General features: G+C 67.7%; 54 protein-coding genes and 2 riboswitches (2 of these 56 cut by a window edge). Of the genes, 40 read left to right on the forward strand and 14 right to left on the reverse strand.

Annotated elements, in window-relative coordinates; all coding sequences use genetic code 11:
- The 5 genes from ACWIGM_RS13140 to ypfJ all read left to right on the forward strand — a co-directional run.
- Positions 1-799: the 3' portion of a uracil-DNA glycosylase gene (locus ACWIGM_RS13140; RefSeq protein WP_454026367.1), read on the forward strand. 2 nt of this gene lie to the left of the window's left edge; only the last 799 of its 801 coding nucleotides appear in the window; its start codon straddles the left edge of the window (only 1 of its three bases is visible, at position 1); the stop codon is at positions 797-799.
- 140 nt (positions 800-939) lie between these two features.
- Complete coding sequence (locus tag ACWIGM_RS13145; RefSeq protein ID WP_454026368.1) at positions 940-2,370, forward strand: cytochrome ubiquinol oxidase subunit I; 1,431 nt, start codon at positions 940-942, stop codon at positions 2,368-2,370.
- A gap of 11 nt (positions 2,371-2,381) precedes the next feature.
- Complete coding sequence (cydB, locus tag ACWIGM_RS13150) at positions 2,382-3,386, forward strand: cytochrome d ubiquinol oxidase subunit II (RefSeq protein WP_454026369.1); 1,005 nt, start codon at positions 2,382-2,384, stop codon at positions 3,384-3,386.
- 61 nt (positions 3,387-3,447) lie between these two features.
- Positions 3,448-4,707, forward strand: coding sequence for a M20/M25/M40 family metallo-hydrolase (locus tag ACWIGM_RS13155; protein ID WP_454026370.1), 1,260 nt, complete (start codon positions 3,448-3,450; stop codon positions 4,705-4,707).
- A 118-nt stretch (positions 4,708-4,825) separates the two neighbouring features.
- Complete coding sequence (gene ypfJ, locus ACWIGM_RS13160) at positions 4,826-5,716, forward strand: KPN_02809 family neutral zinc metallopeptidase (RefSeq protein ID WP_454026371.1); 891 nt, start codon at positions 4,826-4,828, stop codon at positions 5,714-5,716.
- Positions 5,717-5,719: 3 nt separating this feature from the next.
- On the opposite strand, the gene ACWIGM_RS13165 is transcribed toward ypfJ, so the two are convergent.
- Positions 5,720-6,208, reverse strand: coding sequence for a hypothetical protein (locus ACWIGM_RS13165; RefSeq protein WP_454026372.1), 489 nt, complete (start codon positions 6,206-6,208; stop codon positions 5,720-5,722).
- A gap of 116 nt (positions 6,209-6,324) precedes the next feature.
- Here ACWIGM_RS13165 and ACWIGM_RS13170 point away from each other — a divergent pair, with 116 nt between their 5' ends.
- The 5 genes from ACWIGM_RS13170 (at position 6,325) to ACWIGM_RS13190 (ending at position 11,389) form a co-directional block, all read left to right on the forward strand.
- Positions 6,325-7,512: a PA0069 family radical SAM protein gene (locus ACWIGM_RS13170; protein ID WP_454026373.1), complete on the forward strand. Its 1,188-nt coding sequence runs from the start codon at positions 6,325-6,327 to the stop codon at positions 7,510-7,512.
- Positions 7,513-7,583: 71 nt separating this feature from the next.
- Positions 7,584-8,477 carry an alpha/beta fold hydrolase gene (locus tag ACWIGM_RS13175; protein ID WP_454026374.1) on the forward strand — a complete coding sequence of 298 codons (894 nt, stop codon included), beginning with the start codon at positions 7,584-7,586 and terminating at the stop codon, positions 8,475-8,477.
- Between the two features lie 60 nt (positions 8,478-8,537).
- Entirely contained in the window at positions 8,538-9,158 is a 621-nt protein-coding gene (locus tag ACWIGM_RS13180; RefSeq protein WP_454026375.1) for a ribonuclease HII, read from the forward strand.
- A 16-nt stretch (positions 9,159-9,174) separates the two neighbouring features.
- Positions 9,175-9,966, forward strand: coding sequence for a PhzF family phenazine biosynthesis protein (locus tag ACWIGM_RS13185; RefSeq protein WP_454026376.1), 792 nt, complete (start codon positions 9,175-9,177; stop codon positions 9,964-9,966).
- A 220-nt stretch (positions 9,967-10,186) separates the two neighbouring features.
- Positions 10,187-11,389, forward strand: coding sequence for a site-specific DNA-methyltransferase (locus tag ACWIGM_RS13190; protein ID WP_454026377.1), 1,203 nt, complete (start codon positions 10,187-10,189; stop codon positions 11,387-11,389).
- A gap of 16 nt (positions 11,390-11,405) precedes the next feature.
- On the opposite strand, the gene ACWIGM_RS13195 is transcribed toward ACWIGM_RS13190, so the two are convergent.
- Together ACWIGM_RS13195 and mutY are read right to left on the reverse strand one after the other, a co-directional pair.
- Positions 11,406-11,663: a GDCCVxC domain-containing (seleno)protein gene (locus tag ACWIGM_RS13195; RefSeq protein ID WP_454026378.1), complete on the reverse strand. Its 258-nt coding sequence runs from the start codon at positions 11,661-11,663 to the stop codon at positions 11,406-11,408.
- Positions 11,664-11,694: 31 nt separating this feature from the next.
- A complete protein-coding gene (gene mutY / locus ACWIGM_RS13200) occupies positions 11,695-12,765 on the reverse strand; it encodes an A/G-specific adenine glycosylase (RefSeq protein ID WP_454026379.1) in 1,071 nt (356 codons plus the stop codon).
- A gap of 174 nt (positions 12,766-12,939) precedes the next feature.
- Between mutY and ACWIGM_RS13205 the strand changes: the two genes are divergently transcribed.
- The 9 genes from ACWIGM_RS13205 (at position 12,940) to ACWIGM_RS13245 (ending at position 21,452) form a co-directional block, all read left to right on the forward strand.
- On the forward strand, positions 12,940-13,632 hold the full coding sequence (locus ACWIGM_RS13205) for a DUF4336 domain-containing protein (RefSeq protein WP_454026993.1): 693 nt from the start codon (positions 12,940-12,942) through the stop codon (positions 13,630-13,632).
- Positions 13,633-13,683: 51 nt separating this feature from the next.
- Positions 13,684-14,181, forward strand: a complete 498-nt coding sequence (locus ACWIGM_RS13210; protein ID WP_454026380.1) for a DUF721 domain-containing protein — start codon at positions 13,684-13,686, stop codon at positions 14,179-14,181.
- An 83-nt stretch (positions 14,182-14,264) separates the two neighbouring features.
- Positions 14,265-14,885 carry a DsbA family protein gene (locus ACWIGM_RS13215; protein ID WP_126113484.1) on the forward strand — a complete coding sequence of 207 codons (621 nt, stop codon included), beginning with the start codon at positions 14,265-14,267 and terminating at the stop codon, positions 14,883-14,885.
- Between the two features lie 165 nt (positions 14,886-15,050).
- The gene (smc, locus tag ACWIGM_RS13220) at positions 15,051-18,506 is read left to right on the forward strand and encodes a chromosome segregation protein SMC (RefSeq protein ID WP_454026381.1); all 3,456 of its coding nucleotides are present in this window, start codon (positions 15,051-15,053) and stop codon (positions 18,504-18,506) included.
- Between the two features lie 118 nt (positions 18,507-18,624).
- Entirely contained in the window at positions 18,625-19,197 is a 573-nt protein-coding gene (locus tag ACWIGM_RS13225) for an AtpZ/AtpI family protein (RefSeq protein ID WP_454026382.1), read from the forward strand.
- Positions 19,198-19,245: 48 nt separating this feature from the next.
- Complete coding sequence (locus ACWIGM_RS13230) at positions 19,246-19,992, forward strand: F0F1 ATP synthase subunit A (RefSeq protein WP_454026383.1); 747 nt, start codon at positions 19,246-19,248, stop codon at positions 19,990-19,992.
- Positions 19,993-20,054: 62 nt separating this feature from the next.
- Positions 20,055-20,282: a F0F1 ATP synthase subunit C gene (locus ACWIGM_RS13235; protein WP_091831801.1), complete on the forward strand. Its 228-nt coding sequence runs from the start codon at positions 20,055-20,057 to the stop codon at positions 20,280-20,282.
- Between the two features lie 124 nt (positions 20,283-20,406).
- Positions 20,407-20,961 (forward strand): F0F1 ATP synthase subunit B, encoded by a 555-nt coding sequence (locus ACWIGM_RS13240; RefSeq protein ID WP_454026384.1) that lies wholly within the window; start codon positions 20,407-20,409, stop codon positions 20,959-20,961.
- Between the two features lie 8 nt (positions 20,962-20,969).
- A complete protein-coding gene (locus tag ACWIGM_RS13245; RefSeq protein WP_454026994.1) occupies positions 20,970-21,452 on the forward strand; it encodes a F0F1 ATP synthase subunit B family protein in 483 nt (160 codons plus the stop codon).
- A 91-nt stretch (positions 21,453-21,543) separates the two neighbouring features.
- Here ACWIGM_RS13245 and ACWIGM_RS13250 read toward each other — a convergent pair whose 3' ends face one another.
- Positions 21,544-22,854: a L,D-transpeptidase family protein gene (locus tag ACWIGM_RS13250; RefSeq protein ID WP_454026385.1), complete on the reverse strand. Its 1,311-nt coding sequence runs from the start codon at positions 22,852-22,854 to the stop codon at positions 21,544-21,546.
- A 168-nt stretch (positions 22,855-23,022) separates the two neighbouring features.
- Between ACWIGM_RS13250 and ACWIGM_RS13255 the strand changes: the two genes are divergently transcribed.
- Together ACWIGM_RS13255 and ACWIGM_RS13260 are read left to right on the forward strand one after the other, a co-directional pair.
- Positions 23,023-23,286 (forward strand): type II toxin-antitoxin system Phd/YefM family antitoxin, encoded by a 264-nt coding sequence (locus ACWIGM_RS13255; RefSeq protein WP_454026386.1) that lies wholly within the window; start codon positions 23,023-23,025, stop codon positions 23,284-23,286.
- Positions 23,283-23,708: a type II toxin-antitoxin system VapC family toxin gene (locus ACWIGM_RS13260; RefSeq protein WP_454026387.1), complete on the forward strand. Its 426-nt coding sequence runs from the start codon at positions 23,283-23,285 to the stop codon at positions 23,706-23,708. The genes ACWIGM_RS13255 and ACWIGM_RS13260 overlap by 4 nt, the downstream gene beginning before the upstream one ends.
- A 6-nt stretch (positions 23,709-23,714) precedes the next feature.
- Here the strand turns inward: ACWIGM_RS13260 and gcvPB are convergent, their stop codons facing one another.
- From gcvPB to ACWIGM_RS13290, 6 genes are all read right to left on the reverse strand, one after another.
- Positions 23,715-25,289, reverse strand: coding sequence for an aminomethyl-transferring glycine dehydrogenase subunit GcvPB (gene gcvPB, locus ACWIGM_RS13265; protein WP_454026388.1), 1,575 nt, complete (start codon positions 25,287-25,289; stop codon positions 23,715-23,717).
- A complete protein-coding gene (gcvPA, locus tag ACWIGM_RS13270; protein ID WP_454026389.1) occupies positions 25,289-26,629 on the reverse strand; it encodes an aminomethyl-transferring glycine dehydrogenase subunit GcvPA in 1,341 nt (446 codons plus the stop codon). Before gcvPA ends, gcvPB begins: the two co-directional genes overlap by 1 nt.
- A gap of 103 nt (positions 26,630-26,732) precedes the next feature.
- Positions 26,733-27,107 (reverse strand): glycine cleavage system protein GcvH, encoded by a 375-nt coding sequence (gene gcvH / locus ACWIGM_RS13275; protein ID WP_454026390.1) that lies wholly within the window; start codon positions 27,105-27,107, stop codon positions 26,733-26,735.
- A gap of 26 nt (positions 27,108-27,133) precedes the next feature.
- On the reverse strand, positions 27,134-28,282 hold the full coding sequence (gene gcvT, locus ACWIGM_RS13280; protein WP_454026391.1) for a glycine cleavage system aminomethyltransferase GcvT: 1,149 nt from the start codon (positions 28,280-28,282) through the stop codon (positions 27,134-27,136).
- A 57-nt stretch (positions 28,283-28,339) separates the two neighbouring features.
- Positions 28,340-28,438: riboswitch (glycine riboswitch) on the reverse strand.
- A gap of 4 nt (positions 28,439-28,442) precedes the next feature.
- A riboswitch (glycine riboswitch) is annotated at positions 28,443-28,542 on the reverse strand.
- A 75-nt stretch (positions 28,543-28,617) separates the two neighbouring features.
- Positions 28,618-29,235, reverse strand: coding sequence for a hypothetical protein (locus ACWIGM_RS13285; protein WP_454026392.1), 618 nt, complete (start codon positions 29,233-29,235; stop codon positions 28,618-28,620).
- On the reverse strand, positions 29,232-29,741 hold the full coding sequence (locus tag ACWIGM_RS13290) for an invasion associated locus B family protein (protein ID WP_454026393.1): 510 nt from the start codon (positions 29,739-29,741) through the stop codon (positions 29,232-29,234). The genes ACWIGM_RS13285 and ACWIGM_RS13290 overlap by 4 nt, the downstream gene beginning before the upstream one ends.
- A 373-nt stretch (positions 29,742-30,114) precedes the next feature.
- Between ACWIGM_RS13290 and coxB the strand changes: the two genes are divergently transcribed.
- The 12 genes from coxB to ACWIGM_RS13350 all read left to right on the forward strand — a co-directional run bounded on the left by coxB (position 30,115) and on the right by ACWIGM_RS13350 (position 43,118).
- On the forward strand, positions 30,115-30,996 hold the full coding sequence (gene coxB / locus ACWIGM_RS13295) for a cytochrome c oxidase subunit II (RefSeq protein ID WP_454026394.1): 882 nt from the start codon (positions 30,115-30,117) through the stop codon (positions 30,994-30,996).
- Between the two features lie 57 nt (positions 30,997-31,053).
- A complete protein-coding gene (gene ctaD / locus ACWIGM_RS13300; protein ID WP_454026395.1) occupies positions 31,054-32,688 on the forward strand; it encodes a cytochrome c oxidase subunit I in 1,635 nt (544 codons plus the stop codon).
- A 131-nt stretch (positions 32,689-32,819) separates the two neighbouring features.
- Positions 32,820-33,776, forward strand: a complete 957-nt coding sequence (locus tag ACWIGM_RS13305; RefSeq protein WP_454026396.1) for a heme o synthase — start codon at positions 32,820-32,822, stop codon at positions 33,774-33,776.
- Entirely contained in the window at positions 33,773-33,949 is a 177-nt protein-coding gene (locus tag ACWIGM_RS13310; RefSeq protein ID WP_454026397.1) for a hypothetical protein, read from the forward strand. The genes ACWIGM_RS13305 and ACWIGM_RS13310 overlap by 4 nt, the downstream gene beginning before the upstream one ends.
- A gap of 4 nt (positions 33,950-33,953) precedes the next feature.
- Positions 33,954-34,532, forward strand: a complete 579-nt coding sequence (locus ACWIGM_RS13315) for a cytochrome c oxidase assembly protein (RefSeq protein ID WP_454026398.1) — start codon at positions 33,954-33,956, stop codon at positions 34,530-34,532.
- Positions 34,533-34,581: 49 nt separating this feature from the next.
- A complete protein-coding gene (locus ACWIGM_RS13320) occupies positions 34,582-35,442 on the forward strand; it encodes a cytochrome c oxidase subunit 3 (protein WP_454026399.1) in 861 nt (286 codons plus the stop codon).
- 75 nt (positions 35,443-35,517) lie between these two features.
- Complete coding sequence (locus tag ACWIGM_RS13325; RefSeq protein ID WP_454026400.1) at positions 35,518-35,892, forward strand: DUF983 domain-containing protein; 375 nt, start codon at positions 35,518-35,520, stop codon at positions 35,890-35,892.
- A complete protein-coding gene (locus tag ACWIGM_RS13330) occupies positions 35,889-36,641 on the forward strand; it encodes an SURF1 family protein (RefSeq protein ID WP_454026401.1) in 753 nt (250 codons plus the stop codon). Before ACWIGM_RS13325 ends, ACWIGM_RS13330 begins: the two co-directional genes overlap by 4 nt.
- A gap of 111 nt (positions 36,642-36,752) precedes the next feature.
- A complete protein-coding gene (gene thrC, locus ACWIGM_RS13335; RefSeq protein WP_454026402.1) occupies positions 36,753-38,168 on the forward strand; it encodes a threonine synthase in 1,416 nt (471 codons plus the stop codon).
- On the forward strand, positions 38,165-39,517 hold the full coding sequence (locus tag ACWIGM_RS13340; protein WP_454026403.1) for a M16 family metallopeptidase: 1,353 nt from the start codon (positions 38,165-38,167) through the stop codon (positions 39,515-39,517). The genes thrC and ACWIGM_RS13340 overlap by 4 nt, the downstream gene beginning before the upstream one ends.
- 5 nt (positions 39,518-39,522) lie before the next feature.
- Positions 39,523-40,134: a GNAT family N-acetyltransferase gene (locus ACWIGM_RS13345; RefSeq protein WP_454026404.1), complete on the forward strand. Its 612-nt coding sequence runs from the start codon at positions 39,523-39,525 to the stop codon at positions 40,132-40,134.
- A 131-nt stretch (positions 40,135-40,265) separates the two neighbouring features.
- Positions 40,266-43,118: an EAL domain-containing protein gene (locus tag ACWIGM_RS13350; RefSeq protein WP_454026995.1), complete on the forward strand. Its 2,853-nt coding sequence runs from the start codon at positions 40,266-40,268 to the stop codon at positions 43,116-43,118.
- 13 nt (positions 43,119-43,131) lie between these two features.
- Here ACWIGM_RS13350 and ACWIGM_RS13355 read toward each other — a convergent pair whose 3' ends face one another.
- Entirely contained in the window at positions 43,132-43,743 is a 612-nt protein-coding gene (locus ACWIGM_RS13355; RefSeq protein WP_454026405.1) for a YqgE/AlgH family protein, read from the reverse strand.
- Between the two features lie 217 nt (positions 43,744-43,960).
- On the opposite strand from ACWIGM_RS13355, the gene ACWIGM_RS13360 reads away from it, so the two are divergent.
- From ACWIGM_RS13360 to ACWIGM_RS13380, 5 genes are all read left to right on the forward strand, one after another.
- Positions 43,961-44,800 carry a protein-disulfide reductase DsbD domain-containing protein gene (locus ACWIGM_RS13360; protein ID WP_454026406.1) on the forward strand — a complete coding sequence of 280 codons (840 nt, stop codon included), beginning with the start codon at positions 43,961-43,963 and terminating at the stop codon, positions 44,798-44,800.
- Between the two features lie 46 nt (positions 44,801-44,846).
- Positions 44,847-45,332, forward strand: a complete 486-nt coding sequence (locus ACWIGM_RS13365) for a peroxiredoxin (protein ID WP_454026407.1) — start codon at positions 44,847-44,849, stop codon at positions 45,330-45,332.
- 154 nt (positions 45,333-45,486) lie between these two features.
- Positions 45,487-45,936 carry a GNAT family N-acetyltransferase gene (locus ACWIGM_RS13370; RefSeq protein WP_454026408.1) on the forward strand — a complete coding sequence of 150 codons (450 nt, stop codon included), beginning with the start codon at positions 45,487-45,489 and terminating at the stop codon, positions 45,934-45,936.
- 211 nt (positions 45,937-46,147) lie between these two features.
- A complete protein-coding gene (locus ACWIGM_RS13375; protein WP_454026409.1) occupies positions 46,148-49,642 on the forward strand; it encodes an autotransporter family protein in 3,495 nt (1,164 codons plus the stop codon).
- A gap of 211 nt (positions 49,643-49,853) precedes the next feature.
- On the forward strand, positions 49,854-50,876 hold the full coding sequence (locus tag ACWIGM_RS13380) for an LLM class flavin-dependent oxidoreductase (RefSeq protein WP_454026410.1): 1,023 nt from the start codon (positions 49,854-49,856) through the stop codon (positions 50,874-50,876).
- A 441-nt stretch (positions 50,877-51,317) separates the two neighbouring features.
- On the opposite strand, the gene rnhA is transcribed toward ACWIGM_RS13380, so the two are convergent.
- From rnhA to ispH, 3 genes are read right to left on the reverse strand one after another with little or no spacing between them, the layout of a single operon-like run.
- A complete protein-coding gene (gene rnhA / locus ACWIGM_RS13385; protein WP_454026411.1) occupies positions 51,318-51,764 on the reverse strand; it encodes a ribonuclease HI in 447 nt (148 codons plus the stop codon).
- Positions 51,761-52,726 (reverse strand): homoserine kinase, encoded by a 966-nt coding sequence (locus ACWIGM_RS13390; protein ID WP_454026412.1) that lies wholly within the window; start codon positions 52,724-52,726, stop codon positions 51,761-51,763. The genes rnhA and ACWIGM_RS13390 overlap by 4 nt, the downstream gene beginning before the upstream one ends.
- A 7-nt stretch (positions 52,727-52,733) precedes the next feature.
- Positions 52,734-53,705, reverse strand: a complete 972-nt coding sequence (gene ispH / locus ACWIGM_RS13395; RefSeq protein WP_454026413.1) for a 4-hydroxy-3-methylbut-2-enyl diphosphate reductase — start codon at positions 53,703-53,705, stop codon at positions 52,734-52,736.
- A 190-nt stretch (positions 53,706-53,895) separates the two neighbouring features.
- On the opposite strand from ispH, the gene ACWIGM_RS13400 reads away from it, so the two are divergent.
- Together ACWIGM_RS13400 and ACWIGM_RS13405 are read left to right on the forward strand one after the other, a co-directional pair.
- Positions 53,896-55,761 carry a monovalent cation:proton antiporter-2 (CPA2) family protein gene (locus ACWIGM_RS13400; RefSeq protein ID WP_454026414.1) on the forward strand — a complete coding sequence of 622 codons (1,866 nt, stop codon included), beginning with the start codon at positions 53,896-53,898 and terminating at the stop codon, positions 55,759-55,761.
- Positions 55,758-55,859: the 5' end (the start) of an MATE family efflux transporter gene (locus ACWIGM_RS13405; protein ID WP_454026415.1), read on the forward strand. 1,272 nt of this gene lie beyond the right edge of the window; 102 of the gene's 1,374 nt are visible here — the first part of the coding sequence; its start codon is at positions 55,758-55,760; its stop codon lies beyond the right edge, outside the window. The genes ACWIGM_RS13400 and ACWIGM_RS13405 overlap by 4 nt, the downstream gene beginning before the upstream one ends.

Below are 55,859 nucleotides of genomic sequence, written 5' to 3' on the forward strand. Positions count from 1 at the left end.
GTCGCTCGACGCCGTCTCCGCAGCCGAATTGATCGCCTGGTACGCCGAAATGGGCGTGACCGAGGCGCTCGACGAGACGCCGCACGACCATTTCGCAGCCGCACCAGAGCCGGCGCGACAGCCTGTCGCACGCTCCCTCACGACGCCTCAGCAGGCGGCGCGGCGTCCTGTCGCCGTGGCTGCGGCGACCCCGCCTGACGAGGCGGCGCTGTCCGCCCGGGCGCTGGCACGCGAGGCGACGACGCTGGATGAGCTCAAGACGGCACTCGCGAGCTTCGAGGGTTGCCCGCTCAAGGCGACCGCCAAGAACCTGGTCTTCTCCGACGGCAATCCGGCGGGAAAGGTGATGTTCGTCGGCGAGGCGCCGGGCGCCGACGAGGACCGGATCGGCCTGCCTTTCGTCGGCCGCTCGGGGCAACTGCTCGACCGGATGCTGGCCGCGATCGGCCTCAACCGGCAGGAGCATGTCTACATCGCCAACCTCCTGCCCTGGCGCCCGCCCGGCAACCGCACGCCGACGCCGCAGGAGGTCGCGATCTGCCTGCCCTTCATCCAGCGCCAGATCGAGCTCGCCGACCCCGACATCCTGGTCTGCATCGGCGGCCCGTCGGCACAGGGGCTGCTCGGCGTCTCCGGCATCCTGGCCTCGCGCGGGCGCTGGATGGAATATGACACCGGCAGGCGCATGATCCGGGCGATCGCGACGCTGCATCCGGCCTATCTCTTGCGCCAGCCGGTGCAGAAGCGCCTTGCCTGGCGCGATCTTCGCGCGCTCAAGGCCGCTCTCGACGCGCTTTGACGCAGCGGCGCGATGCCACTGCGTCACCACCGACCGCTGCCCCCTCGCATCGGCTTGATTATTCCGAGTGCAAAGTAGACGCTGCAATCAGCAGGGTCATTCGGCCATGAGCTTCGTGGCCGGCACGCCGGAGCGATGCGATGGAAATCGACGCCTTTCTGCTGTCACGCATCCAGTTCGCCTTCACCGTCTCCTTCCACATCGTCTTCCCGGCCTTCACGATCGGGCTTTCGGCCTATATCGCGACGCTGCTCGGCCTCTGGCTGAAGACCGGCGACCAGAAATTCCATCTGCTCGCCCGGTTCTGGACCAAGATCTTCGCCGTCTCCTTCGCCATGGGCGTGGTCTCGGGCATCGTGCTGTCCTACCAGTTCGGCACCAATTGGAGCCGGTTCTCGGTCGCGGTCGGCAACGTCATCGGCCCGCTGATCGGCTACGAGGTGCTGACCGCCTTCTTCCTCGAAGCCTCCTTCCTCGGCGTGATGCTGTTCGGCTGGAAGCGGGTGCCGCCCTGGCTGCATTTCCTCTCGGCCGTGATCGTCGCCGGCGGCACCGCCCTGTCCGGCTTCTGGATCCTCTCTGCCAACAGCTGGATGCAGTACCCGGCCGGCCATGAGGTCCGCGAAGGCATCGCCTATCCCGTCGACTGGTTGAAGATCGTCTTCAACCCGACTTTCCCTCTGCGCTTCGCCCATATGATGACGGCGGCCTATCTCACCACGGCCTTCGTCGTGCTGGCGACCGGCGCACGCCATCTGCTCGCCGGGCACCGTACCGAATCGGCCAGGACGATGGTGCGCATGGCGATCCTGATGATCGCACTGACCGCACCGCTCCAGGCCGTGATCGGTGATTTCCACGGCAAGCAGACCGCGGTCTACCAGCCGGCCAAGCTGGCGGCGATCGAGGCGCATTGGGACTCGTCCAAGCCGGGCGCGCTCGTGCTCTTCGCCTGGCCGGACGAGAAGGCCGAGCTCAATCGCTTCGAGATCGCGATCCCCGGCGTCGCCAGCCTGCTGACCCATGGCAGCATGGATGCGCTCTTTCCCAGCCTGAAGGATTTCAAGGTCGAGGATCGGCCGCCGGTGCTGATCCCCTTCTTCGCCTTCCGCGCCATGGTCGGCATCGGCACGCTGATGATCATCTTCGGCTGGGTCGGCGCCTGGCTCTGGAAGCGCGGCACTGTGTTCGAGGCACGCCGCTGGCTCTGGCTCGCCCAGTACAGCTGGCCGGCCGGCTTCGTCGCCATCCTCTCCGGCTGGTTCGTCACCGAGGTCGGCCGCCAGCCCTGGCTCGCCACCGGCGTGCTGCGCTCGAAGGATGCGGTCTCCCCGGTGACGACGCTGGAGGTCGCGATCTCGCTGGCGCTGTTCGTCTTCGTCTACTGCGTCGTCTTCGCCGCCGGCATCGCGCTGATAAACCGCCTGATCGACAAGGGGCCGGACGAGATCAGCCATGAGGATCCACCCGAGCAGCCGTCGAAGCGGCCGCTCAAGGCGGCGCAGGCGCCGGCCTCCGCCATCTTCGGCGACGGCCACCCCGGCGACGACAAGATCCAGCCGGCGAGCTGAGGAGAGCTACTATGGAATGGTATCTCCCCGTGATCTGGGCCGGGCTGATCGGCACCGCCGTGATGCTCTATGTCGTGCTCGACGGATTCGACCTCGGCATCGCCATCCTGTTCCCAACGACCAGGGACGAAAGCGAGCGCGACCAGATGATGAACTCGGTCGCGCCGTTCTGGGACGGCAACGAGACCTGGCTGGTGCTCGGCGGCGGCGGCCTCTGGGTCGCCTTCCCCTATGCCTACGCCATCATCATGCCGGCCTTCTACATCCCGGTGATCCTGATGCTGCTGGCGCTGATCTTCCGAGGCGTCGCCTTCGAGTTCCGCTGGGTGGCCAAGCCCCACCACAAGGTCTGGGACTTCGCCTTCTGGGCTGGCTCGACGGTAGCTGCCTTTGCGCAGGGGCTGATCCTCGGTGGACTGCTGCAGGGCATCAAGGTCGTCGACAGGCAGTTCGCCGGCGGGCCCTTCGACTGGCTGACCCCCTTCACGCTGATGTGCGGCGTCGGCGTCGTCATCGGCTACGCCACGCTCGGCGCCACCTGGCTGGTCTACAAGACGGAAGGGCCGGTCGCGGAGCGGGCCCGCCGGCAGGCCAAGACGCTGCTCCTCGGCCTGCTCGCCTTCGCCGTGCTGGTCTCGCTGTGGACGCCCTATGCGCATCCGCGCATCGCCGAGCGCTGGTTCACCCCGTCGAACCTGATGCTGCTCTGGCCCTTCCCGGTGCTGACCGCGCTCTGTGGCTACATGGCCTGGAAGCGGCTGCACGGCGCACACGAGTTCACGCCCTTCGCCTTCACCATCGCGATCTTCCTGCTCTGCTTTCTGGGGCTCGCGATCTCGAACTATCCCTATCTCGTGCCGCCTGGGCTGACGATCTGGGACACGGCAGCGGCGCCGGCCTCGCATATCTTCGTGCTGATCGGGGTGACGTTCCTGCTGCCGATGATCCTGTTCTACACGGCCTTCGTGTACTGGACCTTCCGCGGCAAGGTGAAAGCCGATGCCGGTTATCATTAAAGGCCGCCTGCACCCGCAGCTGGGACAGGCGGAAAGAAAGAAGCCGCAACCGGAGGACACCATGAGCAGGACCAGGATGTTGCGGCGGGCGGCGGCGGGGCTTCTGATGCTCGCTGCAGCGCCGGCCTTTGCGGCGCCACAGAAGCCGGTGCTCGACGCGGCAGAGGCCGAGAAGCCCGCCTATCTCGATACGCTCAAGGCCCTCGTATCGATCGAATCCGGATCACGCGATGCCGAAGGGCTCGCGACGATCGCTGCCCTCATCGCCGAGCGCCTGAAGGCGCAGGGCGGCGAGGTCGAGGTCGTGGAATCGGCGGACGCGTCGAAATCTCCCGGCAAGACCGTGCTCGCCCGCTTCAAGGGCACTGGCACCAGGAAGGTGCTGCTGCTGGCGCATATGGACACGGTCTACACCAAGGGCATGCTCGCCCAGCAGCCCTTCCGGATCGACGGCGACAAGGCTTATGGCCTCGGCATCGCCGACGACAAGCACGGCGTCGCCCTGATCCTCCACACCGTCGCGCTGCTCAACAAGATCGCGGCCAGGGACTACGGCACGCTCACCGTGCTCATCAATGGCGACGAAGAAATCGGCTCGCCTGGCTCCAAGGCGCTGATCACCAGGATCGCGGCTGATCAGGACGCGGTATTCTCCTGCGAGGGCTCTCCCATCAACCAGGATGCGCTGCGCCTCGCCACCAGCGGCATCGCCTCGGTCCAGCTCAAGGTCACCGGCCGGGCCTCGCATGCCGGCAGCTCCCCGGAGCTGGGCCGCAACGCGCTCTATGAGCTCTCGCATCAGATCCTGCAGATGCGCGACCTGTCCAAGCCCGAGATGGGCCTCAAGCTGAACTGGACGATCGCCTCCGCCGGCTCGGTCAGCAACGCAATCCCGGCCGACGCGAAGGCGCAGGCGGATGTCAGGGCGCTGCGCATGGCCGATTTCGACCTGATCGAGACGGCCGTGAAGCAGCGCATCCAGAACAAGCTCATCCCCGACACCGTGGTCGAGGCGACGCTGACGCGTGGCCGCCCGCCGCTGGCGCCGACTGAGGCCGCCAAGGTGCTCGGCGCCCATGCCAAGCGGGTTTTCAGCGAGCTCGACCGGCCCTTGGCCGTGATCGAGACGGCGACCGGTGGTGGGACCGACGCCGCCTATGCCGCGCTCGAGACCAAGGCACCGGTGATCGAGGGCTTCGGCCTCAGGGGATTCGGCGCCCATTCGAACCAGAACGAATACGTCGCGCTCGATTCGATCACGCCCCGGCTCTATTTGCTGGCCCGCATGATCACCGACGTATCGCGTGGCCAGGGCAAATAGCGCATCCCCCTCGCAGCGAGCGACGCTTGGCCGCTCGGCCACTCACCGGGCGAACAGCACGGCTTGAGTTCCTCCGCATCCTCGCCGACATTGGCGGCGCTGCAACAAGGGCTCGCGCATGCGTTGGGAAGATTACCGCCAGTCCGAGAATCTCGAGGACCGGCGCGGCGGCGGCGGCGGCGAATATGCCGGCCTTCCCGGCGGGCGCGGCGGCATTGGCATCGGCACCATGGTCGTGCTCGGCCTGCTCGGCTGGGCGCTCGGCATCGACCCGCGCCTCCTGATCGGCGGGGCCGAACTGATCGGCGGCATCGGCGGCCGCAGCCCGCCGACGCAGGAGCAGCGCAAATCGGCCGGCCCGCCGCAGGACGAGATGGGCCGCTTCGTCTCGGCCGTGCTGGCGCAGAACGAGGACATCTGGACGAAGGTGCTGCCGCAGCAGGCCAACCGCAAATATGTGCAGCCGAAGCTGGTGCTGTTCAGCGGCGTCGACCGCTCGGGCTGCGGCACGGCACAGGCGGCAATGGGGCCGTTCTACTGCCCCAACGACCAGCGGGTCTATCTCGACCTCTCCTTCTTCCAGGAGATGCAGCGCAAGCTCGGCGGCGGCGGCGACTTCGCCTATGCCTATGTCGTCGGCCATGAAGTCGGCCATCACATCCAGAATCTGCTCGGCATCCTGCCCAAGGTGAACGAGCTGCGCCAACGGATCTCCGAGCGCGAATCGAACGCGCTCTCGGTGCGCGTCGAATTGCAGGCCGACTGCTTCGCCGGCGTCTGGGCCTACAATCTCCAGGCGATGGACCGGATCGAGCCCGGCGACATCGACGAGGCGATGCGAACGGCCGCGGCGATCGGCGACGACAAGCTGCAGCAGCAGGGCCGCGGTGTGGTCGTGCCCGATTCCTTCACCCACGGCTCGTCGGCGCAGCGCACGCGCTGGTTCAACACCGGCTTCAAATCCGGCTCGATGCAGAGCTGCGACACCTTCCGCACCAACCAGCTCTGAGTTTCAGAGCACGGCGCGCTCGCGGCGGACCGTGAGCCGGCGCGGCGCGCGTGCCAGCCGGCCGGAGAGGATCTGCTTCTTCGGCGCGAGCAGCCCCGCCCTGACGCCGCGGGAGCGCAGCGAGACCGCGCCCCATTCGCGCAAGGCGGCAGCCATTCCGCGCAGCGGCATCAGCGCTGGCCTGGCCGCCGCCGTCAGCAGATGCCGCTCGATGCTCGGCGTCCACGCCGGCTCCGGCAGGTCGCCGGCCTCGAGCAGGATCACCCAGTCGCCGCGCGCCTCTGCGACCCCGGACGACCAGGCTTCGCCGTTCTTCGCCCTGACATAGCTGGCGCCGGTCTCGTCGGCGAGGCGGGCGATCGCGGCATCGTCGCCATCGTCGATCACCACGGCATGGCCGATCACGCCCTTGGCGACGGCCGGAATCAGCACGGACAAGGTCGCGGCGAGCGCCTCGGCGTCACGATTGGCCCGGATGACGGCGGTGATCATGGGCACCCAGCTTATGACGCAGTGCAACATGTCGCAATCCTGTCACTTGCCTTTTGTTCCCTTTATGTTCACATTCCTTGGTCTCGGAACCACCGATTCCGCCGGGAGACGAAGCCATGCTGCAGGCCAGGCCCTCAGCCAGGACGCAACCGCTCAAGCGCCGCGACAACGAGCCGGGCACGGTGTCCGCTCCGGTGCGACTCGCACCTGTCGACCCGCTCGCCCATATCGGCAGCCAGATCGACCCTGACAGGCGGCGCGGACGCGGGGCGACGATCAATCCCGGCGGCCGTTATGAAGCCGAGCAGCGCATCAGCGAGGATGACGGCTGGGACTCGCTCGGCGAACTGCCGCCATTCAAGACCGAAGTCTCGGTCGAGAAGCCGCGCACGATCATCACCAGGAACGACTCGCCCGACATCTCCTTCGACCGCTCGATCAACCCCTATCGCGGCTGCGAGCATGGCTGCGTCTACTGCTTTGCGCGGCCGAGCCATGCCTATCTCGGCCTCTCGCCCGGGCTCGACTTCGAGAGCAAGCTGACCGCCAAGCCTGACGCGGCGCTGCTGCTGGAGAAGGAACTGTCCTCGCCGAGCTACCAGCCGCGCACCATCGCGATCGGCACCAATACCGACGCCTACCAGCCGATCGAGAAGAAGCTGCGGATCATGCGGTCGATCCTGGAGGTGCTGGCGAAGTTCAATCACCCGGTCGGCATCGTCACCAAATCGGCGCTGGTCCAGCGCGACATCGACATTCTCGCGCCGATGGCGGCGAAGGGGCTGGTCAAGGTCGCGCTCTCGGTGACGACGCTCGATCCCAAGCTTGCCCGCAATATGGAGCCGCGCGCCGCCGCGCCCGCCAAGCGCATCGAGACGATCCGCAAGCTCTCGGAGGCCGGCATCCCGGTGACGGTGCTGGTTGCGCCGATCGTGCCGGCGATCAACGAGCATGAGATCGAGCGCATCCTCGACGCCGCCAAAGCTGCGGGTGCGCGCGAGGCCGGCTATGTGCTGCTGCGCCTGCCGCTCGAGGTGAAGGACATCGTCCAGGACTGGCTGGTGACGCATCACCCCGACAAGATGCGCCATGTCGTCTCGCTGATCCGCTCGACCCGCGGCGGCAAGGACTATGACGCTGCGTGGGGCCAGCGCCAGGTCGGCTCCGGCCCCTATGCCTGGATGATCGGCCGGCGCTTCGAGATGGCCGCCGAGCGGCTCGGCTTCAACAGCACGCGGCTGCGCCTGCGCACCGACCTCTTCGTCAAGCCGGAGAAGGAGAAGGCGCAGCTCAGCCTGTTCTGAGCGCTCCGGCCCGGCGCCTCGCGGCACCGATCGGACCGCCATGCGTTTCCGCCTATGAAGCGGAGGCCGTCATGGACAATTTCAGCAGCGAGGTAATCGAAACGGGCGAGGCCACGATCTTCCTGCGCAGAGCGGGCTTCGGCCCGCCGCTCCTGTTGCTGCACGGTTTCCCGCAGACGCATTTGATGTGGCGGGACGTAGCTCCGCTGCTGGCGGAGGATTTCACCGTCATCTGCGCAGATCTGCGCGGCTATGGCGCAAGCTCCTGCCCGCCCTCGACCGCCGACCACGCGCCCTACAGCAAGCGTGCCCTCGCCGCCGACATGGTCGCAGTCATGGAGAAGCTGGGCTTCCGCCGCTTCTGCGTGGCCGGTCACGATCGCGGCGGCCGCGTCGCCTACCGCCTGGCACTCGACCATCCCGAGCGGATCGCGAAGCTCGCCGTGCTCGACATCGTGCCGACGGCCGAAGCCTGGGATCGTGCCGATTCCCGCTTCGCGCTCGGCTTCTGGCCGTGGTCGCTACTCGCCCAGCCCGAGCCCCTGCCGGAGCGGCTGCTCGCGGCGGCACCGGATGCGATCATCGACAGCGCGCTCAATGGCTGGGGCACGCCGGCCTCGACCTTCTCAGCCGCCGCCCGCGAGGCCTATGTCGCGGCTCTCGGCGATCCCTATCATATCCACGTGCTCTGCGAGGAGTATCGGGCCGCGGCCGGGATCGACCGCGAGCATGACGCGCAAGACCAGCGGCACGGGCGGCGCATCGCCTGTCCCATGCTCGCCCTGTGGAGTTCCGAGGGCGCCCTGGCGCAATGGTATGAGGCCGATGGCGGACCGCTCGCGATCTGGCGCCGCTGGGCCGATCGCATCGAGGGCGGCGCCGTTGCCGGCGGGCATTTCTTCCCGGAAGAGCATCCAGAGGCGACGGCGGAAGCCTTGCGCGCATTCTTCCGGGATCGAAGCTGAACTGTGGATGTGACGCAGGCGACGGCAGACCTTCGCGCCATCATCTGGCATAGCGAAATCATGACCGCCGATTTCAGCCGCGAGCAGGCCGCGATGATTGCCGGGCGCGCCCGCGTCGCCGGCGTGGACGAGGTCGGGCGCGGGCCGCTCGCCGGCCCGGTCGTGGCGGCCGCGGTCATCCTCGATCCCCTGGCGATCCCGGACGGGCTGGCCGATTCGAAGGAGCTCACCGCCCAGCGCCGCGAGGAGCTCTGCGTCCTGATCCTCGCCAGCGCATTGGCGGTCGGCGTCGGCAGCGCCTCTGCCACCGAGATCGACAGGATCAACATCCGGCAGGCGACCCTGCTTTCCATGCGGCGAGCGGTGGGAGCGCTGCCGCTCTCGCCCGATCTCGTACTGGTCGACGGCAATGATCCGCCGGCGCTGGCCTGCGGCTGCGAGTCGATCATCGGCGGCGACGGGTTGATCGCCTCGATCGCCGCGGCCTCGATCGTCGCCAAGGTGATGCGTGACCGGATGATGGCGCGGCTTTCGCTGACCTACCCGGCCTATGGCTTCGCCAGCCATGCCGGCTACGGAACGCCCGCGCACCGTGCCGCGCTGAAGACGCATGGCCCCTGCCCCGCGCATCGCTATTCCTTCGCTCCGATCAAAGGTGTCTGGTCGCGCTCGATCGCTTGAGCCTGCCGGAGACGCCATGCCCATCTTGACGATGCATCAGGTCGACGCGTTCACCGACCAGGTGTTTGGCGGCAACCCGGCCGCGGTTCTGATCCTGGACGACTGGCTGCCGGAAGCGACGATGCAGGCGATCGCCAACGAGAACAATCTGGCGGAAACCGCTTTTGCCCGCCCGAACGGCAACGGCTGGGATCTGCGCTGGTTCACCCCGGTCCACGAAGTCAATTTCTGCGGCCATGCCACGCTCGCGACCGCGCATGTCCTCGCCAGTGCCCACAGCGTGTCAGGCGACATGGAATTCCTGACCCGCGTCGGGCCGATCCGGGTCTCGCGGCAGGAAAACGGCTACCGGCTCGACCTGCCGGCCTTCGCCCCGGAGCCGGTCGAGGCACTGCCTGCGGTCATCGCGGCGCTCTTCCCGGTCCCGCCGCTTGCGCTCTTCCGCAATTTCGAGAACGTCTTCGCTGTCCTGGCTGACGAGCAGGCCGTGCGTGCCTTCGTGCCCGATGCGGCGGCGATCGCGACTCTCGCCCCGCTCTGTTTCGGCATCACCGCCCGTGGCGACACCTATGATTTCGTCTCGCGCTATTTCGCCCCCAGCGCCGGCATCCCCGAGGATCCCGTCACCGGATCGATCCACGCCACCCTCGTTCCATACTGGGCCAGCGAGCTCGGCAAGAGCCACCTCGAGGCATTCCAGGCCTCGGCACGTGGCGGGCATCTCAGCTGCGAAATGGCGGGCGAGCGCGTGCTGATCACCGGGCAGGCGGTGACCTTCATGAAGGCCGAAATCTATCTGCCCGATTGACGGTTCAGGGGCGGGCTGAGCTTCCCCCAAGCTGCCGCTGCGGCAGGTGGAAGCCGGTTACCCTTCCTTAATCTCCGTTACGAATTTCCAAACATATTCAATGGGCTAGGCAAAAATTGCAGCCCCAGAATGGGACGCATTTTTTTCAACCCGGAAACCCGACCTTTACCCTGACCGGCCAGGATCGCGACTGTTGAAGTTGCGTAACGGTCTTGGCGTCATGAGTACCTCGCGTACCGGGACCGCCAGCGCTCCCGTCCGGATTCAGGTTTCGCGTACCGGACGGCCCGCGCTGGGGGCCCGGATGAAGGCCAAGAGCCTTCTCCACTCTGAGATCCTGCCTCGCGAGCTTCCGCTCGACCAGGTGATCGTCGGCGATTGCGTCGCCGCGATCGAGGCGCTGCCACCGGGCAGCGTCGACCTCGTCTTCGCCGACCCGCCCTATAATCTGCAGCTCGGCGGCGATCTGCGCCGGCCCGACGACAGCCTCGTCGATGCCGTCGACGACGACTGGGACAAGTTCGCCTCCTTCGCCGATTACGACGCCTTCACCCGCGCCTGGCTCACCGCCTGCCGCCGGGCGCTGAAGCCGGACGGCGCGCTCTGGGTGATCGGCTCCTACCACAACATCTTCCGCGTCGGCTCGATCCTGCAGGATCTCGGCTTCTGGATGCTGAACGACATCGTCTGGCGCAAAGCCAACCCGATGCCGAATTTCCGCGGCCGGCGCTTCACCAATGCGCATGAGACGCTGATCTGGGCGGCGCGCGGCGAAGCCTCGAAATACACCTTCCACTACGAGGCGCTGAAGGGCGGCAATGACGACCTGCAGATGCGCTCGGACTGGTATCTGCCGCTCTGCACCGGCGAGGAGCGGCTGAAGGACGACAAGGGCGCCAAGGTCCACCCGACCCAGAAGCCCGAATCACTGCTCGCCCGCGTTTTGCTCTCGGCCAGCAATCCCGGCGACGTCGTGCTCGATCCCTTCTTCGGCACCGGCACCACCGGCGCTGTCGCCAAGGCGCTCGGCCGCCATTTCATCGGCATCGAGCGTGAGCAGGTCTATGCCAAGGCCGCGCGCGAGCGCATCGCCGCGGTTCAGCCGCTGCCGCCGGAAGCTTTCTCCACCGCCCCGTCGAAGCGCAGCGAGCCGCGCGTACCCTTCCTCAGCCTGGTCGAGGCCGGGCTGGTCAAGGCGGGCGAGCGCGTCTTCGACGAGAAGCGCCGCCACAGCGCCACGATCCGCGCCGACGGCACGCTGGTGCTCGGCCCCGCCGTCGGCTCGATCCACAAGGTCGGCGCGCTGGCGCAAGGATTGCCGGCCTGCAATGGCTGGACCTTCTGGCATGTCGAGCGCGAGGGCAAAGCCATGCTGCTCGATGTCCTGCGCGGCGAGATCAGGGCGCAGCTGGCGGCGGCCTAGGCCGCCGTTTCAGAGATCAACCGGTGCGGCAGCAGCTGCTCCCACTACCGGTCCAGCGTTCGAGCTGGATCGGCGGGCACGGCACCGAGCCGTAAGAGCAGAACACGCAGCAATCGCCGGCCATCGGCCGCAGCACGCTGCCGCAGCCCTCGCATTGATAGAAGAACTGGCAGGCGTCGACCGGCATCGTCTCGACCTTGCGATGGCCGCACTCCGGGCAGGTGATCTCGCTGCGAAGCTCCGGCTGCATCATTGACGTCATTGCATCGGTCATCACAGTCCTCCGCAAAGCAGATCTCGCCCCGTCAGGAGCGCCGCAACTCTTCCAGCCCTGCTTCGAGCGCCTTCAGGAAGACTTTCGGGAACGCCTCCTCCTTCAGCCGCTTGAACGGCGTGAAACGCATTCCCTCCGGCGCCTGCGTCTCCAGCGGGACCCGCCCGGCGAAGACCGTCAGCTCCAGCGGGAAATGCGTGAAAACGTGGCGGACCGGCAGCATCAGCTTCTGCCATCGCGCCGGCACCGGCTGATCGCGCAAGGCATCGGCCAGCTCGTAATCCGCCCGCCAGTCGCTGCCGGGCACCTCGACCATGCCCCCGAGCAAGCCCTTGGCCGGCCGGGTACGGACCAGCACGGCGCCATCCTCGCGCATCGCCACGAAGGCCGCGCCATAGCGGGTCTTGCCAGTCTTCTTCGCCGCCTTGCGCGGAAAGCTCTCCTGCGTGCCTTCGATGCGCGCCTGGCAGGGCTCGCGCCAGGGACAGAGCCCGCAGGCCGGCGAGCGCGGCGTGCAGATCGTCGCGCCGAGATCCATCAGCGCCTGCGCGAAATCGCCGGGCCGGCCGTGCGGCAGCAGCGCCAGCACCCGCTCGCGGATCAGCGGCTTGGCGCCCGGCATCTCATCCTCGATGGCGAAGAGCCGGGTGATCACCCGCTCGACATTGCCGTCGACCGCGACCGCCGGCCGGTCGAAGGCGATCGCCGCGATGGCCCCCGACGTGTAGATGCCGATACCGGGCAAGGCGCGCAGGCCCTCCTCCGTATCGGGAAAGCGGCCGTCATGCTGATCCGCGACCGCCTTGGCGCAGGCGTGGAGATTGCGGGCACGGGAGTAATAGCCGAGACCGGCCCAGGCCTGCATCACGTTCTCCGAGGACGCCGTCGCCAGGGCTTCGACGGTCGGGAAGCGCGCCATGAAGCGCTCGAAATAGGGCTTCACCGCCGCGATCGTGGTCTGCTGCAGCATGATCTCGGAGACCCAGACGCGATAGGGATCGGCCCGCTCGCCCGGCAGCGCCCGCCAGGGCAGGACACGGCGATGGCGGTCATACCAGGCGAGGAGATCGGCAGCGCGAGGCTGGGGAGTGAGAGCGTCCATGGTCCCCGGGTGTAATGGCGTCGGGCGGGACAGGTAAAGGCACCAGAGGTCACTGCGATGCATGCAGGGGCACCATGACCACAATGCCGTTGCCTGGCGGGAGCCGTCACACAAATGTTCGCAATCGGCAGGAGTTTTCGCAAAGCAGGACAAGGCGGTGCTGTCGTGACGGCTGTGCTGGAAGAGTTCGGTCCCGACATCTGGATCGCGAGCGGGCCGCAGGTGACGGCGGCGCTCGGCTTTAACTACCCGACGCGCATGGCGGTGATCCGCCTCGCTGACGGAGAGCTGCTCGTCTGGTCGCCGACGGCGCTGAGCGAGGAACTCAAGACGGAGCTGGCTTCGCTCGGCCCCGTCCGCCATCTCGTCGCGCCCAACTCGCTGCATGACCTGTTCATCGCGAGCTGGAAGCAGGCCTATCCCGAGGCTCGCCTCTATGCCGCGCCGGGATTGCAGCAGAAGCGCAGGGACCTCGCCTTCGATGCCGAGGTCACCGATGAGGCGATCCTGCCCTGGACGAGCGAGATCGCTCACATCGTCATGGCGGGCAATGTGATCACGACCGAAGTCGTCTTCTTTCATGCCAAGAGCGGCACGGTGCTGTTCACCGACCTGTTGCAGCAGTTCCCGCCCCGCTGGTTCAGCGGCTGGCGAGCGCTCATCGCGAAATGGGACCAGATGCTCGCCCCGGAACCCTCGGTGCCACGGAAATTCCGCCTCGCCTTCACCGACCGGAAGGCGGCACGGGCCGCAGCCGAACGCCTGCTGTCCTGGCCGGCCGGGAAGGTGCTGATGGCGCATGGAACCCCGGTCCGTGTCGATGGCCATGCCTTCCTCAAGCGGGCGTTTCGTTGGCTGATAGGTTGATCGCCGAAGGCGCAGCTTGCGTCGGCACTACCTGCCATCGCAAAATAGCCCATGCCCGCCAAACCTCTCGCCGAACTGATCGACGACTGCCTCGCACCCGCGCTCGCCGCGCAGGGTTTCGCGGGACGCTCGGTCGTCGCCTTCTGGCCGGAGATCGTCGGGGAACGGCTGGCGCAGCGCACGCGGCCGCTCAAGATCGACTGGCCGCGGCGGCGGGGCGCGCCGGGCGAGCTGTCGGACCCGGCGACGCTGGTGGTGCGCGTCGAGGGCGCCTTCGCGCTGGAGATGCAGCAGCTCGGGCCGCTGGTACTGGAGCGGGTCAACAGTCATCTCGGCTGGCGCGCCGTCGGCAAGCTCGTACTGAAGCAGGGGCCGGTCGCGCCGCCGCCCGCGCCGAAGCCGGCCCCGCCGCCGGACCCCGCCGCGCTGGCGCGGATCGAGGCACAGGTCGCAGGCGTCGAGAACGCCGAATTGCGCGCGGCGCTGGCGCGGCTCGGGCGCGGCATCGCTCAGCGGCGCCAGGCCGCAGTCGACGACACGGCTTCGTGAGCGGGAAGCAGCGAACCGATCTTGCCACAATCCTGATCGTGACTATGGTCCGCAGCAATTACTTTGCCACCAGGGATTGTCTCATGACCAGCCGCCGCCAGGTGTTGATCGGCTCCGCCGCCTTGGCCCTCTCGCCGCTTCTCGCCAGCCAGGGCGCCTCGGCCCAGACCCTTCCCGGTGTCGCCAATCCGCTCGGCGACGTCTGGCTCGGCAGTGCCGACGCCAAGGTCTCGATCATCGAGTACGCCTCGCTGACCTGCAGCCACTGCGCCACCTTCCACAAGGACACCTGGCCGGCGCTGAAGGCCAAGTACATCGACACCGGCAAGGTGCGCTTCGTGCTGCGCGAATTCCCGCTCGATCCGCTCGCCACGGCCGGCTTCATGCTGGCGCGCTGCAACGGCACCGACAAATATTACCCGCTGACCGACCTGCTGTTCGCGCAGCAGCGGAACTGGGCCTTCACCGAGAAGCCGGTGGATGCGCTCTCCAACTTGGTCAAGCAGGCCGGTTTCACACAGGAATCTTTCGAGGCCTGCCTGAAACGTCAGGACATTTACGACGCTGTCACGCAGGTTAAGGAAGGTGGAGCCAAGGCTGGCGTGGACTCCACCCCGACCTTCTTCATAAACGGGCAGAAGCGCTCCGGTGCACTCAGCCTCGCCGAATTCGACAAGATCCTCGAGCCGCTGCTCGGCAGCTGACGCGCGCTTGTCCTTCTCCCCTCGGGGGAGAAGGTGGCAGCGCGAAGCGCTGACGGATGAGGGAAGGTCAGCCGTAGCCTCCCCTCGTCTCACCCAGTCGTACCACCCTCATCCGTCTGCTTCGCAGACACCTTCTCCCCCGGGGGGAGAAGGAGCGAGGCGTCGATGCATCTGACGCGCCTCAAGCTTGCCGGCTTCAAGACCTTCGTCGAACCGACCGAGTTCCAGATCGAGCCGGGACTGACCGGCGTCGTCGGGCCGAACGGTTGCGGCAAGTCCAATCTCGTCGAAGCCCTGCGCTGGGTGATGGGCGAAAGCTCGTTCAAGAACATGCGCGGTTCGGGCATGGACGACGTCATCTTCGGCGGTTCGTCCGAGCGCCCGGCCCGCAACATGGCCGAGGTCGCCCTCACCCTCGACAACAGCGACCGCAAGGCACCCGCCGCCTTCAACGACGCCGAGGTGCTGGAAGTCACCCGCCGGATCGAGCGCGAGGAAGGTTCGACCTACCGGATCAACGGCAAGGAGGTGCGCGCCCGCGACGTGCAGCTCCTCTTCGCCGATGCGGCGACCGGCGCTCGCTCGCCGGCGCTGGTGCGCCAGGGCCAGATCAGCGAGATCATCTCGGCCAAGCCGCAATCGCGCCGGCGCATCCTCGAGGACGCCGCAGGTATCGCCGGGCTGCACAGCCGCCGGCACGAGGCGGAATTGCGCCTCAAGGGCGCCGAGGACAATCTCAATCGGCTCGAAGACGTGCTCGCCGAGATCGACGGGCAGGTCGAGGCCTTGCAGCGCCAGGCGCGGCAGGCGACGCGCTATCGCAACCTCGCCTCGGACATCCGCAAGGCCGAGGCCGTGCTGGCTCTGATCGCCCATCACGAGGCGCGGACTCAGGAAGCGGTGGCCGAGCGCGCCCTCGAAGCGGCCGTACGCGAGGTCGCCGATAAGACCGGCGTCCAGGCCGAGGCGGCGCGGCTGCAGGCGGTCGCAGCGCATGCGCTGCCGGCGCTGCGCGAGGGCGAGGCCGCCGCCGCGGCCGCGCTCGTTCGCTTGAAGCGCGGCCTCGACGAAATCGAAGCCGAGAACCGGCGCACAAAGCAGCGCACCGAGGAACTGGCCAAGCGGCTCGCCGAACTGCAGGGCGACCTCGCCCGGCAGGACAGCCTCGGCAAGGATGCGAACGAGAGCCTGTCGCGACTGACGGCCGAGGATGAGAGCCTGCGGCTGGAGGCCGAAGCCGCTGCCGGTGGCAGCAAGGCGGCGGCAACCGAACTCGCCGAGGCCGAGAAGGCGCTGGCGGCAGCGGAAGCCGAGCATGCCGCGGTGCAGGCAAGGCTGTCTGAGCTGGCCGCCCGGCGCGGTGCGCTCGAACGGGCCCTGCGCGAGGCCAAGGAGCGCGAGGCTCGCCATGCGGCAGAGCGCGAGCGGCTGCAGCGCGACCAGGCGGCGCTCGATGCCGACGGCACCGCCGCCTCGCTCGACGGGCTGCGCAGCACGGTCGCGACGGCTGAAGCGGCGATGCAAGGCGCGGATGCCGCTGCCGGCGCGGCGCGTAGCGCCCTCGCCACCGTCCGCGAGGACGAAGCGCGATTGCGCGGGCCGGTCGCGGAGGCCGACCGCAAGGCGCAGCGCCTCGAAACCGAAGTCCGCACCCTGCAGAAGCTGCTCGCTCCCGCATCGGGGGGGCGCTGGCCAGCGATTCTCGACTCGATCGCTGCGGCCAAGGGCTACGAGACGGCGCTCGGCGCAGCGCTCGGCGACGATCTCGACGCTTCTGTCGATCCGAGCGCACCGGCGCACTGGTCCGAGAGCGACAACGGCGAGAGCGACCCTGCCCTTCCGGACGGTGTCGAGCCGCTCGCCAGGCATGTACGCGGGCCGGCGGCGCTCGCGCGGCGCCTGCGCCAGATCGGTGTCGTCTCCCGGGCCGATGGCGCTGGATTGCGGCCGAAGCTGCTGCCGGGCCAGCGGCTGGTTTCCCGCGAGGGCGACATCTGGCGCTGGGACGGCTTCACCAGTGCGGCCGAGGCGCCCTCGCCCGCCGCCCGCCGGCTCGCCGAGAAGAACCGGCTCGGTGATCTCGAACGGGAAGCGCAAGGAGCGCGCGAGGCGTCCGAAGCGGCGCGCGACGGGCTCGACCAAGCGAGCGAGCGCACAAAAGCCGCCGCACAGGCCGAGACGAAGGCGCTGGAGGCGGCCCGCGAAGCCCGGCGCAATCTCGACCAGGCGCGCGAGCGATTGGCGCAGGCAGAGCGCAAGGCCGGCGAGACCGCCGCACGCCGCTCGGCCCTGACCGAAGCGATCGGCCGGCTCGGCCAGAACATCGCCGATGCGCAGGCGCAGGCCGAGACCGCGAATCAGGATGTCGCCGGCCTCGCTCCTGCGCCCGAATTGGAGAGCGCCCTGCTCGCCGCCCGCGCCGAACTGGGCGAGCGGCGTGCGGCGGCCTCCGAAGCGCGGGCGCGGGTGCAGACGCAAGGGCGTGAGGCGGAGCTGCGCAGCCGCCGGCGCGAGGCGATCGCCCAGGAGCTGCTCGCCTGGCGCGAGCGGGCGGCGGCGAGCGAGCAGAGCGCAGCCGATACGCGCCTGCGAATCGAGACGACGGCGGGCGAGCACAAGGCGTTGCTGGAGGCACCCGACACTTTCCTGGTCGAGCGTCGCCGGCTCCTGGCCGAGATCGAAACTGCCGAGGGCAACCGGCGCGGCGCCGCCGACAAGCTCGCCGCCGGCGAGGTCGCGCAGGCGGAAGCCGACCGGCAGGCGCGCGCCGCGCTCGAAGGGCTGTCGGCTGCACGCGAAGGCCGGGCCAGCGCCGAGGCCAGGCTGGAAGCCGCGCGCCAGCGCCTCGCCGATGTCGTGCGCCAGATCGTCGACGGGCTGGAAACGGAAGTTGCGAACCTGCACCAGCTCGCCGGGCTGAAGGTGGGGGACACGCCGCCGGATGCGGAGGATGTCGAGCGCCGGCTCGGCGGGCTCAAGGCCGAGCGCGAGCGGCTTGGCGCGGTCAATCTGCGCGCCGACGACGAATTGACCGAGGTCCAGGGCAAGCGCAGCGGCCTCGCGACCGAGCGCGACGACCTGACCGAGGCGATCCGGCGCCTGCGCCAGGCGATCGGAGCGCTCAATCGCGAAGGCAGGGAGCGGCTTCTTGCCGCATTCGAGATCGTCAACGGCCATTTCCAGCATCTGTTCGGTGTGCTGTTCGGCGGCGGCACGGCCGAGCTCACGCTGGTCGATTCGGAAGATCCGCTCGAAGCCGGGCTCGAAATCATCGCCCGCCCCCCGGGCAAAAAGCCGCAGGTGATGACGTTGCTCTCGGGCGGCGAGCAGGCGCTGACCGCGACCGCGCTGATCTTCGCGGTGTTCCTGACCAACCCCTCGCCTATCTGCGTGCTCGACGAGGTCGACGCGCCGCTCGATGACGCCAATGTCGAGCGCTATTGCGACCTGCTCGAGGAGATGGCGCGCAACACCTCGACGCGTTTCATCCTGATCACCCACAACCCGATCACCATGGCGCGCATGGACCGGCTGTTCGGCGTCACCATGGCCGAGCGCGGGGTCAGCCAGATGGTCTCGGTCGACCTCGCCACCGCCGAGCGCATCCGCGAGGCGGTCTGACTCCTTCGCCGCGGCGCACAAGAATCGCTCCCAACGCTTCGACGAACTCTAAAATCATTTTATTTTTCAAGGCATTAATCACCACCCACCCGGCTTGACACCATATGACCCCGTCAATATGGTGCCCCCGATTTTTCCGGGCGGCGGGGCTTTTTCATCGCACGGGGTGATCGGCAATCCGATGAGCGCCCGCCATGCTGATCCGGCAACGGATCAGCCGGCTCAGGCAGCGCAAATCAGCGACAATTCCGGTATTGTCCGGTTCTCCAGGGGACCGAGCACGGAGGGGTCGTGTCATGACGACGGTCAAGCGGCGATGACGGGCCAGGACGACAAAGGTTCGGGTCCGCAGCGGACTACAGACAAGGATGCGAGCCTGGAAAGCCGGCTCAAATCCCTCGATGCAGGCCTGAAACGTGCGACCAACCAGACGGAAGCCGAGATCCGGCGCGAGGCCACTCCCTCCGATTCCAGCGGAATCGGCCAGGCGATGCGGCTTTCCACGGAATTCGTTGCTGGCATCATCGTCGGCGGCATGCTCGGCTGGGCCGTCGACAAGTGGCTGGGGACGGCGCCCTTCGGGATGATCGTCCTGCTGATGCTCGGCTTCGGCGCTGGCGTGATGAACGTCGTGCGCGCAGCGGGCTTGATGAAATCGCGCACTGACGATAAGTCGGGCGCGCAGAACTGAGGCGCGGCTCCGAAAGGGGCCGTCTTATGGCAGGAACAAGGGCGAGAGATGGCTGGTCCGATCGAACAATTCGAGATCAAACCGATCGTGTCGCTCGGCAAGATCGGTGCAAGCGAAATCGCTTTCACCAATTCGGCCCTGTTCATGGTGGCTGCCGTCGCCGTCATCGTGCTGCTCTTCGTCTACGGCACGCGCAACCGCTCGCTGGTTCCGGGCCGGCTGCAATCGCTGGCGGAGATGGGTTACGAGTTCGTAGCCAACACAGTGAAGGACTCGGCCGGCCATGACGGCATGAAGTTCATGCCGCTGGTGTTCTCGCTCTTCATGTTCGTGCTGGCCTGCAACATGCTCGGCATGATCCCGGGCGCGTTCACCGTCACCAGCCATCTGATCGTCACCGCCGCGCTCGCCGCGCTCGTGATCCTCACCGTCATCATCTACGGCATCGCAAAGCATGGCTCGCATTTCTTCGGCCTGTTCGTGCCCAAGGGCGTGCATCCGCTGATGCTGATCATCCTGGTGCCGATCGAGGTGATCTCCTTCGTCTCGCGCCCGATCAGCCTGTCGGTCCGTCTCTTCGCCAACATGCTGGCCGGCCACATCGCGCTGAAGATCTTCGCCGGCTTCGTGGCGACGCTGCTCTTCGCCGGCGGCTGGGCCATCCTCTCGCCGCTGCCCCTCGTGCTGACCATCGCGCTGATCGCGCTGGAATTCCTGGTCGCCGGGCTGCAGGCCTATGTCTTCGCCGTGCTGACCTGCATCTACCTGCACGACGCCCTGCATCCGGGCCACTGAGCGGCCAGGTTCAAGTTCACCCCTCGACTGTCACAACAACTATCCCCCTAAGGAGCATTTCCATGGATCCCGTCGCAGCCAAGTACATCGGCGCTGGTCTCGCTTGCCTCGGCATGGCCGGCGCGGGCATCGGCCTCGGCAACCTCTTCGGCCAGTTCCTCTCGGGCGCCCTGCGCAACCCGTCGGCGGCCGATGGCCAGCGCGGCACCTTGCTGCTCGGCTTCGCGCTGACCGAAGCGCTCGGCATCTTCTCGCTGCTGATCGCGCTGCTGCTGCTCTTCGCGGTCTGATCGCGAACGCTACCCGAGCCTGCCGCGGGCGACGCCTCACAAGGCGTCATGCGGCGGGCTCCCGCCTCCCTTCCCTATCGCCGTGCGAACCGTCCGGGCTCGTGCGGCCGGATGAGGTTCAGTGATGGCAGCGCCAGCCACGACCACCGGAACGACCGCCCATGGCGGCGCGGCTCCCGCCCATGGCGGCGGCTTCCCGCCCTTCCAGGGTGAAACCTTCGCCTCGCAGCTGCTCTGGCTCGCGATCACCTTCGGCTTCCTCTACTGGCTCGCCGCCAAGGTCATCGTGCCGCGTCTCGGCAGCATCCTCGAGGACCGCGCCAACAAGATCGGCAACGATCTCGACGAGGCGGCCGCGATGAAGGCGAAGGCCGAAGAGGCCGGCCAGGCCTATGAGAAGTCCCTTGCCGAGGCCCGCGCCAAGTCGCAGGCGATCGCGCAGGAGACGCGCGAGAAGGTCAGCGCCGACAGCGCCGAGCGGCGCAAGAGCGTCGAGGCCGACCTCTCCGCCAAGCTCGCCGACGCCGAAGCCAAGATCGTCGCCACCAAGACCGAGGCGATGAGCCATGTCGAGGCGATCGCCGCCGACGCGGCCGGCGCCATCGTCGGTCACCTGACCGGCACGGTTCCGGCCCCGGCCGACACCGCCAAGGCGGTCAAGACCGCGCTGGGAGGCTGAGCACCATGTTGAGCAATCCGACCTTCTGGGTTCTCGTCTCGACGGTCATTTTCCTCGCCATGGCGGTGAAGATGGGCGCTCTCAAGGGCATCATCGGCGCGCTCGACGCCCGCGGCGAGCTCGTCGCCCGCGAACTCGCCGAGGCCCGCCGCCTGCGTCACGAGGCCGAGCTGCTGCTCGCCGAGTTCGAGGGCAAGCGCAAGGCCGCCGAGGCCGAGGCCGAGGCGATCGTCGCCAACGCCAAGGACGAGGCCCAGCGCCTCGCCAAGGACGCCGAGGAGAAGCTGGCGGAGTTCGTCACCCGGCGGACCAAGTCGGCCGAGGACAAGATCGCCCAGGCCGAGACCCAGGCCACCGCCGAGGTCCGTGCCGCCGCCGCCGAGGCTGCGACCCGCGCCGCCGAGGTCATCCTGCGTGGCCAGGTCGCCGGCAAGGCCGGTGCCGACCTGATCGCCGCCGGTCTCAAGGACGTGCGCGCCAAGCTCAACTGAGCTGCGCGAGCCTCACCAAAGCAAAACAGAAACGCCGCGGTCTTCGGACCGCGGCGTTTCTGTTTGATCGATCGGAGGGCGAAGCCCCACCCTACTGGATGGCGACGGCCGTCCCGGGAGGCGGGAGCGGCGTGGCGGCTGGAGCCGCGACAGCCTTCGGAAGCACGGGACGGACGACGGGCTGAGGCAGCTTGGCCGTCGCCGGCGCCGCCGTGGGCGCGACGACCGGCTTGGGCTTCGGCCGACGCGGCTGGATCGTCGAGGTGACGATGCCATGGGGCGTATCGAGCCCATAGATGTCATCGCGGAACTGCACCAGCCCCTCGGCATCCTGCCAGCCGGTCATGTAGACCCAGGCGACCGGCACCGCCTTCTTCAGCGTGATGTTCTTGCGCTCGCCCTTGGCGATCTCGGCCTCGATCGCGGGCTGCGTCCACTCTGTTCCCTCGAGCAGCCAGGCCGCCAGGTCGCGCACGCCCTCGATGCGGGCGCAGCCGGAAGAGTTGAAGCGGACATCGTTGCGGAACAGCGACTTCTTCGGCGTGTCGTGCATGTAGACCGCCTCGGCGTTCGGCATGTCGATCTTGAGCTGGCCGAGCGAGTTGGTCGGGCCCGGCTCCTGCCGAACGTAGAAGTACGGATTGCTCAGGCTCGCCCAATTGACGCTGGCCGGGTCGATCTCGCGATTCTCGGCGCCGAGCAGCTTCATGTTGGACTTGGCGATGAAGTCCGGCTCCTTGCGCATCTTCGGGATGATGTCGGCCTTTACGATCGACATCGGCACGGTCCAGTAGGGATTGAGGTTGACCGAGGTGATGCTGGCCTGCAGCACCGGCGAAGGCCGGTCGGGCCGGCCGACCACGGCGAGATGGCGGCGCTGGACGACGCCACGCTCCACCGCCTCGGCACTGGCGCCAGGAATGTTCACCACGACATAGCGCTCGGTGAAGCTGAAGCCATTGCCCTTGAGCCGCTCCAGCGTCGCGGTCAGCTGGTTGAGGCGGACCTCGACCGGCACGTTCAGCGCCTTCAGAGTGAGGCGACCGACCGTGCCGAGATCCGACAGGCCGTGGCGGCGCTGGAAGCGCTTCACCGCGGCGACGACGGCGGCATCATAGACGTCGCCCTGCAGCGAATCGGGAGGCAGGTCGCCGCTCAGCATCAGGCGCTGCTTCAGCAGCGCGACGTCCGGCCCTTGCGAATCGGGCTTCAGCGCGGTCGCCGCGTTGCTGATCTTCGGCCAGCCGCCGCGGCCGGCGATGTCCTCATGCGCGATCAGCGCCTCGAGCGTGCGGTCATAGGTCTTGGGGCCATAGCCCGGCTCCTCGGCGCGGGAGGCCGAGAGCATCGCCGCGAAGGAGACCGCGGCGGTGAGCACATGGCGAAGGCGAACGCGATACATGGCCGAGCTTCCAAGGCGCGAACATACACGCCGTTGGAAGCTTCCCTCGCATATGGTCAAGGAAGCCTTAAGGCAGCCGGCTCAGGTGACGAAAGGGCAGGTTCCGCCTTGCTCGAACCAAACTCTGACCTATATGGTCAAGATAGTCATTTTTCTGCGGAGACCAGCATGACCGCGATCCCCAAGGAAACATGGACCGTCGCCAACGCCAAGGCACGCTTCTCGGAGCTGATCGACAAGGCGAAATCTGAAGGACCGCAGATGGTGACGCGCAACGGCAAGCCGGCGGCGGTGCTGGTGTCGGTGGAGGAGTGGGAGAAGAAGACGGCGCCGAAGGGCACGCTGTCCGAGTTCTTCCGGAATTCGCCGCTCTACGATAGTGGGATAGAACTGGAGCGACTGGACCACCCGCCACGTAAGATCGATCTGTGATCTATCTGCTCGACACCAATGTCGTCTCCGAGCTGATCCGCCCCAACGCGTCACCGAATGTGTCGCAGTTCGTGGATGCCTTCGAAGACCGGCTGCACGTCAGTGTCATCACCCTTGCCGAAATTCGTTTCGGCATAGCGCGCATGGAACACGGCCGAAGGCGCCTAGCCTTCGAAAACTGGCTCGATCAGGACGTCTCCGCTCGCTTCGGCAGCCGCATCCTCAACATCGATGTCGACATCGCAGCGGCTTGGGGCGAGTTGATGGCACTGTCGGAACGCAGGGGCACGAATCTCAAAGCAATGGATGGCCTGCTCGCCGCGACCGCCGTCGCGCGCGACCTGACGCTCGTCACGCGCAACATCCGGGATTTCGATCGCCTCGGCCTGCGGCTGCTCGACCCCTGGATCGAGCAGCCCTAAGCCCTCTTACTCCGCCGCTTCCTTCACCGGCGCGGGCTTTTCCCATTTCAGCACCGGCTGGCGCGCGGCCCTCGTCTCGTCGAGGCGACGGATCGGGGCGTGGTGCGGAGCGGCGGTGAAGCGGCTCTTGTCGTTGCCCTTGGCCGCGATGGCGAGGTCGCGCAGCGTCGCGATGAAGAGGTCGAGCGAGGCCTTCGATTCGGACTCGGTCGGCTCGATCAGCATGGCGCCATGGACGACGAGCGGGAAATACACCGTCATCGGGTGGTAGCCCTCGTCGATCATCGCCTTGGCGAAGTCGAGCGTCGAGACGCCGGTGCCCTTCAGCCACTCGTCGTCGAACAGCGCCTCGTGCATCGAGGGATGGTCCGGGAAGGGTAGCGACATCAGGTCGGCGAGGCCGGCGCGGATGTAGTTGGCGTTCAGCACCGCATCTTCCGAGGCTTGCTTCATGCCGTCGGCGCCATGGCTGAGCATGTAGGCGAGCGCGCGGACATACATGCCCATCTGGCCATGGAAGGCGGTCATGCGGCCGAAGGGGTCGTTCCCCTCGGGCGCATCGGCCTTGTGCTCGACGAGACGCGACTTGCCGCCCTCGACATGGATGAACGGCACCGGCGCGAACGGCGCCAGCCGCTCCGACAGCACGACCGGGCCGGCGCCCGGGCCGCCCCCGCCATGCGGGGTCGAGAAGGTCTTGTGCAGGTTGATGTGCATGGCGTCGACGCCGAGATCGCCCGGACGCGCCTTGCCGACGATGGCGTTGAAGTTGGCACCGTCGCAGTAGAAATAGGCGCCGGCCTCATGCATCGCCGCGGCGATCTCGACGATCTGCGGCTCGAAGATGCCGCAGGTGTTCGGGTTGGTCAGCATGATCGCGGCGACCTCGGGGCCGAGCAGCGCCTTGACGTCCTCGACCGCGACGGTGCCGTCCGGACGGGCCGGAACGGCCTTCACCGAGAAGCCGATCAGCGCGGCGGTCGCCGGGTTGGTGCCATGCGCCGACTCGGGAACCAGCACGACGTTGCGGGTCGCGCCCTCGCCCTTGGCCTCGATCGCGGCCTTGATCGCCATCATGCCGCAGGCTTCGCCATGGGCGCCGGCCTTGGGCGACAGCGCCACCGCCGGCATGCCGGTCAGCGTCATCAGATAGCGGGCGAGCTCCAGCATCACATCGAGCGCGCCCGGCACGGTCGAGACCGGCTGCAGCGGGTGCACGTCGGAGAAGCCCGGCAGGCGCGCCACCTTCTCGTTGAGGCGGGCATTGTGCTTCATCGTGCAGGAGCCGAGCGGGAAAAGCCCGGTGTCGATGCCGTAATTCTTCTGGCTGAGGCGCACATAATGGCGCATCGCCTCCGGCTCGGAGAGGCCGGGCAGGCCGATCTCGCCCTGCCGGGCATGCTTGCCGAGGCGGCTCTTGAACGGCGCCGGCTTCTCGATGTCGACACCGGTCGATTCGTGATGGCCGATCTCGAAGATCAACGGCTCGATCTGCTGGAGCGCGCGATTGCCGGTGAAGGTCTCGTGGACCTCGGCGGCGGCCTCACCGGCCTGGGTGGGACGTCCCTGACGGTTCAGCATCACAGCACCTCCGCGAGCGCCGCCACGAAGGCCGCCCGATCCTCAGCCGTATTCACTTCGGTATTGGCGACGATCAGGAGATCGTCGAGCCCGGCACTCGGCAGCAGGCGCGAGACCGGCACACCGGCCAGAACGCCCTTGGCGGCGAGCGCCTCGGCCACCTCGGCCGCCGGCTTGGCGAGCTTCACCGTGAACTCGTTGAAGAAGCTCTCGTTCAGGACTTCAGCGCCCTTCACGCCGGCAAGCGCGTCGGCGAGCTTCACCGCATTGGCGTGGTTGACCTCGGCGAGCAGAGCCAGTCCGGCCTGGCCGAGCAGCGTCATGTGGATGGTGAAGGCCAGCACGCACAAGCCCGAATTGGTGCAGATGTTCGAGGTCGCCTTGTCCCTGCGGATGTGCTGCTCGCGGGTCGAGAGCGTCAGCACGAAGCCGCGGCGGCCATCGGCATCGACGGTCTCGCCGCAGAGCCGGCCCGGCATCTGGCGGACATATTTCGACTTGGCGGCGAACAGGCCGACATAGGGGCCGCCGAAGTTCAGCGCGTTGCCGATCGACTGGCCCTCGCCGACCACGATGTCGGCATCCTGGGCGCCGGGCGGCGTCACCGCGCCGAGCGAGACGACCTCGGTGAAGACCGCGATCAACAGCGCGCCATGGGCATGCGCCTTCTCGGCGATCGGCCTGAGGTCACGCAGATTGCCGAAGACGTCGGGCGATTGCACGACGACGCAGGAGACGCTGTCGTCGATCGCGGCGAGGATGTCTTCAGTGGCGCGAACGTCGGGCTTCAACGCCACGACCTCGTCGTTCGCCATCTCGGAGAGAGTTTCGACGACCTGGGTGTAATGCGGATGCAGGCCGCCGGAGAGCACTGCCTTGCGCCGCCTGGTGACACGGTGCGCCATCAGCACCGCCTCGGCCGTACCGGTCGAGCCGTCATACATCGAGGCGTTGGCGACCTCCATGCCGGTCAGCGCCGCGACCTGGGTCTGGAACTCGAACAGGTATTGCAGCGTGCCCTGGGCGATCTCGGGCTGGTAGGGCGTGTAGCTGGTCAGGAATTCCGAGCGCTGGATCAGATGATCGACCGTCGCGGGAACATGGTGCTTGTAGGCGCCGGCCCCGACGAAGAACGGCACCGAGCCGGCCGCCGTGTTCTTTGCCGATAGCTTGCCGAGGATGCGCTCGACCTCGAGCTCGCCCTTGGCGCGCGGCAGATCGAGCGGCTCTTTCAGCAGCTTGCCGTTCGGCACGTCGGAGAAAAGTGCGTCGACATCGGCGACGCCGATGCGCGCGAGCATATCCTCGCGGTCGGTCTCGGTCAGGGGGAGATAGCGCATGGAGGTTCCTTGAATGGCGTCATGCTCAGGCTCGGCCCGAGCATCTCTTCAACCCGTGCCTTCTCGTCCGGAGATCTCGGATCTCCGGACGAGAATGACGGTTTCAGAGCGTCTTGACGTAGTCCTGGTACTCGGCCTCGCTCAGCAGGCCGTCGAGCTCGCTCGTGTTCGCCAGCTTGAGCTTGACGAACCAGCCCTTGCCGGCCGGATCCTCGTTGACCGTGCCGGGCGCGGCCTCGAGCTCGCTGTTGACGGCGACGACCTCGCCGGAGACCGGCGCATAGACCTCGGAGGCCGCCTTGACGCTCTCGACGACGGCGGCTTCGCCCCCCTTGCTCAGCGCCTTGCCGACGGTCGGCAGCTCGACGAAGACGACGTCGCCGAGCTGGCCCTGGGCGTAGTCGGTGATGCCGACCGTGCCGGTGTCGCCCTCGATACGGATGTATTCGTGGTCCTTGGTGTAACGGGTCTCGGCCATGGTTTCCTCCGACGAAACAGGTGGGTTCAGCGCTTGTAGCGGTTGGGGACGAAAGGCATCGCGGCGATGGTTGCCGGCAGCGGCTTGCCGCGCACGATCAGATCGAGCTTCGTGCCTGGAGCCGAATGCTCCTTGGCGACATAGCCCATGGCGCAGGGGCCGTTCAGGGTCGGGCCGAAGCCACCCGAGGTAACCTTGCCGACGACGGTGCCGTCAGCGGTCGCGATCTCCGCGCCCTCGCGCGCCGGGGCCCGGCCTTCCGGCAGCAGGCCGACGCGGACGCGCGAGACGCCCTCGGCGAACTCGCGCTGGATGCGGGCCGCGCCCGGGAAGCCGCCCTCCTCGCGCCGGCGCTTCTGGATCGACCAGTTGAGCGCCGCCTCGACGGGGGAGGTCGTGGTGTCGATGTCATGGCCGTAGAGGCAGAGGCCCGCCTCGAGGCGCAGCGAATCGCGGGCGCCGAGGCCGATCGGCTTGACGCGTGCGTCGAGCAGGAGCGCATCCCAGATCTCGCCGATCCGGTCGGCCGCGGCGGAGATCTCGTAGCCGTCCTCGCCGGTATAGCCCGAGCGGCTGACATTCGCCTTGACGCCGCCGAGCTTCAGCGTGCGCAAGGTCATGAAGCCCATCTCGGGCGCTTCGGGATTGAGCGCTGCCAGCGCCTCCTCGGCCTTCGGTCCCTGCAGGGCGATCAGGCCGCGATGCTCGGCCTTGACCAGCTTCACATTGGCCGGCAGCCGCGCCTCGATATGGGCATAGTCCTCGGTCTTGCAGGCGGCGTTGACGACGAGCAGCAGCGCACCGTCCTCGTCCGGATCGGCCGAGCGCGTCACCATCAGATCGTCGAGGATGCCGCCTTCCTCATTCAGCAGCTGCGAATAGCGCTGCTTGCCGGGAGGCAGGTTGACGATGTCGGCCGGGATCAGCGCCTCGAGCGCGCGGGCAGTGGTCTCGTGGTCGGGCCCGACGAGGAAGGCCTGGCCCATATGCGAGACGTCGAACAGGCCGGCGCTTTCGCGCGTCCAGTTGTGCTCGGCCATGATGCCGGCCGGGTACTGCACCGGCATGTCATAGCCGGCGAACGGCACCATGCGCGCGCCCAGCGTGACATTGCGGGCGTGCAGCGGCGTCTTGAGCAGCGGCTCGGTGCTTGCAGTCTCGGCTTCGGCAGCCATGGCATCCCTTCCAGAGTCGAGCGCGAGCCCCGGACGGATTCGTCCGGAGCGCGCCCCCTCTGTCTCGGGACCTGAGAGATTTCCCCGCCAGGCCGAAGCCTTGGGCGAGTTACCCCCGTCGGTGGGCGAGCCTCAAAGGCCCGCCACTTTCCAGAGCGCCAATTCCCACGCGGTCCGTTTGCCTGAGCGTTTCCGGGGCGGTTGCGCCTTCGGCGCCGGGTCCGGACAAGTCCGGTCCCGGTCTCTCCCGCGGGGATGATGCGGCTGAGCCAGCAATAGACGAGCGAGGGGCCGAGTCAATCGGCCCCCTGCCTCAGTTCACGGCAGCGTGCCGCTTATCTGCGCCGGCGCCGCGCCGGCTCAGCGCCGCCAGGACTCAGGCCGACGATGATCTCGATTTCGCCGGAGCCCGCCGGAACGCTGATATTGCTCTCGACATGCGAGAAATCGGCGCCGGTCTGGCCGCTGGGGATGGCGCCGCCGACGCGGGAGCTGCGGCGCGCGATGACCTGGTTGTTGCGCGTCACCTGGGTGAACAGCGTCGCGCCATAGCTCCCCGGGCCGCCGGCCGGGCCGATCAGGATACGGCCTTCGACGCCGACCTTGAGGGTGAAGGCACCGTCTTTCCCCACAGGCGTGCATTCGCGCGCGACCGTGGTGATCGAGACCTGGCTGCGCAGGCTGCCGCTGTCCGGCCCCGACTGGGCGCGGATCGCGGCACCACCATCGGAGATGATCACCTGCGGGCAGATGAAATTGACCTCGTCGTCCTGCGGCAGCTGGTCGACCGGCGGCGGCGTGGTCGACTGGAACATCAGGATATTGCCGAGCTTCTGCGCGGAGCTCGGCTCGCCGGTGCTGGATGAACCGGAAGAACCGCAACCGGCGAGCGTAAGCGCCAGAGCAGCAGGCAGAGCGAACCGGCCGACGCGGCCAGCGAAGCGATCAATCACGGCAAAGCCTCCACACCGGGACCGAATCCATTGAGCGAAACCGGGATTCCGACCCCTTCCTCGGGAGTCTGAAACACGATGAATGTGGCGCTCTTACCGCCCTTGAGCTGGCCGAGCAGGGTATCGTCCATCACCACCTCGGCGACGCAGCCGGTGGTCAGGCAGCGCACGAAGCCGGCGCGGCCGATATCCTTGTCGTCGATCTTGAGGCCGAGGCCGGAGGGCAGCAGCACGCCGAGCGGGGCGACGACGCGCAGCAGGCGGCTCTTCTGGTCGGCCGTCTTCAGCACGATGACGAGCAGCGTCAGATTCGGGCGATCCTCGGCCGCGACGTTCTGCACGAGCGCGCATTGCTCGGCCTTGGCGCCCGGCGGCGTCTCGCAGCGCATCTGCCAATCGCCATGGGTGGAGCGCACCGCGCCCTGGGCCTGAGCCGGCGCGACCGAAAGCCAGCCGCAGCCGAGGACGACGAGCGCCGCGGCCACGGGACCGATGATTGAGCGCATCCCTGTCCTCCTCTTCCAGACGTAGGGATGCGCACATACCCACGCCGAACGGCGCCCCCGCCATACGAGATTGCGTTCCGACCATGCGTCCCGATTCCTGTCAAGGCGAAGGATCACATGCGCTTGCACAGGAGACTCACCGCAGACTCGCGGAGGGCAGCGTCGATCGGCTGCCCGGCACCCATGCACTTGTCGCGTACTTATGCCGCACGGGCTGCGTCACAGCCTGTCATTGCCCCACTGGCGCAAGCGTGATCTTTGATTTATCGCAATGCCGAAGAACCGGGGTGGCCAGACGTGGCCGTCCCGGCGCGCGCCTGTCTTGAGCTGACGAAGGCAGATCGCGCGGCATCAAAGGAGCTATGTCGGACCGATGCGATTTGTGACCACTCCTCTCAGGAACGCGCTGGCGGCCCTTGCTGCTGCCCTGGTAGCGTTTTCGCCGGCCGTCGCATCGGCCCAGAACGGCATGCCGCAGCCTTGGGAGCTGAATCTCCAGCCGGCCAATTCCGAGGTGATGACCTTCATCCACTGGTTCCATGACTGGGTGAACGTCCTCATCTTCATCATCACGCTGTTCGTGCTGGGGCTGCTGATCTATGTCGCCTGGCGCTTCAACGAGAAGCGCAACCCGGTCGCCTCGAAGACGACGCACCACGCTCTGCTCGAGGTCGCCTGGACGATCGTCCCGGTCCTGATCCTGGTCGTGATCGCGATCCCTTCCTTCCGCCTGCTCAAGCTGCAGCTGGAGATTCCGCAGGCCGACATGACCGTGAAGGTCACCGGCAAGCAGTGGTACTGGTCCTATGAGTACCCGCAGGAAGGCGGCAGCTTCGGCTTCGATTCGCTGATGCTCGACGAGAAGCAGCGCGCCGAGGCGATCCAGTCCAAGAAGATCGCCGAATCCGAGGCCCCGCGCCTGCTCGCCGTCGACAATGAGGCGGTCGTTCCGGTCGGCAAGATCGTGCGCGTGCAGGTCACCGGCGCCGACGTCATCCACAAGTTCGCACTGCCGGCCTTCGGCGTGAAGATCGACGCCATCCCCGGCCGCCTGAACGAGACCTGGTTCAAGGCCGACCGCGAAGGCATCTTCTACGGCCAGTGCTCGTTCATCTGCGGCCAGAACCACGCCTTCATGCCGATCGCCATCCGCGTCGTCAGCCAGGAGCGCTACACGGCCTGGCTCGCGGAAGCGAAGCAGAAATTCGCCAATGCGGCCGACGCCGCCAGCAAGGTCGCCGAAGCGACCCGCTGAACCCGACACTCTTGAAAGAACTCACGCGAACGGCATTCGCAGGAGGAGACGAATTTCATGGCTACCGCGGCTCCCCACGCCCACGGGCATGATGACGCCCACGCCCACGAGCACCACACCCCGACGGGTTGGCGCCGCTGGCTGCTGTCGACCAACCACAAGGACATCGGCACGCTCTATCTGATCTTCTCGATCGTCGCGGGCCTGATCGGCGGCTTCCTGTCGATCATGATGCGCATCGAGCTGCAGCAGCCGGGCCTGCAGATCTTCGCCAACGGCCAGAGCTACAACGTCTTCGTCACCGGTCACGGCCTGATCATGATCTTCTTCATGGTCATGCCCGCGGTGATCGGCGGCTTCGGCAACTGGTTCGTGCCGCTGATGATCGGCGCGCCGGACATGGCCTTCCCGCGCATGAACAACATCTCGTTCTGGCTGACGGTCGCGGGTCTGATCCTGCTGCTGATCTCGATGTTCGTCGAAGGCGCCCCCGGCGCCAAGGGCGTCGGCACCGGCTGGACCATCTATCCGCCGTTCTCCTCGACAGGGCACCCCGGCCCGTCGGTCGATTTCGGCATCCTGTCGCTCCACGTTGCCGGTGCGGCATCGATCCTGGGTGCGATCAACTTCATCACCACCATCCTGAACATGCGCGCGCCTGGCATGACCATGCACAAGATGCCGCTGTTCGCCTGGGGCGTGCTGGTCACCGCCTTCCTGCTGCTGCTGGCGCTCCCGGTCCTCGCCGGCGCGATCACCATGCTGCTGACCGACCGCAACTTCGGCACGACCTTCTACGATCCGGCCGGCGGCGGCGACCCGGTGCTCTACCAGCACCTGTTCTGGTTCTTCGGCCATCCCGAAGTGTACATCATGATCCTGCCGGCCTTCGGCATCGTCAGCCACATCATCTCGACCTTCTCGAAGAAGCCGATCTTCGGCTATCTCGGCATGGCCTACGCCATGGTCGCGATCGGCGTGGTCGGCTTCATCGTCTGGGCCCACCACATGTACACGGTCGGCCTGTCGCTCAACACGCAGCGCTACTTCGTCTTCGCGACGATGGTGATCGCGGTGCCGACCGGCGTGAAGATCTTCTCCTGGATCGCGACGATGTGGGGCGGCTCGCTTCGCTTCACCGCGCCGATGGTCTGGGCGATCGGCTTCATCTTCCTGTTCACCGTCGGCGGCGTTACCGGCGTGGTGCTGGCCAATGCCGGCCTCGACCGCTCGCTGCACGCGACCTACTACGTCGTGGCGCACTTCCACTACGTGCTGTCGCTCGGCGCGGTGTTCGGCATCTTCGCGGGCTTCTACTACTGGTTCCCGAAGATGAGCGGCTACATCATCCCGGACTGGATCGGCCGCCTGCATTTCTGGGTCGCTTTCATCGGCGCGAACCTGCTGTTCTTCCCGCAGCACTTCCTCGGGCTGTCCGGCATGCCGCGGCACTATGTCGACTATCCCGACGCGTTCGCCGGCTGGCACTTCTGGTCGTCAATCGGCTCCTACATCTTCGCGGCGGGCCTGCTGATCTGGCTCTACGGCATCGTCGTCGCCTTCACGAAGAAGGAGCTCGCCGGCAACAATCCGTGGGGCGAAGGCGCGACCACGCTGGAGTGGACCCTGTCCTCGCCGCCGCCCTTCCACCAGTTCGAGACGCTGCCGCGCATCACCGGCTCGGACCACTGATCAAATCGGCGGCGGGCCTCTCGCCCGCCGCCGCCCCTCCCCCGAGCGCCTGATCCGAGGCGCTCCGGAGACGGGCGGATCCCGCAAACGATGCCCTCGGGCATCATGAAAGTTGAAGCGAACGAATTTCGATGTCTGCTGCCTTCGATCAGATCCCCCAGGCTGACGACGGAGTCTCGCTGAGTTCCACCGGCGAGGCGCGCGACTTCTTCGCGCTGCTCAAGCCGCGGGTGATGTTCCTCGTCATCGTGACGGCGCTCGGCGGTATGGTCGCGGCGCCGGGCACGGTCAATCCGATCATCGGCCTTGCCGCCCTGCTCGCGATCTCGGTCGGCGCCGGTGCCTCGGGCTGCCTCAATATGTGGTGGGACGCCGATATCGACGCCGTGATGGCCCGCACCGCCGGTCGGCCGATCCCAGCCGGCCGCATCCTGCCTTCCGAGGCGCTCGCCTTCGGGCTCACCCTCTCGGTCGGCTCGGTGCTGGTGCTCGGCCTCGTCGCCAACCTGCTCTCGGCGGCGATGCTGGCCTTCACCATCTTCTTCTACGCCGTCATCTATTCGATGTGGCTGAAGCGGGCGACGCCGCAGAACATCGTGATCGGCGGCGCCGCCGGCGCCTTCCCGCCGATGATCGGCGAAGCCGTGGTCACCGGCGATTTCGGCCTGACCTCGATCGTCCTGTTCGCGATCATCTTCCTGTGGACGCCGCCGCATTTCTGGGCGCTCGCTCTGGTGAAGTCGGAAGATTACGCCCGCGCCGGCATCCCGATGCTGCCCAACGTCGCCGGCCCGGCCGCGACGCGCCGCCAGATCGTCGCCTATACGCTGGTACTGGCCCCGGTCGCGGTGCTGCCGGCGCTGATGGGCTTCGGCGGGCTGATCTACCTGATCGTCTCGGTGGTCACCGGGCTCGCCATGATCGGCCTGTCGCTGCGCGTGCTGAAGGTCACCCAGGGCGAACCGGCCAACAAGGCAGCCTATGCCCTGTTCGGCTTCTCGATCCTCTATCTCTTCCTGCTCTTTGCGGTGCTGCTGGCCGAAAACGGCCTCGGCCTGATGTGGGCCCTGCCCAAGGTGCTGGGATGAGCCAGGACCCGCAGGGCAAGAAGCAGCCGCCGGCGCCGTTCTCGCCGGAGGACATGGCACGGCGCAATCGCCGCTCGATCGCGCTCGCGCTAGTGCTCGGCGGCCTCGTGGTGTTCTTCTTCATCGTGACGCTGGCCAAGACCGGGCCGGCGATTCTCAACCGGCCACTGTGACGCGATGACCGCCGCCTCCAGAAACCGCCGCACCGTCCTCGCCTGCAGCGTCGCAGTGCTCGCCATGACCGGGCTCTCCTTTGCTGCGGTGCCGCTCTACAACCTGTTCTGCAAGGTCACCGGCTTCGCCGGCACGCCGATGGTCGGCACCGCCGCCACCGGCAAGACCAGCGAGCGGATCGTCTCGGTCGCCTTCGACGCCAATGTCGCGCCGGCCCTGGGCTGGCGCTTCGAGGCGGAGAAGACCGAGATCAGGGCGCAGGTCGGCGTGACGCAGACGGTGTTCTACAAGATCACCAACACGTCCTCGCGGCCGATGACGGGCATCGCGACCTATAACGTCCAGCCGAACCAGTCGGGCGCCTATTTCGTCAAGATCCAGTGCTTCTGCTTCACCGAGACGACGCTGCAGCCGGGCGAGACCCTGGAAGCGCCGGTGGTGTTCTACATCGATCCCGAGATCGAGTTGAACCGCGAGCTCGCCAGCCTGAAATCGATCACCCTGTCCTACACCTATTTCCCGTCGAAGAACGGGCAGCCGGTGGCGGAAAGCAAGGGTGACGGCAACCAATCGAAACTATAAAGCTGCGCGACAAGCGCTGCACTTCTACGGACGCGGAGACTTGAGCACGATGGCCGGGGCCCACACCAAGAACCACGACTACCACCTCGTCGACCCGAGCCCGTGGCCGATCGTCGGTGCCGCCAGCGCAACCATCATGGCGATCGGCGCGGTGATGTGGATGAAGGCGCTGCCGATCGCCGGCATGACCATCGGTCCGCTGGTCTTCGGCGTCGGCCTGCTCGGCGTGCTCTACACCATGCTCGCCTGGTGGATGGACGTGACCCGCGAGGCCGAGCGCGAGGGCCACCACACCCGCGTGGTGCAGCTGCATCACCGCTACGGCATGATGATGTTCATCGCCTCCGAGGTGATGTTCTTCGTCGCCTGGTTCTGGGCCTATTTCGATGCCAGCCTGTTCACCGGCGAGCACATCCAGTACGCCCGCGCCGAATTCACCGGCGGTCACTGGCCGCCGAAGGGCATCGAGACCTTCGATCCCTGGCATCTGCCGCTGCTCAACACGCTGATCCTTCTGACCTCCGGCACGACCGTGACCTGGGCGCACTACGCCCTGATCCAGGGCGACCGGAAGGGCCTGAAGCAGGCCCTGTGGCTGACCGTGATCCTCGGCATCCTGTTCACGGCCTGCCAAGCCTACGAGTACTCGCACGCCGCCTTTGCCTTCAAAGGCAACATCTACGGCGCGACCTTCTTCATGGCGACCGGCTTCCACGGTTTCCACGTCATCATCGGCACGATCTTCCTGGCGATCTGCCTGTGGCGCGTCTATCTCGGCCACTTCAAGCCGGACCAGCATCTCGGCTTCGAGTTCGCCGCCTGGTACTGGCACTTCGTCGACGTGGTCTGGCTGTTCCTGTTCGCCTCGATCTATGTCTGGGGCGCCGGCGGAGTGCCGGCCGGGCACTGAGGTCAAGGCCGGAAGCGGCCGCGAACCTGACAAGGGGCGGCCGCAAGGCCGCCCTTTCCATTGGAGGAGGCCGCCATGACGCAGCCGCAGATCACTCCGCCTTCACCCTTCTCGACGGGCCTCTCCGGCCGCTGCCCGCGCTGCGGCGAAGGCAAGCTGTTCGACGGCTATCTCAAGCTGAAGCCGCGCTGCGCCGCCTGCGGGCTCGATTTTTCCTTCGCCGATTCGGCCGATGGGCCGGCGGTGTTCATCATGCTGATCGCCGGCTTCTTCGTGCTCGGCCTCGCGCTCTATGTCGAGATCGCCTACACCCCGCCAATGTGGGTGCACCTTGCGCTCTGGCTGCCGCTGGCACTCGTCACCTGCCTCGGCCTGCTGCGGCCGATGAAGGGGCTGGCGGTCGCCCTGCAATACGCCAACAAGGCCGAGGAAGGCAGGCTGAAGAAGTGAGCGCGTCCGCCTCCCCTACGCCCCGGCCGAAGCTGCTGCTGCCGGCGCTCCTCACCATCGTCGGCGTCGCGGTGCTGTGCACGCTCGGCGCCTGGCAATGGCTGCGCATGAGCGAGAAGCGCTTCTTCATCGAGCGACTGGAAGCGCAGGCCAAGGCTGCCCCGGTGCAGCTGTCCGCCAATGGCGGCTGGCCCAAGCTCGACCTCACGCGTGCGCAGGCCAAGGGTAGCTATCTCGACGGCATGGCCAGCGTGCGCACGACCATCGCCGCCGGCCCGCCCGGCTCGCGCCAGCTTTCCGGCTTCGGGCGTTGGATCTTCCAGGGTTTTCGCCTGGAGGACGGCATGACGATCCTGGTCAATCGCGGCTTCGTGCCGGAGAGTCGCTTCGCGGCGATCGCACCAGCAACCGGAACTGCCACCATCACCGGTTATCTGCGCGCGCCCGAAGCGCGCAACAGCTTCACGCCGGACGACCTGCCGCAGCAGCGCGAGTTCTACACGCGCGATCCCGTCGCCATCGCCGCAGCGCTGGGCATCGGGACGATCGCACCATTCTATCTGGAGGCCGAACGCCAGGGCGACGGGCTGACTCCGCCTGCCGGGGTCGACGTCAACGAGCTGATCGCCCGCATCCCCGACAACCACTTGCAATACGCGCTGACCTGGTGGGGGCTTGCGCTGACGCTGATCGGCGTATTCGCGGCCTATGCCTGGCAGGCGCTGACGAAGCCCGATCCGGGGAGCTGAAGCGCCCGAACCTCGGAAACCTCGCAGGGCAAGGCTGCTTTGCGCAGCCGGACTTTGCCCTGCCCAGCCAACAGGCCTATAGGATCAGCACGACATCCGAGATCATGAACCGTGCTGCATATTTCGACCCGTGGCGAAGCGCCGTCGCTCTCCTTCGCCGACGCGCTGCTCGCCGGACTCGCCCGTGACGGTGGGCTCTATCTGCCGCAGGCCCTGCCGCGTCTCAGCCCGCAGGAGATCGCCGGCTTTGCCGGCAAGCCCTATGCCGAGGTCGCCGAACGCGTCGTCGGGGCGCTTGCCGACGGCGACATCGCGGCCGACGCGCTGAAAGCCATGATCGGCGAAGCCTATGGCAGCTTCCGCCATCCGGCGGTGTGCCCGCTGGTCCAGCTCGGCGACAACCTGTTCTCGCTCGAGCTCTTCCATGGCCCGACGCTCGCCTTCAAAGACGTGGCGATGCAGCTGCTCGGGCGGTTGATGGACCATGTGCTGGCGCAGCGCGGCGAGCGCGCCACCATCGTCGGCGCGACCTCGGGCGACACCGGCGGCGCCGCGATCGACGCCTTCAAGGGGCTGGAGCGCGTCGACGTCTTCATCCTCTACCCGCATGGCCGCGTCTCCGACGTGCAGCGCCGGCAGATGACCACGGTCGAAGCCGACAATGTCCATGCCATCGCAATCGAAGGCACCTTCGACGACTGCCAGAACCTGGTGAAGGCGCTGTTCAACCACCACGCCTTCCGCGACGAGCTCCGCCTCTCCGGCGTCAACTCGATCAACTGGGCAAGGATCGCGGCGCAGGTCGTCTACTACTTCACCGCCGCCGCCGCGCTCGGCTCGCCGCACCGGCCGGTGTCCTTTTCGGTACCGACCGGCAATTTCGGCGACATCCTTGCCGGCTGGATCGCCAAGCAGATGGGACTGCCGATCGGCCGCCTGATGGTCGGCACCAACAGCAACGACATCCTGGCGCGCACGCTCGAAACCGGCGTCTACGAGATGCGCGGCGTCGCGGCGACGACCTCGCCCTCGATGGACATCCAGATCTCCTCGAATTTCGAGCGGCTGCTGTTCGAGGCGCATGGCCGCGACGGCGCCGCCGTGCGCCGGCTGATGCAGTCGCTGGCGCAGTCCGGCCGCTTCGAGATCGCGCCTGAGCCGCTCGCCCGCATCCGCGCCGATTTCGATGCGGTCTCGCAGGACGAGGCTTCGATCGCCAGCGAGATCGGCACGGTCTGGCGCGAGGCCGGCTATCTGCTCGATCCGCACAGCGCGATCGGCGTCGCGGCCGCCCGCAAGCTGCTCGAGGCCGACCCGGCGACGCCGGTGGTCGCGCTCGGCACCGCCCACCCCGCCAAGTTCCCGGCTGCGGTCGCGGCTGCGAGCGGCGTCACGCCCGCATTGCCCGCGCACCTCGCCGACCTGATGGAGCGCAAGGAGCGCTCGTCGCTGTTGCCGAACGACCAGAGCAAGCTGGAGCGCTTCGTCGCCGAGCGAGCCCGGGCAGTCCGGAGTGCCGCGGCATGACGGTGGCGAAGACGCTCAAGGCCAAGACGGAGAAGCCCCAAGCCGTGAAACCAGGCGACGCAGCCGGTCACGATCCCGCCGTCAGCCTGACGACGCTGCCGTCCGGCCTGCGCATCGTCTCCGAGCGCATGGCCCATGCCTCGACCGTCTCGCTCGGCATCTGGATCGGCGCCGGCGCCCGCGACGAGCTCCCGCACGAACACGGCCTCGCCCATCTGCTCGAGCACATGGCGTTCAAGGGCACCGCCCGGCGCACCGCGCTCGAGATCGCCGAGGAGATCGAGAGCGTCGGCGGCGACCTCAACGCCGCGACCTCGGTCGAATACACCTGCTACACCGCCCGCGTGCTCGGCCAAGACCTGCCACTGGCGGTCGACATCCTCTCCGACATCCTGACCGCACCCGCCCTCAGCGAGGAGGAACTGGCGCGCGAGAAGGGCGTGATCCTGCAGGAGATCGGCGCCGTCCAGGATACGCCGGACGATCTGGTCTATGACCGTTTCCTGCAGGCCGCCTTTCCGGAGCAGCCGCTCGGCCGGCCGATCCTCGGCACCGCCGAGACGGTCAACAGCTTCACACCCGACGCGATCCGCGCCTATCTCGACAGGCACTACCACGCCGGCAACATGGTGCTGGCCGCCGCGGGCGCCGTCGACCATGACGAGCTGGTCGCCCTGGCGGAGAAGGCGCTCGCCGGCCTGCCGTCACGGCCCGCGAACATGCCCGAGGCGCGCACGCAAGCGACCTATCAAGGCGGCGAGGCCCGCATCGACGGCGACGAGGAGCAGGTGCACATCGTGCTTGGCTTCCCCGGCAAGCCGTTCACCAATGGCGCGCATTATCCGCTGCAGATCTTCTCGGCCGTGCTCGGCGGTGGCCTGTCGTCGCGCCTGTTCCAGGAGGTGCGCGAGCGTCGCGGCCTCGCCTATGCGATCGATGCCTTCCACTGGCCCTTCTCCGATTGCGGCGTCTTCGGCATCAGCGCCGGCACCGCGCCGGAGGATGTCGGCGAGCTGGTCGAGGTCGCGCTCGACTGCCTGAGCCAGGCGGCCCGCGACGTCAGCGAGGCCGAGGTCGCCCGGGCCCGGGCCCAGATGAAGGTCGGGCTTCTGGCCTCGCTGGAAAGCCCCGGCGGCAAGCTCGAGCAGATGGCGCGGCAGGTCTTGGTCTTCGGCCGGGCGATCCCGCGCGAGGAGCTGGCGCGCCGGCTCGATGCAGTCAGCCTCGCCGATGTGCGCGCGGCCGGCCAGGGCCTGCTCGACGGCGTGGTCACGGTCGCCGCCGTCGGCCCGCTCGCCGGCCTCGCTCCGGTGGCGGCCCTACGCGCCATGCTGGCGCGAGCAGCCTGACAGCCATGGCCCTCTTCCGCTTCGCCACCGACCCGCCGACGCGGCCGCTGATCAGGACGCAGAACCTGATCCTGCGCGCTCCGCTCGCCGGCGACTATTCGGCCTGGGCGGGCCTGCGGATGGAGAGCCGTGACTTCCTCACCCCGTGGGAGCCGGTCTGGACCGAGGACGATCTGACCCGCGCCTCCTTCCGCCTGCGGGTGAAACGCGCCGCCCGCGAGATCGCGACCGACGAAGCCTATTCGCTGTTCATCCTCGACAGCCGCTCGGAAACCTTGCTCGGCGGGCTGACGCTGGGCCTCGTCAGGCGCGGCGTCGCGCAGGCCTGCACGCTCGGCTACTGGATGGGCCAGCGCCATGCCGGCAAGGGCCACATGACGGAAGCGGTGCGCGGCGCGCTCGACTTCGCTTTCTCCGAACTCGCTTTGCACCGCGTCGAAGCCGCCTGCCTGCCGCACAACGAGCCCTCGCGCCGGCTGCTGGAGCGCGTCGGCTTCGCCCGTGAGGGCGAGGCGCGCGGCTATCTGCGCATCAACGGCGCCTGGGCCGATCATCTGCTCTACGGCATGCTCGCTTCCGAGCTGCGCCGTCCCTCCGAAATCGATCGCAAGCTGTGAACAGCCTGCCTTGCCCTCGCCACGTCCCGCCGATACCACTGGCCATCACGCCTGAAGAGCCCCCCGCAGAGTCCATCTTGTCATCGACGCCCCGCTTCCTCCGGTCCGGCATCGCCGTTTTCGGCCTCCTGATGCTGGTGCTGCTGTCGCTGTTGCGGCCGGCGCTGGCGGTCGAGGCGCAGCGCGTGCCGCTCGACGTGCCGGTGCTCGACCTGACGGATGTGGTCGAGCGCAACAAGGCCGATGGCGACGTCATCCAGATCTCGACCGCGCCCGGCGCCGACGGCATCGTCCGGCGCATCGCCGTCAGGGCGCGCGAATCCGGGGCAAGGCCCGACTGGATCGTCTTCGCGCTGACCAATGATTCCGACGAGCAGATCGACCGGCTGCTGGTCGCGCCCTTCCATCGCCTGATCGGTTCGGGCGTGGTCTGGCCCGATCTCGGCGATCGCCGCATCGAGGCGATCACCGCGAGCCAGGGCCTGCGGCCCGAGCGCGAGGAAGCGCCCGACGCCGACATCTTCCAGATCACGCTCGACCCCGGCACCACCGTCACCTTCGTGGCCGAGCTGAAATCACCGAACCTGCCGCAGCTCTATCTGTTCGAGCCGGAGGCCTATCGCCAGAAGACCAACGGGCTGACGCTCTACAAGGGCATCATCATCGGCATTGCCGGCCTGCTGGCGCTGTTCCTGACCATCATCTTCGTGGTCAAGGGCGCGGTGATCTTCCCGGCCGCGGCCGCCTTGGCCTGGGCGGTTCTGGCCTATGCCGGTCTCGATTTCGGCTTCTTCCAGCGCATCTTCCCGCTGACACCGGCGATCGAGCGCATATACCGGGCCGGCGCCGAGGTGGTGCTGGCGGCGACGCTGCTCGTCTTCCTGTTCGCCTATCTCAACCTGTCGCGCTGGCATGTGCGCTACAGCCACATCACTATCGTCTGGATCCTCGGCCTCGCCGGCCTCGTCGGCCTTGCCGTGTTCGACGCGCCGATGGCGGCCGGCATCGCCCGCATCTCGATCGCGGCCGTCGCGGCCATCGGCTTCGTGCTGATCCTGCACCTCGCCACCCATGGCTATGAGCGGGCGGTGATGCTGATCCCGACCTGGTTCCTGCTGCTGGTCTGGGTCACCGCCGCCGGCTTCACCGTGGTCGGCCAGGTGACGCGCGACCTCGTGCCGCCGGCGCTGATCGGCGGCCTCGTCCTGATCGTTCTGCTGATCGGCTTCACCGTGGTGCAGCACGCCTTCGCCGGCGGCGCACTGGCGCAGGGACTGGTCTCGGACACCGAGCGGCGGGCGCTGGCGCTCTCCGGCGCCGGCGACCTCGTCTTCGACTGGGACGTCTCCGCCGACAAGATCTTCGTTTCGCCTCAGGCCGAGACGCTGCTCGGCCTGTCGAAGGGTGCGCTCGAAGGCTCGGCCGCACGCTGGCTCGAGCACATGCATGTCGCCGATCGCGATCGCTACCGCGTCTCGCTCGACGCCGTGATCGAGCAGCGCCGCGGCAAGCTGCAGCTCGACTTTCGCCTGCGCGCCGCCAATGGCGCCTATCACTGGTTCAGCCTGAAGGCCCGACCGGTGATCGGCTCCGACGGCGAGGTCATCCGCGTCATCGGAACGCTCGCCGATGTCACCGAGCAGCGTACGGCGCAGGAGCGCATGCTGCACGACGCCGTGCACGACAACCTGACCGGCCTGCCCAATCGCGAACTGTTCCAGGACCGGCTCTCTGCCGTGTTCGGCTTCAGCCGCGCCGACGATAACATCCGCCCGACCGTGATCGTGATCGACATCGATCGCTTCAAGCAGGTCAACGAATCGGTCGGCTTCTCGGCCGGCGATTCGATCCTGCTGACACTGGCGCGCCGCCTCGGCCGGCTGCTCAGGACGCAGGACACGCTGGCGCGGATCGGCGGCGACATCTTCGCGATGATCCTGGTCTCCGAGAGCGATCCCGAGCGCGTGCTCGCCCTCGCCGAGCTGATCCGCCGCGCCGTCTCGACGCCGATCACCTTCGCCGAGCGCGAGATCGTGCTGACCCCCTCGATCGGCCTCGCGCTCTTCGACGGCACGCCGACGGCGCGCAAGGACGATGCGCTGAAGAACGCCGAGCTCGCCATGGCGCATGCCAAGAACCAGGGTGGCAACCTGGTCGAGGTCTTCGTCCCGGCGATGCGCAGCGACCGCAACGACCGGCTCGCGCTCGAAAGCGATCTGCGCCGGGCGATCGAGCGCGGCGAGATCCAGGTGATGTACCAGCCGATCGTCAGGCTGGAGGACCGGACCATCGCCGGCTTCGAGGCGCTGATGCGCTGGGACCATCCGCGCGAGGGCCGGCTGCTGCCGCAGGACTTCCTCGCCATCGCCGAGGAGAGCGGGCTGATCGTCGACCTCGGCGTCTATGTGATGGACCGCACCGCGCGCGAGCTCGCCGCCTGGCAGGCGGCGCTCGAGGTCGAGCCGCCGATCTTCGCCAGCGTCAACGTCTCCAGCCGCCAGCTGCTGCGCCACGACCTGCTGAAGGACGTCAAGGCGGTGCTGGCGCGCCGGCGGGTCCTGCCGGGCACGCTCAAGCTCGAGATCACCGAGAGCCTGGTGATGGAGAACCCGGAATATGCAGCGCAGATGCTCAGCCGCATCCGCGATCTCGGCGCCGGCCTGTCGCTCGACGATTTCGGCACCGGCTATTCCTCGCTGTCCTATCTGCAGCGCTTCCCCTTCGACACCATCAAGATCGACCAGAGCTTCGTGCGCCAGATGGGCAACGGCAAGCCGCCGGTGATCCTGCGCTCGATCGTCCAGCTCGCCGCCGATCTGCAGATGGACGTGGTCGCCGAGGGCGCCGAGACCGAATCGGATGCGATCGAGCTCTACCAGCTCGGCTGCCAGTACGCGCAGGGCTACACCTTCGGCCAGCCGATGACGGCGGCGGAGGCGCGGCGGCTGGTCGGAGCGTCGAGCTCGTCCTTCGAGGCGGCTTGAGAGCAGCGCGCCGTCAGGCGTGCCCGGCGTCCTTCGACAGAAAAGCCTGGTCGATGCCGAGCTTGCTGAGCGCGCGGGCATATTTGGTGTCGAGCGCGTCGTCGAAGAGCAGCGCCTGGTCGGCGGCGCAATGCAGCCAGCCATTCGACTGGATCTCGGATTCGAGCTGCCCCGCGCCCCAGCCGGCATAGCCGAGCGCCAGCACGGCGTTCTCCGGCCCGGTGCCGACGGCGATGGCGCGCAGGATGTCGAGCGTCGCGGTCAGGCAGATGCCGTCGTCGATCGGCAGCGTCGCCGCTTCCAGGAAGAAATCGGCACTGTGCAGGACGAAGCCGCGCTTGGTCTCGACCGGGCCGCCGCGCAGCACCTTCATCCTCTCGGCCTGGCTCGGCAGGCGGATCGCCTGATCGGACGGGATCACGTCGAGCTGGACCAGCAGTTCCGGAAAGCGCGTGTCCGAAGCCGGTTTGTTGACGATGATGCCCATCGCACCATCCTCGGAATGGGCACAGAGATAGACGACGCTGCGGGCAAAGCGGGGATCACTCATGCCCGGCATGGCGATCAGGCACTGCCCGTCCAGATAGCTGCGGCCGCTGATGCGCTGGTTCGACCCGAGATTCATGCTGCCATGCTAGAACATGTTCGACGGATGTGGGAGCCATTTTGGCTCGCAGGCGATCCGGGGTATTCGGGTGTAGACCGACGGCGATCCGGGCTACCGGCCGGGCATCGCCGCAATGCTGGCGCAAAGCGCGCGATGCTCAGCTGCATACCGCTGCCGGATCACAGCTCCGGTATCCTTCTCGCAAATCCCGGCTGGATCGCCTAAATCAGACCACGTGAAAACGGTCACGACCCTTTCCCTGTTCGCGGCGCTGGCAATCGGCGCACCGGCTTCCGCCCAGGAGGCCGCGGTTTCGCCGTGGTCGAAGGCAGCCTATTCGTCCATGCGCCTGATCGCCGGCGCGACCGCCCCGTCCGGCAAGCAGCGCATCGGCGTCGAGATCACGATGTCGCCAGGGTTCAAGACCTATTGGCGCAGCCCCGGCGATGCCGGCGTGCCGCCGGTGTTCGACTGGAGTGGCTCGGAGAATGTCGGCGGGCTCGACGTGCGCTGGCCGACACCGGAGCGCTTCGAGGACGGCGCCGGCTCCGGCATCGGCTATGTCGGCGAGGTGGTGGTGCCGGTCTCGGTCCAGCCGACCGACCCAACGCGGCCGGTGACCGTGGTGCTGAAGCTCGACTATGCCGTCTGCGACAAGATCTGCGTTCCGGCCAAGGGCGAAGCGCGGCTCTGGCTCGAGCCGGGCGTCACCTCGGTCACCTCGCCACGGCTGGAGCAGTTCGAGGCGCAGATTCCGCACGCGACCAAGCTGGGAGCGACCAGCGACCGGCTGTCGATCCTGGAGGTCACGCATAGCGACGCCGCGGTGAAGCTGCTGCTGAAGGCCCCCGAGGGCGGCTCGGTCGACGATGTCTTCGTCGAAGGCGCCGGAATGTGGTCCTTCGGCCGGCCGATAATGATGCCGCAGCCCGATGGCACCGTCGCCGCGAAGCTGAAGATCGTCGAGCGCCCCAAGGGAGCGACCGGGCCGACGCCCCTGATCATCACCGTGCGCGGAAAGCCGCAGGCGGTCGAGACGCGGCTCGAACTCGACATCGGCAACGCGAAGCCGTAACCCTGCCCTCGAAGCGGCAACTCAGCCGCGAACCGGAGACATGGCGATGGCGATCAAGGTCGGTGACAAGCTTCCCCAGGCGACGTTTCGCGTGATGACGGCCGACGGGCCGGCCGCCAAGACCACGGACGATCTGTTCAAGGGCCGCAAGATCGTGCTCTTCGCCGTGCCGGGCGCCTTCACCCCGACCTGCCACAAGAACCACCTGCCCGGCTATGTGAACAAGGCGGCCGAGATCAAGGCCAAGGGCGTCGAGGAGATCTTCGTTACCGGCGTCAACGACGTCTTCGTCATGGACGCCTGGTCGAAGGCGACCGGCGGCGTCGGCGTGATCACCTTCCTCTCCGACGGCAATGCCGACTTCGCCAAGGAGATCGGCCTGTCGATGGACGGCTCGGGCTTCGGTCTCGGCACCCGCTCGCAGCGCTATTCGATGGTCGTCGAGGACGGCGTCGTCACCGCGCTCAACATCGAGGACGCGCCGGGCAAGGCGGATGTCTCCGGCGCCGAGGCGTTGCTGAACCAGCTCTGAGCCCAGCCTCGGTTTCACATCTTCAAGCCCGCGCCATCTCGGCGCGGGCTTTCGCTTTCCAGCACGAAATCCGATCGATCCGATCTGCGCTTGTCATGAGACAGCACTGACGAGCGCCGCTAGCCTCCCGACAAAATCGAGGAGACGCTACGCCATGTCAGAGATCAGCATCCGCCCGCTCACGGCCAGCGATCGCGCCGCCTGGGAGCCGCTCTGGCAGGGCTATCTCACATTCTACAAGGCCTCGCTGACGCCGGAGACGACGGACACGACCTTCGCGCGGCTGACCGGCGGCCAGGAGCCGATGGGCGGCTTCATCGCCGAGCGCGACGGCAAGGCGCTCGGCATCGTCAACTATGTGCTGCACCGCACGACCTGGAGCCCGAAGGAGATCTGCTATCTGCAGGATCTCTTCACCAGCGAGGAGGCGCGCGGCCACGGCGTCGGCCGCAAGCTGATCGAAGCCGTCCGGCAGATGGCCGAGAAGCAAGGTCTCTTCCGCGTCTACTGGCAGACGCATGAGAGCAACCTGCAGGCGCAGGAGCTCTACGACAAGGTCGCGCAGAAGTCCGGCTTCATCGTCTACCGCCAGCCGCTCGGCTGAGCGGCGGTTCGCCCGGCTCTTGGCCAGGACCGACCGTCGCGTCTGCCTCGGAACTCGCAGCAAATCTGCCACACCCGATCGACTTTGCGGGTTGTGAACGGCTGTTCATTGCCTCGCGCGCGAGGCTGCCTAGCCTGCTGACAGAATAGGGCTGGGGATTCCCGTGACGTTCGTCTTCGTTCCGATGGCTGTGCGCGTTCGGCAGCAGCCTATGTCGCGCCTGTTGGATGCCGCAGCGCTGCCGGCCTGTGCTCGCCCGGTCCGCGCCGAGCCTTTGCCGAAACACTGCAGATCGCTCAAGGCGTCGACCGCTCTCGTCGGCCTGACCCTTCTCTTTGCCAGTATCGGGCTGCTCGGCATGACAAGCGCCGTGATGGCTGAAGGCGGTACCGGCGGTGTTGGCGGCGGCCCCGGCGGCAACGACGAAGCGACTGCCCCCGGCGGCCCTGGCATTAGTGGCAGTCCCGGCGGCGGCGGCGGCGGTGGCGCCGGTCAGACCGGCGGCGACGGTGGGGCCGGCCCCGTCTCCTCAGGCGGCACGGGTGGAGCAAGCCCGGGTGCTGCAGGCAGCGATAGCGGAAGCAGTAGCTTTCCCGGGGCAGGCGCGGGCGGCGGTGGCGGCGGCGCCCACGGCTATGTCAACACCACGGCTCCATCGGTCGCCACGACCGGCGGCAAGGGGGGCAACGGTGGCGAAGGCATGTTCGGCGCCGGGGGCGGCGGGGGCGCTGGCGGCTGGGGCGCCGTCATGGCCGATACGGGCGGGCTCGGCACGCTCGCCTCTGCGGCGACGGGTGGAAACGGCGGCAATGGCGGCCACGGCGATAGCGGCGCGGGTGGTGGCGGCAGCGGCGGCCATGGCGGGGCGGTGATCGGTGATGCCACGACGAGACTAGAGACCAGCGCTGACCTTCGCGGCGGGCATGGCGGAAACGGCGGCAATATCACCGGCTTCGGCGGCGCCGGCGGCGCTGGCGGCGCCGGCGGGCATGGCCTGCTCGTGACAGGCGCCTCGACGGTCGAGCTCTATCAGAACGTCATTGGTGGCAATGGTGGCGCAGGCGGCACCAGCACGAATGGTCGCGGCGGCGCCGGCGGCGCTGGCGGTGCCGGCGTGTCTTCAAGCAACGGCGCGGTGATCATCGTCTACGACGGTGTCACCGGCGGCAATGGCGGTGCCGGTGGTTCCGGCTCCACGCCCGGCGCCAACGGCGCCGGTGGCGCGGGCATCGCCGGCAACAACGTCACCATCGTCCTGGATGGCGGCGGGATCGCGGGCGGCCTGAACGGCGACGGTAGCCGCACCTATGCCCTCTCGCTGTCTGGCGACAGCAAGCTGACCATCGCGCGAACCGGGACCGCCTCGCTGTTCGGCGGCATCCAGCTGGTGTCGGGCACGCTGACGCTCGACCAGGCTGGTGGCATCGACGTCACCATCGCCAATGCGATCAGTGGCGCTGGCGGGTTGCGCAAGACCGGCGCCGGCATGGTCACGCTGACGGATGCGAATACCTATACCGGCGGGACGACGATCTCCGGCGGCACGCTCCAGATCGGCGACGGCGGCACGAGCGGCTCCATTCTTGGTGACATCGTCAATAATGGCCAGCTCATCTTCAATCGTAGCAATTCGATCAGCTTCAATGGCGCCATCAGCGGCACGGGCGGCCTGACCAAGCAGGGTGCCGGCGCGCTGATCCTGTCCGGCACCAACACCTATTCCGGCGCGACCACGATCGAAGCCGGAGCGATTTTCATCAACGCCGCGCCGGCGCTGTCGGCAGCGTCGGACTACAGCATCGCCAGCGGCGCGAGGCTGGAGATCAGCGACGGGCTGGGCATCGTGACCGCCGGCTCGCTCGCCGGCGCGGGGACGATCCAGATCAGCACCGGCACAAAGCTGAAGGCGGGCAGCAGCAACGCCTCGACCACCTTCTCGGGCACGATCAGCGGCAATGGCTCGCTCGACAAGACCGGCACGGGCACGCTGACGCTGACGGGGACGAACACCTACACTGGCGGGACCAAGGTCTCGGGCGGCAAGCTCGTGGTGAACGGCTCGATCACCGGCGCGGTGACGCTGAGTGGCGGCACGCTGGGCGGCTCCGGCACGATCGGCGGCATCAGCGTCGCCAGCGGCGCGACGGTGGCGCCGGGCAACTCGATCGGGACGCTGAATGTTTCCGGCAATGTCGCCTTCGCCAGCGGCTCGACCTATCAGGTCGAGGTCAATGCCGCCGGGCAGAGCGACAGGATCGCGGCATCGGGCTCAGCGACGATCACTGGCGGCAGGGTCGAGGTGCTGGCGCAGAACGGCAATTACGCGGCGGCGACCAACTACACCATCCTGACCGCCTCGGGCGGCGTCACCGGCAGCTTCACCAGTGTCAGCTCGAACCTCGCCTTCCTGACGCCCTCGCTGGGCTATGGCGGCACCAGTGTGACGCTGACCATGACGCGCAACGACACCGGCTTCGGGCCGGGTGGTGGGGACACCGGCGGCGGCACCACACCGGGCGGCGGCGGCACGACCCCGGGTGGCAGCACGTCCGGCAACTACATCGCCCAGACCCGCAACCAGGGCTTCATCGCCAATGCCGCCGAGGCGCTCGGCGTCGGCAACCCGGTCTATGACGCGCTGATCTCGGCGACCGCGGCCGAGGCCAGGGCCGGCTTCGACCTGCTCTCGGGCGAGGCGCATGCCCAGGCCGTCAGCGTGATGGTCGATGAGAGCCGGCTGGTGCGCGAGAGCATCCTCAACCGCCTGCGCGGCCCGCTGCTCACTCAGCCCGGCCAGCAGGTCGCGGCCGCGTTCAGCGCCGACCTGCCCGGTCGCAAGGGCGCAGTCACGATGGCCGCGCCGGTTCCGCAGCCGCGTTACACGCTCTGGGGCGAGGCTTTCGGCAGCGCCGGCAATACCGACGCCGACGGCAATGCCGCGAGCCTGAGCCGCCGCAGCGGCGGCGCCCTGCTTGGTGCCGACGTCATGCTCTATGACGCGCCCGGTTCCTCGCTGAAGGTCGGCGTCGCCGGCGGCTACAGCCAGTCGCGCTTCGATCTCGACGCCCGCCTGTCCTCCGGCAAGCTCGAAAGCGGCCACGCCGCGCTCTATGCCGGCGCCCGCTTCGGCAGCCTGCGCTTCGATGCCGGTGCGGCCTATAGCTGGAGCGAAAGCGACATCCGCCGCCAGGTCGCGATCCGCGGCTTCGGCGACCTGCTCCGCCTGCAGCGTCCAGGTTCGGTTCTGCAGGGCTTTGCCGAGCTCGGCTATGGCTTTGCCTTCAGCGGCTTTGCGCTCGAGCCTTTCGCCCAGCTGGCGCTGCTCCGGGTCTCGACCGATGCCGGCACCGAGCAGGGCGGCGCCGCGGCCTTGCGGGTGCTCTCCAGCGACCAGACGCTCGGCTTCACCACGCTCGGCTTAAGGGCCGAGGCGCAGCTCGGGACGATGCCGCTGTTCGCCCGCGCCATGCTCGGCTGGCGCCATGGCTTCGGCGAGCTCACCCCGCAGGCGCGCACCGCCTTCGCGCTGGGCACCAACCCGGCCGTGGTCTTCGCCGCCCCGATCGACCGCAACGCGCTCACCGCCGAGGCCGGCCTCGACTGGCGCATCTCGCAAGCCACCGCCCTCGGGCTGACCTACTCCGCGGCAATCGGCGAACGCTCCCGCGATCACGCTCTCAAGGGCAGGATCGAGATGAGGTTCTGAGAGAGTCTCCCGTCATCGGGATAGCGAGGCAGGCCTTCAGGCGCTCGCTATCGAGATTGCACCGCGGCATTGGCGCCTCTGCATGAACGCCGCGGCAAGACCGTGAATCCCGCCTATATGGGATAGAACACGCCCGACGGCGCCAGCCGCTCGGGCGTTCTCCTCTCGTGGAGCAGCTCCGCTGCCCCCGGTCGTTTGCAGGCGTCACACCATGAAAAAGATCGGCTTCCTGTCCTTCGGACACTGGACTCCCTCGCCGCAATCCCAGACCCGCTCGGCTGGCGATACGCTGCTGCAGTCGATCGAGCTTGCCGTCGCCGCCGAGGAACTGGGCGCGGACGGTGCCTATTTCCGGGTGCATCATTTCGCGCGCCAGCTCGGCTCGCCCTTCCCGCTGCTGGCTGCGGTCGGCGCGAAGACGAGCCGTATCGAGATCGGCACCGCCGTCATCGACATGCGCTATGAGAACCCGCTCTATATGGCCGAGGACGCCGGCGCCGCCGACCTGATCTCCGGCGGACGGCTGCAGCTCGGCATCAGCCGCGGCTCGCCGGAGCAGGTGATCGATGGCTGGCGCCATTTCGGCTACCAGCCGGCGGAAGGGCAGAGCGATGCCGACATGGCGCGCCGACATGCCGAGGTCTTCCTCGACGTGCTGCGCGGCGAAGGCTTCGCGCAACCCAATCCGCGCCCGATGTTCCCCAACCCGCCGGGCCTGCTGCGGCTGGAGCCCTATTCCGAAGGGCTGCGCGAGCGGATCTGGTGGGGCGCCTCCTCCGACGCCACGGCTGTCTGGGCGGCGCAGCAGGGCATGAACCTGCAGAGCTCGACGCTGAAGACCGACGAGAGCGGCGAGCCCTTCCATATCCAGCAGGCCAAGCAGATCCGCGACTACAGGCAGGCCTGGAGCGAGGCCGGCCATGAGCGCGAGCCGCGCGTCTCGGTCAGCCGCAGCATCTTCGCCCTGGTCGACGACCGCGACCGCGCCTATTTCGGCCGCGGCAATCAGGGCGACGATTCGATCGGCTATATCGACGACAGCACGCGCGCGATCTTCGGGCGCAGCTACGCGGCCGAGCCCGACAAGCTGATCGAGGAGCTGAAGCGGGACGAGGCGATCGCCGAGGCCGACACGCTGCTGCTGACGGTGCCGAACCAGCTCGGCGTCGACTACAACGCCCATGTCATCGAGGCGATCCTGAAGCATGTCGCGCCGGGGCTCGGCTGGCGCTGAGGAGGCACTTAGCTATGTCACAGGAGAGAATGGGATACCGGTCTGATGATCCCGCCTCCGATCTATAGCTGACGCTGCTTTCGCGACATGATACGCGGTTGCGATACTCCGCTTCCGGGCATGGGTAGATGGCGAACGTATTTCTGCTCTTCCACACGCATGATCTCGGGGAAGGGGAGACCGACAGCAAGCTCATTGGTGTTTACGCATCGTTGGCCGACGCCCAACAGGCTCAAGCACGGACCGCAGTGCTAGAGGGCTTCCGCGACGCACCAGAAGGCTTCGTGATCGACCCCTATGAGATTGGGAAGGATCATTGGAGCGAGGGTTACGTCACAGCCATAACGGGAAGGCCTCTTCCACGTGGGGCACGAGACTGATCAGAGGCCCCAATCTCTCTCCGATCCACAGCTGCCCTTGAGATAGCAATCCGCCGCCCGCTCACCGCCCCGGCTTGAACGGCGCCATGCCGGCGCGCGCCAGCGCGTCGGCGCGCTCGTTCATCTCGTCGCCGGCATGGCCCTTGACCCATTTCCACTCGATCTTGTGCTGCTTCAGCGCGGCGTCGAGGCGCTTCCAGAGCTCCTCGTTCTTGACCGGCTTCCGGTCGGCGGTCTTCCAGCCATTCTTCTTCCAGCCATGGATCCAGCTGGTGATGCCCTGGCGCAGATACTGGCTGTCGGTGTGGAGCGCGACGGTGCAGGGCCGGGTCAGCGTCTCCAGCGCCGAAATCGCGCCCATCAGCTCCATGCGGTTGTTGGTCGTCAGCGCCTCGCCGCCGGAAAGCTCGCGCTCCTTGCCCTTATAGGACAGGATCGCGCCCCAGCCGCCGGGTCCCGGATTGCCCGAGCAGGCGCCGTCCGTCCAGACTTCAACCGGTTCGCTCATCGCCTCAGACCGTATTCGCGCGCGTCGCTGACGCGCTGGTGGAAGACGAGCTTGCGGTCGTATTCGAGCGGGTCATGCGGCTTGACCAGCGCGCCGGGCGGCACGTTGAGCCAGTCGACCAGCCGAGTCAGCAGGAAGCGCAGCGCCGAGCCGCGGCAGAGCGCCGGCAGGGCCGCGACCTCGGCTTCGCCGAGCGGACGTACGCTCTCATAGCCGGCTAGCATCGCCTGGCCCTTGGTCAGGTTGAACGAGGAATCGGCCTCGAAGCACCAGGAGTTCAGGCAGATGGCGAGGTCGTAGGCATAGGCGTCGGTGCAGGCGAAATAGAAGTCGATCAGTCCCGACAGCTTGTCGCCGATGAAGAAAACGTTGTTCGGGAAGAGATCGGCATGGATGACGCCGCCAGGCAGGTCCTTCGGCCACCCCGCCTCGTGCACGGCGATCTCGGCCGCGACGCGGCGCGCCAGCCCCGGCGAGACCTTGTCGGCATCGGCGCCGGCCTGCTCGGCGAGCGGGCGCCAGCCCGGCACCGAGAGCGCGTTGACGCGCGTCATCCCGAAGTCCGCGCCGGCCCGGTGCAGCAGAGCGAGCGCCCGCCCGACCTCGCCGCAATGGCCGGCGCCGGGGCGACGCACCGAGAGGCCATCGAGGAAGCTGACGATCGCCGCAGGGCGGCCGCAGAGCGTGCCGAGCGCCTGGCCCGACTGGTCGAGCACCGGCACCGGGCAATTCAGCCCGCGCCCGGCGAGATGCTGCATCAGCCCGATGAAGAACGGCAGGTCGGCCGGGTTCACCCGCTTCTCGTAGAGGGTGAGGATGTAGAAGCCCTGCCTGGTGTGGACGAGATAGTTCGAGTTCTCGACGCCCTCGGCGATGCCCTTGGCGGAGAGCAGGTCGCCGATGCCGTAGCCGGCCACGAAGGCGGCCATCTCGTCATCGGGCACTTCGGTATAGACGGCCACGCTGGAACTACTCGGCTGCGGTCGGGGTCGGCTCGCGCAGCTCGCGCGGCAGCGGGAAGAAGACGCTCTCATCGGCGGTCGAGACCGTCTCGACCGTCACGTCATAGCGTTCGGCGAAAGCGTCGATGATCTCCTCGACCAGCACCTCCGGCGCGCTGGCGCCGGCGGTGATGCCGAGACGGCGGATATCGCCGAAGAGCGCCCAGTCGATCTCGTCGGTGCGCAGGACCAGGCGCGAGACCGGGCAGCCGGCGCGCTCGGCGACCTCGCGCAGGCGCTGCGAGTTCGAGGAATTGGGCGAACCGACCACGATCAGCCCGTCGACCAGCGGCGCGACGCGCTTGACCGCCTCCTGGCGGTTGGTGGTGGCGTAGCAGATGTCTTCCTTGTGCGGGGCGATCAGCGCGGGAAAGCGCGCCTGCAGGGCCTGCACGATCTCGCGGGTATCGTCGACCGAGAGCGTGGTCTGCGTGACAAAAGCCAGCTCCTTGCCCTCGGGCGGCGCGAGCGTCGCGACATCCTCGAGCGTCTCGATCAAGGTGATCGCGCCGTCCGGCAACTGCCCCATCGTGCCGATCACCTCGGGGTGACCGGCATGGCCGACCAGCAGGATGTGCCGGCCGCGCTTGTGATGGACCTCGGCCTCGCGATGCACCTTGGTGACCAGCGGGCAGGTTGCGTCGATATGGAAGAGATTGCGGGCCTGCGCCTGCGCCGGCACCGATTTCGGCACGCCATGCGCCGAGAAGATTACCGGCCGGGTCGCGTCCGGCACCTCGGAGAGCTCGGCGACGAAGACCGCGCCCTTCCGCTTCAGCGACTCGACCACGTATTTGTTGTGCACGATCTCGTGGCGCACGAAGACCGGCGCGCCATGCAGGGCCAGCGCCTTCTCGACGGCGTCGATCGCCCTGACCACGCCGGCGCAGAAGCCGCGCGGGGCGCAGAGCAGAATGTCGAGCGGCGGCTTGGCGGTCACTGGGCGCTGGTTCCGAGACGATCGCGCCTTCTTTTCGGTCTGGCGGCGGCGATGTCAAGGAAGCCCGGCGCCGCAGCGCATCGCCGCCCATGCAACAGCCCTCTCGCAGGATACGGCGGCAGGCCTTACATTGCACGCGACCGGCCATCGCCCCCGCGCGGCCCAACTTCGCTTCAGCACGAGTTCCCGCATGGCCGATGCCGTTTCGCATGCCAGCTATCTGCCGCCGATCTTGACCTTCTGCGCGGGGGCGGTGGTGGCGGTGCCGCTGTTCCGCCGCTTCGGCCTGTCGGCCGTTCTCGGCTATCTCGCCGCCGGCATCGTGATCGGGCCGTCGGCCCTGGCGCTGGTCAAGGATCCGGATACGGTGCGCAGCACCGCCGAGATCGGCGTCGTGCTGCTGCTCTTCCTGGTCGGGCTCGAATTGCAGCCGGCGCGGCTCTATTCGATGCGCAAGGACATCCTCGGCGCCGGCCTGTCGCAGATGGTGCTGAGCGCACTGGCGATCGGCGCGGCCGCCTGGCAGTTCGGCGTCGCGGTTGGCGGCGCCATCGCCATCGGGCTCGCACTCGCCTTGTCGGCGACCTCGATCGCCTTGCAGCTGTTGGAGGAACGCGGTGACGGCGCCGAGCCCTATGGCCGGCGCACCTTCTCGATCCTGCTGTTCCAGGACATCTCGATCGCTCCGGCGCTGGCCTTGCTGCCGCTGCTGGCGACGACCGGCGCCGCTCATGGCGGCGGCTCGACCAAGGCGCTGACGGGCCTGGGGCTGGCCTTGCTCGCCATCGCCGTCGTCGTGCTCGCCGGCCGCTATGCGCTCAATCCCTTCTTCCGCCTGCTGGCCAAGGCCGGCGCCAAGGAGGTGATGACGGCCGCCGCCCTGCTGGTCGTGCTCGGTGCCGCCCTGCTGATGGAGCAGGTCGGGCTCTCCATGGCGATGGGCGCCTTCCTCGCCGGCGTGCTGCTGGCGGATTCGCATTTCCGGCACGAGCTCGAGGCCGATATCGAGCCGTTCCGTGGCGTGCTCCTCGGCCTGTTCTTCATGGCGGTCGGCATGTCGATCGACCTGAAGCTCGTCGCCGAGAACGCCTTGCTGCTGGCGCTGGCAGCGCCGCTGCTGGTGCTGTTCAAGATCGCGGCGGCAGCGGCGATCCTGCGCGCCTCCTGCTCCTCGACAAGCGAGGCGATCCGGGCCGGCGCCCTGCTCTCGCCCGCCGGAGAGTTCGCCTTCGTGCTGCTGCCGCTCGCCGCCTCGCTCGGCCTGCTCGACGAGAAGCAGGGCGCGCTGGCGACCGCGATCGCCGCGCTCAGCATGCTGATCGGTCCGATCGCGGCCAAGCTGATCGATATCTGGCTCGCCGCCAACGCGCCGCCGCCCGAGGAGATCGAGGAGACCTTCGACGGCGTGGCGCCCTCGGTGCTGGTGATCGGCTTCGGCCGCTTCGGCCAGGTGGTGACGCAGGCGCTGCTGCTGCAGCATCTCGACGTCACCATCATCGATTCCGACATCGAGCGGATCCGTTCGGCCGCCAAGTTCGGCTTCAAGATCTATTATGGCGACGGCACGCGGCTCGACGTGCTGCGCGCCGCCGGCGCCGGCAAGGCCAAGGTGATCTGCCTTTGCCTCGACGACCGGCAGGCGGCGCTGCGCATCGTCGAGATGGCCAAGGTCGAATTCCCGGCCGCGCGCATCCACGCCCGCGCTTATGACCGCGTCCACGCCATGGACCTGATGCGGGCCGATGTCGACTACCAGATGCGCGAGACCTTCGAATCGGCGCTCGGCTTCGGCCGGGTGACGCTGGAGGCGCTCGGCCTGAGCTATGAGGAAGCGAGCTTCGTGATCGAGCATGTGCGCGATCGCGACGCGCAACGCATGGAGATCCAGTTCAGCGAAGGCATCGCCGCCGGCCTCGACAAGGTGCCGCGCGTCACGCCCGAGCCCATCGTCGCACCGAAGAGCAAGTCGAAGGCGCTCACCAAGGAGACGCAGGAGGTCATCGAGGATGGCGGCGCCGAAGTCGCGGTCGGCGGCGTCGGGGAGCCGGCCGAGTGAACGCACCGTCCAAGCCCCAGCAGGCCGTCTTCGTCAGCGGCTCGACGCTGCGCCATGTCGCGGTAATGACTGCGACCGCCTCGGTCGGCCTGATCGCG

Source organism: Allobosea sp. NPDC055332, from assembly GCF_053645455.1.

What these genes read in the sequence shown, in the direction of transcription:
- ctaD (WP_454026395.1), top strand. Translation starts at nt 31,054, where the DNA reads ATGGCTACCGCGGCTCCCCACGCCCACGGGCATGATGACGCCCACGCC.
- ACWIGM_RS13345 (WP_454026404.1), top strand. Translation starts at nt 39,523, where the DNA reads ATGGCCCTCTTCCGCTTCGCCACCGACCCGCCGACGCGGCCGCTGATC.
- ACWIGM_RS13380 (WP_454026410.1), top strand. Translation starts at nt 49,854, where the DNA reads ATGAAAAAGATCGGCTTCCTGTCCTTCGGACACTGGACTCCCTCGCCG.
- ACWIGM_RS13240 (WP_454026384.1), top strand. Translation starts at nt 20,407, where the DNA reads ATGGCAGCGCCAGCCACGACCACCGGAACGACCGCCCATGGCGGCGCG.
- smc (WP_454026381.1), top strand. Translation starts at nt 15,051, where the DNA reads ATGCATCTGACGCGCCTCAAGCTTGCCGGCTTCAAGACCTTCGTCGAA.
- cydB (WP_454026369.1), top strand. Translation starts at nt 2,382, where the DNA reads ATGGAATGGTATCTCCCCGTGATCTGGGCCGGGCTGATCGGCACCGCC.
- ACWIGM_RS13305 (WP_454026396.1), top strand. Translation starts at nt 32,820, where the DNA reads ATGTCTGCTGCCTTCGATCAGATCCCCCAGGCTGACGACGGAGTCTCG.
- ACWIGM_RS13365 (WP_454026407.1), top strand. Translation starts at nt 44,847, where the DNA reads ATGGCGATCAAGGTCGGTGACAAGCTTCCCCAGGCGACGTTTCGCGTG.
- ACWIGM_RS13400 (WP_454026414.1), top strand. Translation starts at nt 53,896, where the DNA reads ATGGCCGATGCCGTTTCGCATGCCAGCTATCTGCCGCCGATCTTGACC.
- ACWIGM_RS13175 (WP_454026374.1), top strand. Translation starts at nt 7,584, where the DNA reads ATGGACAATTTCAGCAGCGAGGTAATCGAAACGGGCGAGGCCACGATC.
- mutY (WP_454026379.1), bottom strand. Translation starts at nt 12,765, where the DNA reads ATGGACGCTCTCACTCCCCAGCCTCGCGCTGCCGATCTCCTCGCCTGG.
- ACWIGM_RS13210 (WP_454026380.1), top strand. Translation starts at nt 13,684, where the DNA reads ATGCCCGCCAAACCTCTCGCCGAACTGATCGACGACTGCCTCGCACCC.
- ACWIGM_RS13180 (WP_454026375.1), top strand. Translation starts at nt 8,538, where the DNA reads ATGACCGCCGATTTCAGCCGCGAGCAGGCCGCGATGATTGCCGGGCGC.
- ACWIGM_RS13235 (WP_091831801.1), top strand. Translation starts at nt 20,055, where the DNA reads ATGGATCCCGTCGCAGCCAAGTACATCGGCGCTGGTCTCGCTTGCCTC.
- ACWIGM_RS13370 (WP_454026408.1), top strand. Translation starts at nt 45,487, where the DNA reads ATGTCAGAGATCAGCATCCGCCCGCTCACGGCCAGCGATCGCGCCGCC.
- ACWIGM_RS13170 (WP_454026373.1), top strand. Translation starts at nt 6,325, where the DNA reads ATGCTGCAGGCCAGGCCCTCAGCCAGGACGCAACCGCTCAAGCGCCGC.
- ACWIGM_RS13215 (WP_126113484.1), top strand. Translation starts at nt 14,265, where the DNA reads ATGACCAGCCGCCGCCAGGTGTTGATCGGCTCCGCCGCCTTGGCCCTC.
- ACWIGM_RS13375 (WP_454026409.1), top strand. Translation starts at nt 46,148, where the DNA reads ATGTCGCGCCTGTTGGATGCCGCAGCGCTGCCGGCCTGTGCTCGCCCG.
- ACWIGM_RS13325 (WP_454026400.1), top strand. Translation starts at nt 35,518, where the DNA reads ATGACGCAGCCGCAGATCACTCCGCCTTCACCCTTCTCGACGGGCCTC.
- ACWIGM_RS13250 (WP_454026385.1), bottom strand. Translation starts at nt 22,854, where the DNA reads ATGTATCGCGTTCGCCTTCGCCATGTGCTCACCGCCGCGGTCTCCTTC.
- gcvPA (WP_454026389.1), bottom strand. Translation starts at nt 26,629, where the DNA reads ATGCGCTATCTCCCCCTGACCGAGACCGACCGCGAGGATATGCTCGCG.
- ACWIGM_RS13155 (WP_454026370.1), top strand. Translation starts at nt 3,448, where the DNA reads ATGAGCAGGACCAGGATGTTGCGGCGGGCGGCGGCGGGGCTTCTGATG.
- ACWIGM_RS13315 (WP_454026398.1), top strand. Translation starts at nt 33,954, where the DNA reads ATGACCGCCGCCTCCAGAAACCGCCGCACCGTCCTCGCCTGCAGCGTC.
- ACWIGM_RS13320 (WP_454026399.1), top strand. Translation starts at nt 34,582, where the DNA reads ATGGCCGGGGCCCACACCAAGAACCACGACTACCACCTCGTCGACCCG.
- ACWIGM_RS13290 (WP_454026393.1), bottom strand. Translation starts at nt 29,741, where the DNA reads ATGCGCTCAATCATCGGTCCCGTGGCCGCGGCGCTCGTCGTCCTCGGC.
- ACWIGM_RS13310 (WP_454026397.1), top strand. Translation starts at nt 33,773, where the DNA reads ATGAGCCAGGACCCGCAGGGCAAGAAGCAGCCGCCGGCGCCGTTCTCG.
- ACWIGM_RS13225 (WP_454026382.1), top strand. Translation starts at nt 18,625, where the DNA reads ATGGTGCCCCCGATTTTTCCGGGCGGCGGGGCTTTTTCATCGCACGGG.
- ACWIGM_RS13340 (WP_454026403.1), top strand. Translation starts at nt 38,165, where the DNA reads ATGACGGTGGCGAAGACGCTCAAGGCCAAGACGGAGAAGCCCCAAGCC.
- gcvPB (WP_454026388.1), bottom strand. Translation starts at nt 25,289, where the DNA reads ATGCTGAACCGTCAGGGACGTCCCACCCAGGCCGGTGAGGCCGCCGCC.
- ypfJ (WP_454026371.1), top strand. Translation starts at nt 4,826, where the DNA reads ATGCGTTGGGAAGATTACCGCCAGTCCGAGAATCTCGAGGACCGGCGC.
- rnhA (WP_454026411.1), bottom strand. Translation starts at nt 51,764, where the DNA reads ATGAGCGAACCGGTTGAAGTCTGGACGGACGGCGCCTGCTCGGGCAAT.
- ACWIGM_RS13255 (WP_454026386.1), top strand. Translation starts at nt 23,023, where the DNA reads ATGACCGCGATCCCCAAGGAAACATGGACCGTCGCCAACGCCAAGGCA.
- gcvT (WP_454026391.1), bottom strand. Translation starts at nt 28,282, where the DNA reads ATGGCTGCCGAAGCCGAGACTGCAAGCACCGAGCCGCTGCTCAAGACG.
- ACWIGM_RS13185 (WP_454026376.1), top strand. Translation starts at nt 9,175, where the DNA reads ATGCCCATCTTGACGATGCATCAGGTCGACGCGTTCACCGACCAGGTG.
- coxB (WP_454026394.1), top strand. Translation starts at nt 30,115, where the DNA reads ATGCGATTTGTGACCACTCCTCTCAGGAACGCGCTGGCGGCCCTTGCT.
- ACWIGM_RS13195 (WP_454026378.1), bottom strand. Translation starts at nt 11,663, where the DNA reads ATGACCGATGCAATGACGTCAATGATGCAGCCGGAGCTTCGCAGCGAG.
- ACWIGM_RS13355 (WP_454026405.1), bottom strand. Translation starts at nt 43,743, where the DNA reads ATGAATCTCGGGTCGAACCAGCGCATCAGCGGCCGCAGCTATCTGGAC.
- ACWIGM_RS13145 (WP_454026368.1), top strand. Translation starts at nt 940, where the DNA reads ATGGAAATCGACGCCTTTCTGCTGTCACGCATCCAGTTCGCCTTCACC.
- ACWIGM_RS13190 (WP_454026377.1), top strand. Translation starts at nt 10,187, where the DNA reads ATGAGTACCTCGCGTACCGGGACCGCCAGCGCTCCCGTCCGGATTCAG.
- gcvH (WP_454026390.1), bottom strand. Translation starts at nt 27,107, where the DNA reads ATGGCCGAGACCCGTTACACCAAGGACCACGAATACATCCGTATCGAG.
- ACWIGM_RS13350 (WP_454026995.1), top strand. Translation starts at nt 40,266, where the DNA reads ATGCTGGTGCTGCTGTCGCTGTTGCGGCCGGCGCTGGCGGTCGAGGCG.
- ACWIGM_RS13230 (WP_454026383.1), top strand. Translation starts at nt 19,246, where the DNA reads ATGGCTGGTCCGATCGAACAATTCGAGATCAAACCGATCGTGTCGCTC.
- ACWIGM_RS13165 (WP_454026372.1), bottom strand. Translation starts at nt 6,208, where the DNA reads ATGATCACCGCCGTCATCCGGGCCAATCGTGACGCCGAGGCGCTCGCC.